This window comes from Mediterraneibacter glycyrrhizinilyticus (assembly GCF_015560805.1).
GTDB classification, from domain to species: domain Bacteria; phylum Bacillota; class Clostridia; order Lachnospirales; family Lachnospiraceae; genus Schaedlerella; species Schaedlerella glycyrrhizinilytica_A.
Window position 1 is genome coordinate 64,986 of sequence record NZ_JADMSO010000009.1, and the last position, 57,671, is coordinate 122,656.

The window sequence follows — 57,671 nt, forward strand, 5'->3', positions numbered from 1 at the left end:
CTTATCTGCTGCCAAATCCCGATCAACAGATGGAGATCACCTGATAATCTTTCTCTTCCACTGTTTTTTTCAGCACTTCATCTTCCACTTCTTTTGCCAGTGTCACAACTGCGGTTCCTTTCTCATGGCTGACTTCCGCCGCTTCTACGCCGTCCAGAGCTTCCAACGCTTTCTTCACTGCCGCCTCACAGTGCCCGCACATCATACCCTCGATCTTCATTGTCTTTGTCATGGTTGTTTCCTCCTCTTTTTCTTTTACATTTTCTTTTACTTTTTCTTCCACTTTTTGTTTTGCTTTCTGATACTTTCTTTTCTTATCCTTTACGGTATCATACATGCGAAACCAATTCAGCCGCAACGCGTTTGTCACAACACAAAAACTGGACAGGCTCATCGCTGCTGCGCCGAACATCGGATTTAATTTCCACCCCAGAAGCGGATACCAAACTCCGGCTGCAAGTGGGATCCCGATCAGATTGTAGAAAAATGCCCAGAACAGATTTTCATGAATGTTCCGAAGCGTCGCCCGGCTTAGCCGGATCACCGCAGGCACATCGCTCAGCCGGCTCTTCATCAATACGACATCAGCCGCATCGATCGCAATATCGGTTCCGGCTCCGATCGCAATTCCCATGTCTGCGCTTGTCAATGCCGGCGCATCGTTGATCCCGTCTCCGACCATCGCGACTTTTCCTTTTTGTTTCAAATTCTCCACAACTTTTTGCTTTCCGTCCGGAAGCACTCCGGCGATCACGTCGTCCACTCCCGCCTGTGCACCGATCGCATTCGCAGTACGTTCGTTGTCGCCCGTCAGCATCACAACACGGATGCCCATATTCTGCAGTTCCCGGATCGCCCGGGGACTGTCTTCTTTGATCACATCGGCTACCGCAATGATCCCGAGCAATGCCTGCTCCCCTCCGGAAGCCTGCAGACTGAAAAACAGCGGTGTTTTGCCATCTGACGCCAGACGTTCCGCCTGCCGTTTCCTTTCCTCTGAGACCTCTGCTTCCTGACGGATAAACGCCAGGTTTCCGCCCCGAAGTTTCTTTCCGTCAACAACCGCCGTAAGCCCGTTTCCCGGAACTGCCTGAAAACTTTCCGCTTCTCTGCCCGGCAAATGTCTTTCCTCCGCCTCCCGGATCACCGCCGCAGCCAGCGGATGTTCACTCTTCCGTTCCAGCGCATAAGCATAAGACAACAACATTTCTTCTGTAGTGCCCTCGACCGGAAGCAGATCCGTTACTTTCGGTTCTCCGCTCGTGATCGTTCCTGTTTTATCCAGCGCTACAATCTCTACTTTTCCGGTTTCTTCCAATGATACCGCTGTTTTAAACATAATCCCGTTCTTGGCGCCCATTCCGTTTCCGACCATGATCGCAACCGGTGTTGCCAGTCCCAATGCACACGGACAACTGATCACCAGCACCGAGATTCCCCGTGCCAGTGCAAAACCGACCGACGCCCCCGCAAGCAGCCAGACTGCGATCGTCATTGCCGCGATCCCTATGACGATCGGAACAAATACTCCCGACACACGGTCCGCCACTTTCGCGATCGGCGCTTTGGTTGCCGCCGCATCACTGACCATCTGAATGATCTGGGATAAGGTCGTATCTTCCCCGACCCGCAAGGCTTCGCATTTTAAAAATCCGGATTGATTTAACGTTGCAGCCGACACATGATCCCCGGCTTCTTTGTCCACCGGGATGCTCTCTCCTGTCAGAGCCGCTTCATTGACCGCACTGCTTCCGTCCACAACGATCCCATCCACCGGAATATTTTCACCGGGACGCACGACAAACAGATCTCCCTTTTTTACCTGCTCGATCGACACTTCCTGTTCTTCTCCGTTTTTTAAGATCACAGCCTTTTTCGGCGCCAGTCTCATCAGACTTTTCAATGCGTCCGTCGTCTTTCCTTTGGATCTTGCCTCCAGCATCTTTCCGACTGTGATAAGCGTCAGGATCATCGCCGCAGACTCAAAATAAAACTCATGCATAAAAGCCATGACTCCATCCATATCCATCCGCATCTGTGCATCTGTCATCGCAAACAGTGCATAGACGCTGTATCCGAACGATGCTCCTGCTCCCAGCGCGACAAGTGTATCCATATTCGGCGCCCGATGCCACAAACTCTGGAAACCGCTGATAAAGAATTTCTGATTGATGATCATCACGCCCCCGGTGAGCAGAAGCTGGATCATCCCCATCGCCACATGGTTTTCTTTCAAAACTTCCGGCACCGGCCACCCCCACATCATATTTCCCATAGAAAGATACATAAGCGGAACCAAAAAGCATACGGATGCGATCAATCTCCTCTTCAAAACCGGAGTTTCCCGGTCTTTCAACATCTCTTCTCCTGCCATACTCCCGCTTTTTCCGCCTTGATTTTCCCCTGATGCAGTTTCTCTTACCTCCGCACCATATCCCGCCTGCTCCACTGCGGCGATGATATCTGCGTCCTTAACATCTCCCTCCACTCCCATGGAATTTGTCAAAAGGCTTACCGAGCAGGACTCCACACCTGCCACATGGGAGACTGCCTTTTCCACCCGGGCGCTGCATGCCGCGCAGCTCATCCCGGTCACTGTATATTGTTTCATTCGCTCCCTCCTTTTTCCTGTATGACCCACGATCTGAACATTTAGCGCATTAATTTCTGCAATGTCACCACAAGTTCATCGATCGTCTCATCTTTTCCCTGCCGGATGTCTTCTGCCACACAAGTGCGGATATGTTCTGCCAGCAATTCTTTGTTGAAGCTGTTCAATGCCGCGTTCACCGCGGAAACCTGGATCAAAATATCCGTACAATACGCGTCCTGTTCCAGCATTCTCTTGATCCCGCGCACCTGCCCTTCGATCCGGTTCAGGCGGTTGATCAATTTTTTTGCCTCTCCCTTGGAGCGTTCTTTTTTCTTATGAGAACATCCGCACTTTTTATTCTGCACCTGTTCTTCTAAATCTATTTCTTCATTTCCCATAAAATTTCACCTCGTTTCCACGGATATTATATACCCTTATAGGGTATATTTCAAGTCAAAAAAAGATCATCCCGAAAAATGTTTTTTCTCCCCACTTTCGGAATGACCTTTTCTTTTATAATTCTACTTCGCTCAAATACGGATTTGTCACCTCATAGAACTTCTCTGCCTCCACTGCCTCTGCGATTGCAGGGTCGATCGGCATTTTTCCGAGCACCGGAACGCCAAGTTCCTCTGCGATCTCTTCAATGTGGCTTTCCCCGAACACTTTCAGTTCTTTTCCGCAGTCCGGACATTTCACATAGCTGTAATTCTCCACAATACCCAGTACCGGAATGTTCATCTGTTTCGCCATGTTATATGCTTTCTTTACGATCATCTGCACAAGATCCTGCGGTGATGTGACGATCACAACGCCGTCTACCGGCAGCGACTGGAATACGGTAAGCGGAACGTCTCCGGTTCCCGGCGGCATATCCACAAACAGATAGTCCAGATCATCCCAGATCACATCTGTCCAGAACTGTTTGACAACTCCCGCAATGATCGGTCCACGCCAGATCACCGGTGCATCTTCATCTTCCAATAAAAGATTGACCGACATGATCCTTGTATCATCCTTTGCGATACATGGGAAAATTCCCTGCTCACTTCCGGTTGCCATCTCATGGATCCCGTACATTTTCGGAATGGACGGTCCGGTAATATCCGCGTCCAGAATGCCGACATTATATCCTTTTTCTTTCATCATGCGAGCCAGAGATGCCGTTACAAGTGATTTTCCGACGCCCCCTTTTCCACTGATGATCCCGATGACTCTCTTTACACTGGAATATGGGTTTGCCGGTTCCCGCATATCCGTCTTCTGACTTTCACAATTTCCGGCATGTGCGCATCCCGCACATGATTCTGCGGAACATCCTTCTTCTGTGCAGTTTTCATTCTTATACTCTTCTGCCATTTTTATTACCTGCCTTTATCTTCTATATTTCTTTCCTGTCATACTGTCCTGTCTCAGATCCGCGGCAGCATAACGGGTTGTTACCTTTTATTCTTTTATTCTTCTTTTCCTGTTACGGCACGAATCACAAACAGCGTACCGACCATCAACAGAATCCCCACCGGGAGACAGATCACTGCGGTCATCGTACTGCTTACAAAGTTCTGCACGATTCCGGCGATGACATAAGTGATCCCTGACACAACTGCCGCGGTAACCGCATAAGGAAGCTGTGTCGTCACATGGTTGACATGATTGCACTGTGCTCCTGCCGAAGCCATGATCGTCGTATCGGAGATCGGCGAACAATGATCCCCACATACTGCTCCTGCCATACATGCAGAGATCGAAATGATCATCATCGTCTCATTGTTGCCTGCAAATACATTTACCACGATCGGTATGAGAATGCCGAACGTTCCCCATGACGTTCCCGTCGCAAATGCAAGGAAACAGGCTACAAGGAAGATCAGCGCAGGAATCAGGCTGAGCATTCCTCCGGTTGCATGACCGACCAGCGCCGCCACATATTCTTTCGCGCCGAGACTGTCCGTCATCGTTTTCAGCGTCCATGCAAATGTCAGGATCAAAATTGCCGGAACCATCGCCTTAAATCCCTCCGGCACGCAGGACATCGATTCGGAAAATTTCAATACTTTCCGGACTGCATAGAAAATGATCGTGATCACAAATGCGAAGAAACTTCCAAGCATCAGTCCGACCGATGCATCACTTCCCGAAAACGCCTCCACAAATCCGACTCCATCAAAAAAGCCGCCGCTGTAAATCATACCGATCACACAGCAGATGATCAGCGCGATCACCGGGAACAACAGATCGATCACACTTCCTTTTGTCTCGTCGATCTCATCCTCCGCATCGGCATACGGACGATCCGGCGTCGTATAAAGATCACCGTGAATCGCATTCATCTCATGCTGGCGCATAGAACCATAATCCATCTTCATCAATACGATCGCCACCATCATCACGATCGTGAGCAGCGCATAATAGTTAAATGGGATCGCGCGGATAAAAATAGAAAATCCGTCTTCTCCCTCTACAAACCCGGTTACTGCTGCCGCCCAGGATGAGATCGGCGCGATAATGCAGACCGGAGCGGCCGTGGCGTCGATCAGATATGCCAGTTTTGCGCGGGATACATTATGCTTATCCGTTACCGGACGCATCACGCTTCCAACCGTCAGACAATTGAAATAGTCGTCGATGAAAATCAACACGCCCAAAAGGATCGTGGCGAGCTGTGCTCCGACACGGCTCTTGATATGGGTGCTGGCCCAACGCCCGAACGCCGCGGATCCCCCTGCTTTATTCATCATACAGACCATGATCCCGAGCACTACAAGGAACACAAGGATTCCCATGTTATAGCTGTCCGTCAGCGAACCGACGATTCCATCCTGAAATACATGAAGGATCGTTCCCTCAAACTGAAAACCGGAATAAAAGACGCCGCCGATCAAAATCCCGATAAACAAAGAACTGTACACTTCTTTCGTGATCAATGCCAATACGATCGCAACGACCGGCGGTACAAGTGACCAGACCGTCGCATACAGATCCGGCACATATTCTGTATTTTCGCCTGCCGCAAAGACTGTCATTCCGCTTAAGAACAACATTCCGAGCAGCAAAAGAACCCTCCATACTGTTTTTTTCTTTCCTCTCATCATACCTCTTTCCTTTCTCCTTTCACTTTTTTCGTATCGTTCTTTCCGACACTTTTCTTTTTTAGCAATAAGCAACAGGCGTATTGCTCTGTCTTCACTGCTGCTGTGAAATCCCAAGAAAAATGCCATGGACGACACGCATTCGGATGCGCCCATGACATACCGCTTTTGGTATGATGCTGGTATCCTGATAGCGCTCCACTTCTGTGACAGTCTGCCGCATCTTCTGCGAACAGCCCAGAAACCGTCTCTCCGGAAAAGTCCGATCTCTTCGGCAGCCTCCCCTTTCCCGCACAGTTCATTCCGGTTTCAATCCTGCGCGCTACTGATGAAGTCCGCTCCTCTATCCATTCTTTTATGATTCATACAATAAGGTTGTATCATTTTTCCCCCGCTTTGTCAATGAATGCGGAATTTTTTGTCACATCCTCTGTCCCGCCGCATCCCTTGTCACATCTTTCAGCCATTTATACCCTCTGTAACGGTACAAGGTGATCGGTATCTTGATGATCTCATCGCTCATCAGGATCATATACACGACCGGAACACTCCAATGGAAGACAAACGCCGCAAGGAATCCAAACAGGATCGAGCATCCCCACATTGTACTCATATCCAGGATCAGTCCGAACCTGGTATCTCCCCCTGAACGGAATACGCCGACAACCAGCGTTGTGTTCACAGCCTGTCCGATCACAAAATAGGACATGACAAAGAACATAAACTGCAAATATTCTTTTGCCGTCGGCGTCAGCGCCATCAGTGAGATGACTGCCGGCGAGATCGTCAGGATCACCACGCCGCCCGCAATGCCAAGAAGCAGGCTCAGTACAAGGAACTTATGGGCGTATGCCTTGGCATGTTCCATCTTTTTCTCGCCGATCGTCTTTCCGAGATAGATCGCAGCCGCACTGGATACGCCGAACGTCACGACCGTCGCCAGCTGCCTTGCTACCTGCGCCACCGAATTGGCAGCCACTGCCGAACTTCCCATATGCCCGAGGATCGCCGTATTGGCTGCCGTTCCCATTCCCCAGAGCACTTCGTTTAATACAACCGGGAACGCATACTTCAGGAAATCCATCGTCAGCACTTTTTCTGTCTTTCTAAAATAACGGAACCGGAATTTGATCTCTTTATTCCAAAAATGAGAATAAAGACATACGAGCAGCATTTCCAGCAGACGAGAAACCAATGTTCCGATCGCAGCGCCGCGCACGCCAAGCGCAGGCATCCCGAACAATCCGAAGATCAGCACTGCATTGATCATAATATTGCATAAGAGTGAACAAAGATAAACTACCGTTGCAACGACCACGCGCTCCACACTTCGCATGATATACAGATATGTCTGCGTGATCCCCATGAACACATAGGAAAAACTTACGATCCGAAGATAGCTGATCCCCTCCCGGATCACATCGGCATCCCCGGTAAAAATCTTCATCAGCTGCCCCGGAATCAGCTGAGCCGCAAGGAAGAACAACAATCCCACAGCGACCGCCGCACGCATACCGAGACCAAGTACCTTTTCAATCGTATCAATATCTTTTTTCCCCCAATACTGCGCAGTCAGCACCGTCGCGCCGGACGTCAGTCCGAATAAAAACAGGGTCATGATATATTGGATCTGCCCGGCCAGCGACGCGCCGGAGAGCGCGGTCTCCCCCACGCGTCCCAGCATCACAACGTCCGCTGCCGTCACGCCCACATTGATCAGATTCTGCAGCGCCATCGGGATCACCAGCGCGATCACGCTGAGATAAAACTGTTTCCAGTCAATTCCAAGATGCGCGTATTTTTTACTTTTAAACATACTCTCTCACTGCCTCCATCTTCTTTTGTATCTCTTAAACAATCCGGCTGGCTGCTCAGATTTATTTGTTCACGCAAAACATCGGTGTATACCGGAAATATGATTTTCCCGGCACACACCGACTTTTCTTTTTCACAACTGTGTTTTATTTTACCTGTTTCAGGGAAAAATTGCAAGCATCTTTATCAGCAAATACACGCTTAATTGCGGATTTCCTTTTCAATCCCCTCGTATACCCGCGCACGATCCGGGTGCTCTCCCGACCATCCAGACTGCGGCATCGTGCGAAGCCGGTACATATCCTCTTTGGAGATTTCAAAAGAGAATAAATCCTGATTTTCTTTCATCCGTTCCGCCGTAGAAGATTTCGGCAGAGGGATCACGCCGTTCTGAACCGCAAATCGCAGACATAATTTGGCAGGGGACACCTGATATTTCTCGGTCAATTCAAGGAACAACGGATCTCCAAACATCCTGCCTCTTCCGATCGGGCTCCATGCCTGTACGAGAATATCATGCTCTTTGCAATACTGCACTGCTGCTTCCTGCGCATATCCGGGATGATATTCCAATTGATCCACCATCGGTGCGATCTCACAATGCTCCAGAAGATTCTCAATATGGTGCGGCAGGAAATTACTCAGTCCGATCGAGCGTACTTTTCCCGCTTTATAAAACTCTTCCAATGCTTTCCATGTATCGACATCCAGTTGTTTCCACTCTGCATAATCCGGCGTTGGAAGCGGCCAATGGATCAGATATTGATCCAGATAATCTGTTCCGAGATTGTCAAGCGTCCTTGCAAACGCTTCCTTTGTTTCCTCATATCCCATCTCTGTTTTCCACACCTTGGAAGTAATGAAAAACTCGGATCTTGGAATCCCACTCTCCCGGATCGCCTCACCTAAATATTTCTCCGTTCCATAAAAAGACGCTGTGTCAAAATACCGATATCCTGCTTCGATCGCCAGACGGATCACCTTAGTGCTCTCATCCGCCGCAGCTTTGTATGTGCCGAATGCAACACATGGAATCTGAACTCCGTTATTTAATGTGTAACAATCATGGATGCTCTTCATATGCAGCCGTCCTTTCCATTTCACATTTTATTCTATTCTTCAAACGCTTCTTTCATCTTATCCATGAAGCCTTTTTTCTTCCCTTTGCCTTTTCCGTCTTCCGATGTCTCCTGATTCAGCGTATTGCCTGCCAGAAGATCGAACTTACGAAGCGCCTCTTTTGCTTCTGCGCTTAACTTTTCCGGTGTCTGGATCACAAGCGTCACATAATGATCTCCCCGCACCTGCGCATTTCGCAGAGACGGAACACCCTTTCCTTTCAGACGTACTTTCGTGTCGGTCTTTGTTCCCGGTTTTACAGTGTAGATCACATCGCCGTCTACGGTCGGAACTCTTACATCACCGCCAAGCGCAGCCTGTGCAAACGAAATCGGTACGGTAGAGAAAATATGCATATCCTGACGCTGGAAGATCGGATGTCTTGATACATTGACTTCCACAAGAAGATCTCCGCGCGGTCCGCCGTTTGCTCCCGGTTCTCCCTTTTCCCGGATCCGTACACTCTGTCCATTATCAATTCCTGCAGGAATGGATACCTGAATCTTCTTTCTGCTGGATGTAAATCCGGTTCCTGAGCAAGATGTACATTTTTCTTTGATCACCTTTCCGGAACCGCCGCAGTTCGGACAGGTCTGTACGTTCTGAACGGTTCCGAAGAATGACTGGGATGTATAAACAACCTGACCTTTTCCGCCGCATTTCGGGCAAGTCTCCGGAGATGTTCCCGGTTTTGCACCGGTTCCGTTACATGTAGAACATGGATCTTTCAGCACAAGATCCAGTTCCTTTTCACATCCAAACACTGCCTCCTCGAATGTAATGCGGATACTCTTGCGGATATTGCTTCCTTTCATCGGTCCGTTATTGGCACGACCGCCTCTTCTTCCTCCGCCGCCGAATAAATCGCCGAAAATGTCTCCGAAAATATCACTGAAATCCGCGCCATTGAAATCGAAACCGCCAAAACCTCCTGCTCCGCCGGCGCCTCCCTCAAATGCCGCATGTCCAAACTGATCGTACTGACGCCGCTTATCAGGGTCACTTAAGACTGCATACGCTTCGGATGCTTCCTTAAATTTTTTCTCTGCATCTGCATCCCCCGGGTTCATATCCGGATGATACTTTTTCGCAAGGGCTCGATATGCCTTTTTTATTGCCGCATCATCGGCATCCCTGCCCACGCCAAGCACCTCGTAATAATCTCTTTTTGACTCTGCCATAATCTTCTACCTTTCATCTGTCTCGTTTTTACAACCAAAGAAATTCTACGGAGCCGGATCACTCCGGCACCGTAGAACTTAAAAAGCTTAGACTTCTTTATAATCGCCGTCTACTACATCATCGCCCTGGAATCCTTCCGGTGCCGGACCTGCCTCCGGTGTCGGTCCTGCCTGCGGACCTGCACCTGCCTGTGCTCCAGCCTGCTCATACATCTTAGTAAATAATTTCTGAGCGCTTTCCATCAGTTTCTCTTTTGCTGCCTTGATCTCAGCAACCTGAGCTTCCGTTGTCTCTTCCGGTGCGGATTTTGCGAGAACGTCTTTCAGTGCCTGACAGTCAGCTTCCACTGCTGATTTATCCGCTGCATCCAGTTTGTCGCCAACCTCTTTGATCGCTTTCTCTGTCTGGAATACCATCGCATCTGCTTCATTTCTTGTATCGATCGCTTCTTTACGTTTCTTATCCTGCGCTTCAAATTCAGCAGCCTCTTTTACTGCCTTGTCAATATCTGCATCGGACATGTTAGATCCTGCTGTGATCGTAATATGCTGCTCTTTTCCTGTTCCCAGATCTTTCGCGGATACATTTACGATACCGTTGGCATCGATATCAAATGTAACTTCGATCTGCGGGATTCCACGCGGAGCCGGCGGGATTCCGTCCAGTCTGAACTGTCCGAGAGATTTGTTATCTCTTGCAAACTGTCTCTCACCCTGTACAACATTGATGTCTACTGCAGTCTGATTGTCTGCTGCCGTTGAGAAAATCTGGCTCTTCTTTGTCGGGATCGTTGTATTTCTCTCGATCAGTCTTGTGGCAACACCGCCCATTGTCTCGATCGACAGTGACAGCGGAGTTACATCCAGAAGAAGAATGTCGCCTGCGCCTGCATCCCCGGCAAGTTTACCTCCCTGTACGGAAGCGCCGAGTGCCACACATTCATCCGGGTTCAGAGATTTGCTCGGTTCTTTACCTGTCAGTCTTTTTACTTCTTCCTGTACAGCCGGGATACGTGTAGATCCGCCTACAAGCAATACCTGACCCAGTTCGGAAGCACTGATTCCTGCGTCAGACAGTGCGCGTCTTACCGGCTCTGCTGTCTTCTCTACAAGATCATGTGTCAGTTCATCAAATTTTGCTCTTGTCAGATTCATATCAAAATGCTTCGGTCCCTCTGCTGTCGCTGTGATGAACGGAAGATTGATGTTTGTTGTCGTTGCGGAAGAAAGCTCTTTCTTTGCTTTCTCAGCAGCTTCTTTCAGTCTCTGAAGTGCCATCTTATCAGTAGAAAGATCTACGCCCTCTTTTGCCTTGAAATCTGCCAGCATATAATCTGTAATCTTCTGGTCGAAATCATCTCCACCAAGTCTGTTGTTTCCTGCTGTCGACAATACTTCGATGACGCCGTCGCCGATCTCGATGATCGATACATCAAATGTACCGCCTCCAAGGTCATATACCATGATCTTCTGTTCTTTTTCATTATCCAGTCCATAAGCAAGCGCTGCTGCCGTAGGCTCGTTGATGATACGTTTTACATCCAGACCTGCGATCTTACCTGCATCTTTTGTTGCCTGACGCTGTGCGTCATTGAAATATGCCGGAACAGTGATCACTGCCTCTGTTACTTTCTCTCCAAGGTATCCCTCTGCGTCTGCTTTTAGTTTCTGAAGAATCATTGCAGAAATCTCCTGCGGAGAATATTTCTTATCGTCAATGCTTACTTTGTAGTCAGATCCCATCTCTCTTTTGATGGAAGAAATCGTCTTGTCTGCGTTTGTCACTGCCTGACGTTTTGCCGGTTCTCCGACAAGACGCTCACCTGTCTTCGTAAATGCAACAACAGACGGTGTTGTTCTTGCCCCTTCTGTATTCGCGATAACGGTTGGCTGTCCACCTTCCATTACGGCTACACAACTGTTCGTTGTACCCAAATCAATACCAATGATTTTTCCCATGATTTTCTCCTCCTAAATTGATTTATTCTGCGCTTTCCCGGTTCTTCCGGACTGTTTTCCAATCCGTTCTCCGGTCAATTGCTGTTAATTTGCTACTTTTACTATACTGTGTCTCACAACACTGTCGCGGTACATATATCCTTTCTGGAATTCTTCCACAATGATATTCTCTCCGACTTCTTCATCTTCCACATGCATCACCGCATTATGGAAATCCGGATCAAACTCGTTGCCAACCGCCTCGATCGGTTTCACACCAATTCCCTCCAGTGTCGTCATCAGCTGTTTGTAAATCTGCTCCATTCCTTTTACGAACGGATCTTCTTTCTCCTCTTCGGTCACAGCCCCGAGCCCACGCTCAAAGTTGTCTACAACCGGAAGGATCTTATCTATGACATCTTTCGCTCCAACCTCGTACATCTGGGACTTCTCGCGATCAGTACGTTTGCGGAAGTTATCAAACTCTGCCATCTGTCTTGTCAGACGATCTGTCAGTTCTTCGATTTTCTCATCCTTTTTGTCTTTTTTCTTTTTCTTGCCGAAAAAAGACTTACCGGATTCTTTCTCATCTCCCTCGTCATCTTTCTCTGCCTCTTCGGAAGCTTCCGCTTCTTCGGTGCATGTTTCAGACTGATCCATGTCTTTGGCCGTCTCCTCCGCTTCTTCCTGCGGATGCTCGGCAGCGTCTTTCGCCGCTTTCGCTTTTGCTTCTTCCACTGCTTCTTTTATCATATCTTCTTTACTCATATTCTCCGCCACCAGCTATTCAACCTCCTATTCTTTTGAATCTTTATAATAGATCGCGTCCAACTCATTCTGCAAAGTCTTCAGCGTTCTCATCACATGTTCATAATCCATCCGCTTCGGTCCGATAATACCGATGGTTCCTTTCATGCCCTCACCGAGTTCATACGTTGCTGTCACAACACTGCAGTCTTTCATCGTCTTCACCGGTGTCTCGTCACCGATGTAAACTTGGATTCCATGACTGTCTTCGCTGGAAAGGGTCTCGCTGACCAATTCTGCAAGCTGCTGTTTTTCCTCAAAAGCACTGATGATCTCCTGTGCGCTCTGCTTGTCGCTCAATTCCGGATATTTGAAAATATTCGTCGCGCCGCTTGTATAAATCTCCATATCTTCATCCACATGGATCGTCTCTGCAACTGCATCCAGTACATTGCTGATCACCTGACTGTGGATCCCTGCCTGCTCTTTTAATCTTGCGATCAGACCGAGATTGATCTCCTCGATCGACATACCGTTCAATGTCGTATTCAGCAGCATATTCAACTTCAAAAGTGTCTCACTGCCGAGTTCTTCATTCACATCGATGATCTTGTTTTTGATCACATTACCGCCCATCACGATAACTGCTATGATCTGCTCTTCATTTACCTGAGACAGCTGGATAAACTTCAATGTATTCTTCCGGTTGATTGGAGCAGAAACCATCGTCGCATAATTCGTATTGGCTGCCAGTACTTTTGCCGCCTGCTTCAGGACTTTGTCTACTTTGTCCGTCTTCTCCAGCATCGTACTTTTCAGTTCTTCCAGTTCCTGTTCTTTCTCTTCCATCAGCATATCCACATAGAGACGATAGCCTTTGTCTGAAGGAATCCGTCCTGCCGAAGTATGAGGCTGGAAAATATACCCCAGATCTTCCAGATCCGCCATCTCATTACGGATCGTGGCAGAACTCAAATTCAAATCCGTTGATTTTGAAAGAGTTCTGGAACCAACCGGTTCGCCCGTCTCCAGATAATTCTGGATGATCGCTTTCAATATAGTATGTTTTCTTTCACTCAATTCCATACCGGCTGTCATTGGTTCCTCCTTTCTTTCCATATACTGTTGAAATCAGCATCACTTGAATTTTTCTTTATTAGCACTCCTTTGTTTTGAGTGCTAACACCTTACATGTATTAAGATAGCACCTCACTTTCTATTTGTCAACACCGTTTCTTTTATTTTATCAGCTTTTTTATATATGTTGAATTTTTTTCTAAAACAGCGTAACATAGAGTCCGTGAATGAGACAAAATAACAGGAGGCTTTTTTCATGAAAAAATTATTGGAATTATACTGCACATTTTTTCGCATCGGCGGTCTGACCTTTGGCGGCGGCATGGCAATGCTCCCGATGCTGAAACGTGAAATTGTTGAAAAATACGGCTGGGCGACCGAAGAAGAACTTTTAGATATTTATGCCATCGGTCAGTGTACCCCAGGTGTGATCGCAGTCAACACATCCACCTACATCGGCTATCAGCAAGGAAAACTCGTCGGCAGTATCTTCGCCACACTCGGAATGATCTCTCCGTCACTGATCATCATTACCCTGATCGCATCTATATTAAAGGAATTTATGGCTCTTCCGATCGTTCTCCATGCGCTTGCCGGTATCCGTATCACAGTTTGCGCCCTGATGCTCAATACCGTGTTTTCTCTGATGAAAAGCGGGATCAAAGACAAACTCGGCGTTTTACTGTTTTTGTTCGGATTTTTACTCGCCACGTTCACTCCGATCCCGACGATCCTGCTCGTTGTGTGCGCCGCTGTCATCGGAATTTTTGTCAAACTTAGAAAGGAGCGCGTATAAAGATGATATTTTTACAGCTTTTCTATGAATTTTTTAAGATCGGTCTCTTTGCGGTCGGAGGCGGGATGGCAACGATCCCTTTTTTAATGGATCTGACCAGCCGATACTCGTGGTTTACGATGGCAGATCTTACGAATATGATCGCCGTCAGCGAAAGCACTCCCGGACCGATCGGCATCAATATGGCAACTTACGCCGGATTTAATGCCGCCGGAATCCCCGGCGCTCTCTGCGCGACGCTCAGCCTTGTTTTACCGGCATGGATCATCATTATCCTGATCGCGAAATTTATGTCCAGTTTCAGTGAAAATAAATATGTAAAAGGCGCCTTTTACGGGATCCGCCCGATGATCGCCGCATTGATCGGCTATGCAGTCTGGCAGATCGCAGTCATCACATTTGCGGATACAAGCGGTCCCACTATTCTTTTTCATTATGACGCCATCGTGATCTGCACATTGCTGCTTCTTCTTTTTCAGTGGAAGCCGTGCAAAAAGATCCATCCGATTTTCTGGATCGCCTGCGGTGCAGTTCTCGGAATCATTCTGAAATTATAGCGTCGGTGTACAAGGGGGAAAACGGTCGATGAAGAGCAAATCTAAACCTCTTTGTTGTTACTTTCACTCCGCGTACGTCTCTGTACGCGTCGTTCAAGTGCCTAAAAGAGGCTTAGATTTGTCTCTTCTCGACTCACCGACCTCAACCGCCGATAATTCGGTGATTTTCAAGGCAGACGATTGAAGCGTACTGGACGTACGCTGATTGAGGATAACGCTAAAAATCACCGAAATTACGCGGTTTGAGGCGTGTTTCCCCTTGTACATCGACGCTAAAATATTCTTATAAAAGAAACTGTTCAAACACATAATTGCTGATGTCCACTCCGCGGGCTGTGAGGAAGATCCGGTCTTCCTCACATTTCAGCAGTTCTTGCTTTTCCAACGTCTGAATGACATCACCGTAAACCATTTCCACTGTTTTTCCAAATGTATTCCGAAAATCACTTCGACAAATCCCTGCCGCCATCCGAAGTCCCAGAAACATAAATTCCTCCATCTCGTCTTCCTGCGTCAGCCGCTCTTCTTCCCTAACAATATGGCTGCCGTTCTGTACAGCGTTTTGATACGCTGCATAGTCGGAAAGATTCTGAAATCGTCGGTTTTCAATCAACGAAGATGCTCCCAGTCCAAGACCGAGATATTCCGTCCGGCGCCAATATCCGATATTATGACGGCATTCATATCTCTCTTTTGCATAATTGGAAATCTCATAACGCGAATATCCATATTCTTTTAAGATCTCTTCCGTCTCCTCATAAATCCTGCGCTCACTTTCTTCATCCGGAAGAGGGAGTCGTTTCCATCCATCGATTCCGTCCGGATCTGCTTCCGCTCCTTGTGATCTCTTCCCTTTACTTTCTTCTCCATACCACGCATAAAACGGGGTTCCCTCTTCCACGATCAGGCTGTATGCCGAAATATGCTCCGGAGAAAGGTCTGCCACCTTACGAAGCGTCCGCTCCCAGCTCTTTACACTCTGCCCTGGGATCGCCGAGATCAGATCCACATTCAGATTGAAAAACCCTTTCTCCCGCAAAAGCCGGTACGTATCCAGAAATTCTTCATATGTGTGGATCCGTCCAAGCATTTTCAACTCCCTGTTTTCCGCTGACTGCAGACCGATACTCACCCGGTTGATCCCCACACGCTTCCATGCCTCCGCCTTTTCTGCCGTCACAGTGCCCGGATTTGCCTCGATCGTGATCTCCGCATCTTCTTCGATCCGAAAGTTCTCCCGCAACGCACAGAAGATCAGTTCGATCTGCTCCGCCGATAAAATAGACGGAGTTCCTCCTCCTAAAAAAATCGTTGTCACACGGTACTCTTTATATGATTCTTTTGCCTGTTGGATCTCACAAACCAACGTTTCCACATATTCCTGCCGCCAAGCTGCGTCTGCATTCCAGGAGAGGAAATCACAATAAGCGCATTTTCTCACACAAAACGGAATGTGGACATATAATTCCAATACCTTTTTCTCCATCCTCGTTCTCCTTTTGAAAAAGACTGCGGCAATCTTTGTCCCGCAGTCTTTTTCTTTTGATCGCCGGCAAGAGCAATATCCTGCCGCTCTCATTTCTGATCTCTCTAATTGTCATCCAGTTTCAATACACTCATAAATGCTTTCTGCGGAATTTCCACATTTCCGACCTGACGCATCCGCTTTTTTCCCTCTTTCTGCTTCTCTAATAATTTCTTCTTACGGGAAATATCGCCGCCGTAACATTTAGCAAGGACGTCCTTGCGCATTGCTTTCACTGTCTCGCGTGCAATGATCTTGCTTCCGATCGCCGCCTGGATCGGAATCTCGAACAACTGCCTCGGAATTTCCTGTTTCAGCTTTTCACACATCTTTCTTCCGCGCTCATACGCCGTCGCACTGTGTACGATAAAGGACAGCGCGTCCACTTCCTCCCGATTGATCAGGATATCCAGCTTCACGAGATCCGACTGCTCATAACCCAGCAGTTCATAATCAAATGACGCATAGCCTCTGGAACGGGATTTCAACGCGTCAAAGAAATCATAAATGATCTCGTTGAGCGGAAGATGATAATGAAGCACGGCTCTCGTCTCCTCAATATATTCCATTCCCTGATAGACGCCCCGGCGCTCCTGACACAGATCCATGATCGCTCCGATAAACTCCGATGTCACCATGATCTCCGCTTTCACGACCGGTTCTTCCATATATTCGATCTCGGACGGATCCGGAAGATTCGTCGGGTTCGTCAGTTCAATGATCTCCCCGTCTGTCTTATGCACTTTGTATATAACGCTCGGCGCAGTCGTCACGAGATCCAGATTGTATTCCCGCTCCAACCGTTCCTGAATGATCTCCAGATGCAAAAGTCCCAGAAATCCACAACGGAAGCCGAATCCGAGCGCGATGGACGTCTCTGCTTCAAACTGCAGCGCCGCATCATTTAACTGCAGCTTTTCCAGCGCATCCCGCAGATCCGGATACTTTGCACCGTCCGCCGGATACATTCCGCAATATACCATCGGATTGACTTTTTTATATCCCGGAAGCGGAGCCTCACACGGACGCTGCGCATCTGTCACCGTATCTCCTACCCGGGTATCTTTTACATTCTTCAGACTGGCCGTAAAATATCCAACCATTCCCGCGCTTAATTCGTCACAGGGAATAAACTGTCCCGCACCGAAATATCCGACCTCGACCACGTCTGCTTTCGCACCTGTCGCCATCATCAGGATCTGCGATCCTTTGCGGATCGTCCCCTCCATCAGACGGCAGAATACGATCACTCCTTTGTACGGATCATACACCGAATCGAAGATCAACGCCTGAAGCGGCGCTTTTTCATCCCCCGTCGGAGCCGGGATCTGATGTACGATCGCCTCCAATACGTCCTCAACGTTCAGTCCGGTTTTCGCAGAGATCAGCGGCGCTTCCTCTGCGTCCAGCCCGATCACATCTTCGATCTCTTCTTTGACACGTTCCGGATCGGCGCTCGGAAGATCCACTTTGTTGATCACCGGCATCACGTCCAGATCATGATCCAGCGCCAGATAGACATTCGCCAGCGTCTGCGCTTCCACCCCCTGCGCGGCGTCAACCACAAGGATCGCTCCGTCGCATGCCGCAAGGCTTCGGGACACCTCATAGTTAAAATCCACATGCCCCGGTGTATCGATCAAATTGAAAATGTATTCTTCTCCGTCTTTTGCTTTGTAAACGGTACGGACAGCCTGGGATTTGATCGTGATCCCGCGTTCTCTCTCCAGATCCATATTATCGAGCACCTGCGACTGCATCTCACGGCTTGTCAACAGTCCCGTCTTCTCAATGATCCGGTCTGCCAACGTCGATTTTCCGTGATCGATATGTGCAATGATACAAAAATTTCTGATTTTACTCTGATCTATTCCTGACACTTCTCTTCCTCCAACTAACCATTTGAATATTTTACGATAAACAGCTCCACTGCCAGATGATCGGTCAAAAGACCTGTTTTCACCCTCTGCTCGATCTCCGCGCCATCTTCCAGGATCTCCCGCAGTTCGCTTGTCTTAAAGACTTTTGCCTGATCCATATATTTCCCGGCTGCAAACGGGTGAAGTCCTGCTTTTGATGCGATCTCTTTCCGGTTATACCCTTTTTTCATCAGACCTTTTACCTGAAACAGATTCCGGTACTGCCGCATCATCAAAAATAAGATCCGCATCGGCGGTTCTTTCAATGCAAGCAGTTCATAATACAGATCCAGCGCTTTCTTCTGCTTCTTCTCCGCCACAGCATTGACCATCTCAAAAATATGATTGGAGATCTGTGTGACACAGACTGCGTCAATATCTTCTCTCGCGATCACGTCACGTCCCAATGTGTAGCAAAAGATCTTTTCCAGTTCTTTCGTGATATTCTCCATATCCGTTCCGACTTTTTCCAGAAAATAGATCACATCACGCTCCGTGATCTTCTTTCCCTCCCGCTGGATACAGCCGGCAGTCCAACGCTTCAAAGTCGCCTCATCCTGAAAGTTCATCTCCACAACGCTGCCCTTTGCTTTCACGGCTTTGAACAGTTTGCTTCGCTTGTCCACCTCTGTTTCGATAAAGAGAAAACACGTTGTCTCCGGAAGATCTTTGATATAATCTGCCAGATCTGCCCCGGCACTTTTAAAAAGTCCGGTATTCTCAAATACGATCAATCTGCGTTCCGCGAAGAACGGAAGTGTCTCCGCAAGGTCGATCACCTCTTTTAAGTTGATCCCTTTTCCCTCGTAATACGCATAATTCATCGTATCGTCTTCTCCGAGGAGCGCTTTTGTGATCCGCTCCTTATACTGCCGTTTCAGATAATTCTCTTCCCCATAGAGAAGATATGCCTGTTTTAATTTTCCTGTTTTTAAGTCTTCATTCAAATTTTTCATAGCGTTACTATTATATCGGAAAATCTTTGATTTTGCAAAACATTTCCATCCGCATCTGTTTTCCGTCCGTATACACGGTCACCGCCCCGAAATCCTGCGTCTTCATTGTAATGCTCCCCGCATTTTCAAGCCGTTCGACCGTCTCCTTATGAGGGTGTCCGTAACGATTGTTTATTCCTGCCGAAATCCAGGTAATCTCCGGTCGCGTCTGTTCCAAAAATGCTCTTGTCGTCGAGTTTTTCGATCCGTGATGCGCCGCTTTTAAAATATCATAGTCCCGCAGACATTTTGCCTGAACCAATGCGTCCTCTCCCTCCCCCTCCACATCTCCGGTAAAGAGCATTTCAAAATTTCCGTAATCCAGTTCCAATACCATAGACGCCGCGTTTCCACTCTCTCCATCATACTCCCGGGAGGGTGCCAGACATTTCAGATACATTTCGCCATCAGACCACTGTTCCCCGGCATGGATGACTCCCACTTCCGTTCCTGTCTGCTCTGCCGTATTTGCCAGTTCCAAAAGCGCTCCGTCCAGTACCTGTTCATCCGGCAGGATCAATTTCCCGATCCGGATGCCAAATTTCTGGGAAAGCAGCAGTTCCCGGATCCCGCTCAAATGATCTTCATCCCCATGAGAGACAAACACATAATCCAACATCCCGACGCCCTGCGACTTCAAAAACGGTTCGATCCGGTAAGCGCCCACGGATGACACGTCGGTACTTCCCCCGTCGATCATACAGTGGCTTCCGGACGGACTTTTCAGATAAAATCCATCTCCCTGCCCCACGTCGATCATCGTCACCCGCACTTCTCCCTCTACCCGATGCGTCAGAAGCGTAGCCGCACAGAACAGCGGAATCCCTGCGCAGATACACGCGCGGATCAGTCTTGATCCCAACCATACCTCCGCCATTTTTTCCTTTGCTTTTTTTGTTCCGGCGGTTTGTTTTTTCACCGCCATTTTCCCCGACGCATACATTGCCGCCGCACATCCGCCAAACAAAAGAAGATAATACAGAACGATCATCCACTTCTCCGGCTGTCCGGTTACGATCCACCCGTATGGCAGAGAAAGACTTCCGAAAGCCCCGGTCTCATACCCTCTCAGGATCCATTTACATATAGAAAGAACTGCTTTTCCGATCTGCATATCGAAAAGCGCCGCAAGGCTTCCGAAGATCCCGGCTCCCAACACGAAAGACATCAGCGGGATCACCGCCAGATTTAAAAGGATCGAATAAGTCGGTATTTCGTAATAATAGTATAAAAGGATCGGAAGCAGAACGAGATGGATCGCAGCTCCGCCTCGAAGAAATCCCGGGACAACCGAATAAATCTTCAATACCGGTTCCACCACTGCGATGCCGAGAAGCGCACCGAACGATAATAGAAATCCGGCGTCGAATAAATAAAGAGGCTGGCAAAATACGATCACCGACGCAGCAAGTGCAAGACTGGTGGGCAGATCATAATCCCGCCCGCTCATATCCGCCCCTACCCGGACGGCAAACATCACAAGCGCCCGCTGACTGGACACGCCGCTTCCGATCATACATGTATACAATAAAAGAAATGTAATCCCAATGAGTCCTGCCGGCAAAAAAGGGATTCCGAACTTTCTCAAAATCTGATACAATCCAATCCCGATAAATGACATATGCAATCCGGAAATGGCCAAAATATGTCCGATCCCGCTTTTCTGATACAGGTCTTTGATCTCTTCATCCAGTTCGGATTTATCTCCGATAAGGATCGCGCTCATACAATTCCCGTACGTTTCCCCGAGACATTCGATCAGCAGTTCTTTCCACTTTATCCGGAATCTGGTCAGATATTCGCGGATGTCCCCGGTCTTTTTTTCAATGATCTGACAGGAATCTGCCCAGACAGACGCATGGATCCCTTGTTTTCGGTAATAAAATTTCCGATCAAAATTCCCGGGATTTCTGGCTTCTTCAAAAAACTGCACTTCTCCGCTCACCCGGATCTGACTCCCCACCGATACACGGTCTGATGCTGTTTCTTTTTCTGTTGTTTGATTGCTTATTTGTTCGACATAAACAAGAAGTTTTGATTCTTCTATGAATTGTTCTTTGTGACGGATCTGAACATCCGTCAGACTCAATATTTGATACTCCGGTCTTTCTTCCCTTTTGGATACCGTTCCCTGTAAGATAAGCTCGTCCCCATCCTGCGTATACTGTTCCAGCGGCGAGGGCTTCTGATCTTCCGAAAGCTGAAGCCCTCCTGCCAGAAACAGCCAGATCCCGAGAAATATAACCGAAACCAGACACAACGGTCTTTTCATTTCTATCTCCTATTTCTTTTCCTCCACCAGATCCATATTTCGTTGAAGCGGCTGGAACAGATCGATCATCTCCATATATTTTGCATTCTTTTCCCCATTGATCGTAATCTGGACTTTGCTTGCCGGAGTCCCCTCGATCAGTGAGTTGACCAGCGAGTACACCGCCACTTCCGGCTTCACATCATAAGCGCTGTCCAAAAATTCACTGTCAAAATTCACATAGCAGATCCCGTTTTTGATCGTCGCCCCCAAAAGCGTCGCGTCCGGATTCAGCGTCGGATACGCTCCGCTTTTTTTCGGTCCCTGCATCACTTTCTCCACGATCAGTTTCTCAATGGAAAGGTTACTGTTATATTTTGCTTCCACAGTCTGTTCTACCAGTTTGCTGCCGGATTCATTGGCAAAGTACAGTTTCAATGTAGTCGTCTGATAAGAGTTCAGGGAAGATCCTGTATTTTCCACAAAATCGTCCTCATTCAGAATGCCGACCACCTTTCCGTCCGTCTCTTTCAGCGCATTTTCCTCCACGCTGATCCATACGCCCGCCACCTGATCCGCCTGCAAAAGTGACTGGACCAATGCCGACCGGACCAGTTTTTCATGGACGGTTTCCATCTCCAGATAAGCGGCGTTAAAATCCACATACACGATTGAATCCTGCACATTCCATTCCCTGATTTTTACATTATCCGGAAAGACGTCCGTATATTCAATTTCATCGGACGGAGTTTCCAAACCTTTCAGAATGGATTCCACCTGACTTTTCGTATCCTCTCCGCCGATCGGATACGGACGCTTTACAATTCCCGTCTGGTCTTCATTCAGGCTGTAAATATAAGGATCGCCGTCTTCCGGTTCTTTTTGTTTTCCGCATGCCAGCAATCCCGGTATCAGAAGCATTATAAAAAGAAAAGAAAGCCATCTTCCTTTTTTCTTCCTCATCCCAATCCTCCTTTACGACGTAACATAGATGAGCGGAACCCGCACGGTAAACGTGGTTCCCTCCCCATGGGTACTGTAAACCTTGATCGATCCCCGATGCATGATCACCGCGTTTCTCGCGATCGCAAGTCCCAGACCGGTTCCGCCGATCTCCCGGGAATGTGATTTGTCTACCCGGTAAAAACGCTCAAAAATATGCGCCTGATCTTCTTCCGGAATTCCGATTCCCGAATCCGAAACTTTAATATAGAAGAATTTATGATCCGCATTCAATGATACATGGACCCATCCGTCCGCGTGGTTATATTTGATCGCATTTTCCACCAGATTGGAAATCGCAAGCGTCATCTTCACCTCGTCGATCTCTGCCGTGACCGGACGGAAACTTTCCAGTACGACTTCTACATTTTTCTTTTCCGCGATCGGTTTTAAGCGCTTTAAGATCAGTTCCAGCATCTCATTGACCTGCACCTGCCGGACATTGATGTCCTGCGACCGCTTGTCCATCTTCACCAACGTCAGAAGATCCATGATGATGTCATTTTCCCGGTCGATCTCTTTCGCAATATCCTCCATAAATTCCTGATACAATTCGACCGGAACATTTTCCTGTGTCACAAGCGAATCCGCGAGCACTTTCATCGATGCAAGCGGCGTTTTTAATTCATGCGACACGTTGGAGACGAACTCCTCTCTGGAATCGTCAATCCGCTTCAGCCGCGCCAACGTCTTATTAAATGCATCGGAAATCTGCCTTGTCTCCGTAAAACGATCGACTCTCGCGACCTCATCCGCATACCCTTCCGTCACTCCCTCGATCTCCGATGCGATCTTATGAAGCGGACGCACAAGCAGATCCGCGACAAGAAAAGCAAGTGCAAGCACAAGCATCAGCATCGTTCCGAGAATGACCTTTCCCCTGGACGATAAAATTTCCAGACTGTCCTCGATCGTATCGGTCGAAACACTGGCAAGCATGATCCCGGCAATCTTATCGCTGCCGGATTCCGTGATCGGAGACGTCACTTCTATATAATGGTTCTCTTTGTCATAATAGTTGGTGCTTGTTCCCTGCATGCAGCGCACAACATTCTCCGATACGATCGTCTTCCCCTCATCCAGGGCATACGTATCTTTGATCACCTCAAGATCACTGTTGATGATCATCACTCTGCCATTGTAAATATTGGTCATCTGCGTCAGACCTGCATTGATAACTTCGGACGAACGTTCCTCCAGATAGTGATAGCTTGCCAGCTGATCACATAGAATTGTACATTGATTCTGTATCTCCGCAGTCTGCAGCGATACCGCCCGTGCTTCATAAGCCTTGATCACCCCGAAATAGGCGACCGCCCCCGGCAGTATCGCCGCACACATGATCATCACGATCACATAAAACCGCAGACTCTTGATCTTATCTTTGATTTTAGAATGTAATTTACCCCTGGAAATAATAACCAACTCCCCACTTCGTGTGCACATACCGAGGTTCGCTCGGATTCGTCTCGATCTTCTCCCGCAGTCTTCTGATATGTACATCGACAGTTCTTGCATCTCCCGGATAATCCGTTCCCCAGATCAGATTCAACAGGTTCTCCCTGCTGTATACTTTATTGGGATTCATTGCCAGAAGTTCCAATACATCAAATTCTTTTGCGGTCAGATTGACTTCCCGGTTCTCGATAAATACCCGGCGGCTCTCACAGTCGATCTTCATCGCCCCTTTTACCAGAACAGTGCTCGGCTGCGCTTCCTCCCGCTTTGCCGTCCTGCGCATGATCGCCTTGATCCTCGCCTTTACCTCCAGAATGTTAAACGGCTTGGTAATATAATCATCCGCACCGTATTCCAGACCCAGGATCTTATCCATATCCTCACTTTTTGCCGTCAGCATGACGATCGGCATATCGGAAAATTCCCGGATATGCTGACAGACTTCAAACCCGTCCATCTTCGGCAGCATGACATCCAAAAGCACCAGATCATATTCGCACTGCTTCGCATACGCAAGCGCTTCTTCTCCGTCATACGCACAGTCTACTTCCATGTCATCCTGCTCCAGACTGAAACGGATCCCTTTTACGATTAATTTTTCATCGTCCACTACTAAGATTTTTTTCTTACCCATTCTAACTTCCCTAACTTCCTGTATTGACTGTAATTCTGTCTTTTATTTTCTCAAATACCCCTTCTTTGATGCCTTCGACATTCATCAGATCTTCAACACTCTGAAATCCGCCCTGTTCTTCCCGATACCGGATAATACTCTCTGCCCGTGTATCACCGATCCCGCTTAACGTCTTCAGTTCTTCCGCCGAAGCGGTATTGATATTCACTTTTTCGTCCGTACTGCCTGTCTGCGCACCGCCGCTTTCCTCCGTACTTCCGACCGCCGTTTCCGTATCTTCTTCCGCTTCTGGGATCAGACCGTTCACGACTTCCTCCCGAGTCGGAATATAGATCCGCTCCCCGTCCGTCACTTTCTGTGCCTGATTCACAGCTTCTCCGGCCGCATCTTCCCGCAGTCCTCCCGCATAGGATACTGCCTCATATACACGGGCGTCCGCATCCATTCCGTAAACGCCGGGGGAAACGACCGCACCGCACACATGGACAAATACCAATTCCGGTTCTTTGTCCCCGGAAAGATCTCCAGAAGTTTCGGACTCCGGCATACTCTGCTTTTCTGTCCCAGGATCCTTCGTACCGGACGTCCTTTCTTCGGACTTCCCGATCTCTTCCGCTTCTTTCTTCTCCGTACTTCCGGACGATCCATCCTCCAGCCGCAGTTCGGCAAATGTATCCTGCTCTTTCTTTTTACAGCCCGTACAACATAACAATACAAGAGCCGGCAGCATGAACCACACCGCAGCTCTTTTCCAATTTCTGACGCTCATTTCTTTTCCTCACAGTGCAGCACACCGCAAGCCCCTTTATGCCAGATGACAATATTGTATCGAATCGCCGTCTAAATTACAATAGATATTTCAAAAAAACATCACCGCTCCCATTGAAAGATCGCAATTCCGATCAGTGCAAGGGCAAGCCCGCCCACTTTTCTCCATTCAAACATTGCTTTTTCTACGCCGAACAGACCGAACAGTTCGATCAGATACGCGACGATCAACTGCGCGATCACGATCAGAAGCGCTGCTTTCGCCGGTCCGAGCGCCGCCATACTTTTAATTACAGTCCAGGTGATCCCGGCGCCGATCACACCGCCAAGCAGCATATATTTCGGCTCCACTTTTCCTATCGCCGCGATACTGTCTCTTCCGGTAAACAGCCACAGAACAGCGCAGACCGTAAAAGCGCTCAACTGCACCCATCCGTTCGACACCCACATTCCGGCCGTTTTCGTCACCTGTGTATTAAAAACCCCCTGCACACTCATCAACGCACCGGAAAGAAGTGCAATCAAAAAACCAATCATTGTTTACATACCTCCACTATTTTTTCTTCTCTTTCGGATAGTATATGTCAATGACTGGTTTTTTCATACATCTTAAAGATCGTCCTTAAGCGGTAGCTCCACGACTTTCTTTAAAGTAACGCATGTTTTAATTTTTCGATCATTTCATCGATGTGTTCTTTTTCAATGATAAGCGGCGGAACAAAGCGAAGCACATTTCCTTTCGCGGAAATAATGAGCAAGCCCTCCTCGATCGCACGGTTGATCACCTCTCCTGCCGGTTTTGTGACCACGATCCCCTGGATCAGCCCTTTTCCTCTGCGCTCAGTGACGCAGTCCGTTTCCTCCACGAGTTCATCCAGACGTTTTGTCAGATATGGCGCGATTTCCCGGACATGCTCCACGATCTTGTCTTTTTCAAATATCTCGACAACTTTTTTCACCGCCATGCATGCCAGCGGATTTCCTCCGTAAGTCGTTCCGTGATCTCCCGGCTTCATGGAATGTGCCGCCACCTGTTCGGTCACTGCAAATGCGCCTACCGGGATCCCGTTTCCGATCGCCTTTGCCATCGTCAGGATATCCGGTCTCACACCATATTCCTGCCATGCAAACATGTTCCCTGTCCGCCCCATTCCGCACTGGATCTCATCGCAGATCATCAAAATATCCTGTTCGTCACAAAGCGCACGGATTCCCTCCATAAATCCCTGCGTCGCCGGGTGGATGCCACCCTCTCCCTGAAGCGGCTCCAAAAGGATCGCGCAAGTCTTGTCCGTGATATTTGCTTTCACACTGTCCAGATCATTAAATCTTGCGAACCGCACCCCCGGGATCAGCGGTTCAAACGGTTCCCTGTAAGCAGCCGTTCCGGTCACTGAAAGAGCGCCCATAGAACGTCCGTGGAACGAATCTTCCATGGCAATGATCTCGAAACGCCCGTTCCCTTTTAATGCCGCATATTTCCTGGCAGTCTTCAGCGCCCCCTCGATCGCTTCCGTTCCGCTGTTCGTAAAAAATACATGATCCATACCGGAAACCCGGTTCAGTGCTTCCGCTGCCGCTCCGCCGTTTTCATGATAAAACAGATTGGATGTATGGCACAGTTTTTTGATCTGCTCTGTGAGACTTTCCTCTAATTCCTTATTCTGATACCCCAGACTCATTACAGCGATCCCCGCCGCGAAATCCAGATATTTTTTCCCGTCCGTATCGTAGAGATACACGCCCTCTCCATGATCCAGCACAAGCGGAAAACGGTTGTAAAGCTGAAATAACTGTTGTTCTTCTTCCTGTATTTTTTTATTCACCATGATAATACCTGCTTTCTTCCCCGTTCAGGATCGCGGTTCCGATCCCTCTGTTTGTAAAGATCTCAAGCAGCAGACAATGCGGGATCCGACCATCCAGAATATGTACCCGCGACACACCGTTTTCGATCGCATCGATACAGTTCTGCAGTTTCGGGAGCATTCCTCCTCCGATATATCCCTCTGCCATCAATTTCTCTGCTTCTTCCACCCAGAGTTCCGAAATCAGCGAGGACGGATCTTCCGGATCTTTATACACACCCTCGATATCTGTCAGGAATGCCAGTTTTTCTGCTTTCATCGCACGCGCGATCGCACAGGCGGCATCATCCGCATTGATATTATATGTCTGAAATTCATCGTCCAGACCAATCGGGCAGACGATCGGAAGAAAATCTTTTTCCAGCAGATCATAAAGGATCTGCGCATTGACTTCCTTTACTTCTCCGACAAATCCGATGTCTTTTCCGTCCGAATATTTTTTCTCTACTTTCAAAAGCCCGCCGTCTTTTCCGCTGATTCCGATCGCGCGGACACCCAGTTCCTCCACATGCTGCACGAGACTTTTGTTGACCTTGCCAAGCACCATCTCTGCCACTTCCATCGTCTCCGCGTCGGTCACACGCAGTCCGTTGATGAACTTCGGTTCCATTCCGACTTTGCCGACCCATTTGCTGATCTCTTTTCCGCCGCCGTGCACAATGATCGGTTTAAACCCAACCAATTTCAAAAGAGTGACGTCTTCGATCACCCGTTTTTTCAATTCCTCGTCCACCATCGCGCTGCCGCCGTATTTTACGACGATGATCTTCCTGTTAAATCTCTGGATGTACGGAAGCGCCTCGATCAATACTTCCGCCTTATCCAGATACTGCTGCATATTTTTATTCATAGTATTCCCTTTCTTTCCCGTTTCTGATGCTGTCTTCTTCTGTCCGATACGCCGAATGATCAGCTTCTGTAATCTGCATTAATGTCAATATAGCCATGCGTCAGATCGCATCCCCAAGCCGTCGCGTTTTCTGTTCCCTCCTTGATATCCGCCGTCGCGGTCACTTCCGGTTCGGAAAGAATCTTAGTCGCTTCGTCCTCACTGTAATCGAGAGCCACACCGTCCTCGATCAACTGGATTTTTCCTGCGGCACTTTCAATATACAGATCTACTTTTTCCGGATCAAATTGGGCTCCGGAATATCCCATCGCACAGAGGATCCGTCCCCAGTTCGCATCATGTCCTGCGATCGCTGCTTTTGTCAGATTGGAGCAGACAATGGATTTTGCAAGCACTTTCGCCTGTTCTTTTGTCGCTGCTCCTGTCACCTTTGCTTCAAAAAGCGCCGTGGCGCCCTCGCCGTCCCCCGCCATCTTCTTTGCAAGCGTCTCGTTCACCACATGCAGCGCCGCTGCGAACTGTTCATATTCCGGTGTTCCGCAATGGATTTTCGGATTCTTTGCTTTGCCGTTTGCGAGAAGCAGTACCGTATCGTTTGTCGAAGTATCTCCATCCACGGAGATCATATTATATGTATCTTTGACGTCTTCACTCAACGCCCTCTGCAGCGCTTTTTTTGTGATCGCCGCATCCGTCGTGATAAACGCCAGCATCGTGCACATATTCGGATGGATCATCCCGGATCCTTTCGCCATTCCTCCGATCGTCACGGTCTCTCCCCCGATTTCCAATGTAACCGCAATTTCTTTTTCCTTTGTGTCCGTCGTCATGATCGCCTTTGCCGCTTCATGTCCTGCCGCAAGATCTCCGCTTTTATTCTTTTCCAGCATCCCGATCCCCGCTTTGATACGTTCCATCGGGATCTGCATTCCGATCACACCGGTGGATCCGACCATTACGCCGTTTGGATCCACCCCCAACGTCTGCGCCGCCTGCTCGGCTGTTTCCTTGCAGATCTGCATTCCGTTCTCTCCGGTACATGCATTTGCGATCCCGGAATTCACAATGACTGCCTGGCATTTCACGCCGGAATCTACGACCTGACGATCCCATTTCACCGGAGCCGCTTTCACCACATTCGTTGTAAATGTTCCGGCTGCTTTACATGGCTTTTTGCTGTATATCAGCGCCATATCGGTCCGTCCCTGATATTTGATCCCTGCCTGGGCTGCCGCCGCCTCGAATCCTTTCGCCGCGGTCACTCCGCCTTTGATTATTTCCATGATCCATCCCTCTTTCCTACTGTTCGTTAAATGCTGTGATATTTTTTTCATTCAATGTAAATTCATAATAATTCAGATCCAGCCGTTCTGTCCATCCAATCGTATTCCAAAAGGCATTCCCGATATCATTTTCCGTGAATGCGATCAAGGAAACTTTACTGATCTGCTCTTCTTTCAATTTTTCCATTGCCCGTACAACCATCGCTTTTCCGATGCCGTGTCTTCTGTATCCCTCGTGCACACAGACATGATAGAGACACCCTCTTCTTCCGTCATGACCGCACAAAATACTTCCCACGATCTTCCCGTCCATCTCCGCCACTACACTGGTTGTCGGATTCCGTTTCAAAAAACGCTCGACGCCCTCTTTCGAATCGTCGATACTTCGGATCCCGAATCCTTTGATCGTCATCCAGAGTTCGTGAACGCCCTCGTAATCTTCTATCTGCATTGTTCTGACTGTCATATTCGGTCACCTCATTTTTCTTACGGGAACATCGGCACCAGTTCAAGCCCTTCTCTCTCCGGAAGTCCGAACATCAGGTTCATATTCTGCACTGCCTGACCTGCTGCCCCTTTGACCAGATTATCGATCGCCCCCATCATAATGATCCGCTTCGTCCGCGGATCGATCTGGAATCCGATATCCACATAGTTGCTTCCCTCGACCCATTTTGTTTCGGGGCAGATTCCTTTGTCCAATACCCGGATAAATTTCTCATCCTCGTAATATTTGTCATAAATCGCTTTTACCTCTTCCCAGCTCACATCTTTTTTCAGTTTTGCATACTCCGTCGCGAGGATTCCGCGATTCATCGGAACAAGATGAGGTGTAAAGTTCAACACGACTTCTTCTCCGGATGCATATCCGAGCTGTTCTTCAATTTCCGGCGTGTGACGATGCGTCGCCACACCGTATGCTTTCATATTTTCATTGACCTCGCAGAACAGATTTGCCGTCTTAGCCCCCCGTCCTGCTCCGGACGTTCCTGATTTTGCATCGATGATCAGCGTGCTCATATCGATCAGCCCCTCTTTTGCCAGCGGATAAGCTGTCAGGATCGAACAGGTCGTATAGCATCCCGGATTCGCAACAAGTCTTGCTTTTTTCACCTCTTCCCGGTTCACTTCACACAATCCATATACCGCCTCTTCAATAAACTGCGGGCTCTTATGTTCGATCCCATACCATTTTTCGTAGACCGATACATCTTTGATCCGAAAGTCCGCGCTTAGATCCACGATCTTTACTTTGGAAAGAATCTGCTCATTTACAAGCGATGCACACAGTCCCTGCGGAGTTGCCGTGAAGATCACATCCACCTGCTCTGCCAGTTCTTCCATATTATCATCCATACAAACTGCATCAACGATCTGAAATAAATTCTGATATACCGATGCATATTTCTGATCTATATAACTTCTGGAGCCGTACCATTTGATTTCCACATCTTTATGTGCCGTAAGGATCCGGACTAATTCTCCTCCCGCATATCCGGTTGCTCCGATAATTCCTGCTTTGATCATAGTATTACCATCCTTCCCTCCTGAAAATCATATACTTCCCTGTATAGGACGCCAAGACAAAAAATACCTGACATCCTGTATATTAGAAAAGCACTTGCATAATTATACATCTAAGATGAATAATATGCAAGTGCCAGTTTCAAAAAATTTTAACAAATCAAGGACGTACCTGTCCGTTTCCGAAAATAATATATTTTGTCGTCGTCAGCGCCGTCAGTCCCATCGGTCCTCTCGCATGCAGTTTCTGCGTGCTGATCCCGATCTCTGCGCCAAATCCAAATTCAAATCCGTCGGTAAACCGCGTCGATGCGTTTACATATACCGCAGCGGCGTCGATCTCATCCTGGAATTTCAGTGCATTTGCATAGTCTTTTGTGATGATCGATTCCGAATGTCCCGTATTGTAACGATTGATATGGTCGATCGCCTCCTCCAGCGAATCGACGATCTTCATTGAGATCACTGCATCCAGATATTCGGTTCCCCAGTCTTCTTCCGAAGCCTCGGCGATCTCTGTTGTGATCCGGCATGCACGTTCATCCCCGCGGATCTCCACCTGATGCTGCTTTAAACACTGCACGATCATCGGTACTACTTCCGACGCAACACGCTGATGGATCACAAGCGATTCACAGGCGTTGCAGACACCCATACGCTGTGTCTTCGCATTTTCAATGATCTCCACCGCCATATTCAGATCCGCACTTTCATCCACATAAATATGACAGTTTCCGGTACCGGTCTCGATCACCGGAACCGTGCTGTTTTCCACAACCGATGCGATCAGTCCGGCGCCGCCTCTCGGAATCAGGACGTCAATATATCCATGCAGCTTCATCATCTGCTGTACCGTCTCCCGGCTCGTATTCTCCACCAAAAGGATCAGATCCTGTGAAAGCCGTTCTTTGCGAAGTCCCTCTTTAATCACATGGACGATCGCCAGATTGGAATGGATCGCGTCGCTTCCGCCGCGCAGGATCACTGCATTTCCGGTCTTAAAGCAAAGTCCGAACGCATCTGCCGTCACATTCGGGCGGGATTCATAAATAATGCCGACTACACCGAGCGGAACCCGTTTCTGTCCGATCCGAAGTCCGTTCGGACGGTTCCACATCCGCAGTACCTCTCCGACCGGATCTTCCAGCGCCGCGATCTGACGCAGTCCTTCCGCCATTCCCTCGATCCGCTCTTTTGTCAGACAAAGCCGATCGATCAATGATTTTTTCATTCCCCGGGCTTCAGCTTCTTTTAAGTCTTTCGCATTTTCACTCAGGAGCCACTCCGTCTGAGCGACCAGCTCTTCCGCGACTGTGACAAGTCCCCGGTTCTTTTCTTCCGTGCCAAGCCTTGCCGCCTCTCTGGCTGCCTCTTTTGCCCGTTTACCAAGTATTTCCATATAATTTTCCATCGACGTTTTCCTCCATCTTCTTCTGGCGCTTTACCTGCCTGCGGAACTGCGCCCGTTCCGGCGCCAGTTCGTTTTCCAGTTCCTTTCCATGCTCTCTCGACAAAAATAACGTTCCGACTTTTTTCCCCGACATGATATCATTGATCGCATAGATATTGTCACCGTTGGCGATCACCATATCTGCCCCTGCTCTCGTCGCCACTTTTGCCGCATTGACTTTTGTCGCCATTCCTCCCGTGCCGAAGTCACTGGAAGAACCGCCCGCCATCTGTTCCAGTTTCTCGTCGATCTCCACGACGGTATGGATAAAACGGGCGTTTGGATTGCTCTTCGGATCTGCGGTATACATTCCCTCAATATCGGAAAGCAGGATCAAAAGATCCGCCTCGACCAGTTCTGCCACATTGGCTGCCAGCGTATCATTGTCCCCAAAGTTCCCATATGCAAGCTCATCGACGGAAATCGCATCGTTCTCATTGACGATTGGGACAACATGCATATTCAGCAGTGCGTCAAATGTCTGACGCGCGTTCTTTCTGCACTCTTCGTTCGTGACCGACTCCTTTGTCAGAAGAACCTGCGCGGTGAGCTGGCTGTATTCGTTAAATAATTTTTCATAGATCATCATCAGCCTGCCCTGTCCGACCGCAGCACATGCCTGCTTCTCAGCTTCCGTATCCGGCCGGTGATCCAATCCCAGCGCATTTCTCCCAACGCCCACAGCGCCGGAAGATACGACGATCACTTCTTTTCCCTGATTCCGAAGATTGATCAGGATCCGCACAAACTTCTCCAGTTTATCCAGATTAATATTCCCGGTTTCTTCATAAGTAATCGTAGTCGTTCCTACTTTTATCACAATTCGTTTCTTTTTGCTTAAAATCTCTTTTCTGTCCATCTCTCTATGAAACCGCCCTCTGTTCTTTTTCCATTCCTCATATTAGAAAGCTGTAAGACCGCTTTCCATTGGTAGCGTCAGTGTACAAGTGGAAATACGCCTTGTACACTAACGCTATCTTCACTCAAAATTTTTCATTTGTCAAGAGCAACGATTTCCGTCCGGTATATTTTCATCGCTTCCAACACTTGCATTTTCTTTCCCTAGCCGTACTTCTTCCATTTCTTTCGCCGTCTCTTCATCCAAATAATGAAACAGATAATTTTTCGTACTTTCCGCTTTTTCCATATGATTTTCACGCAGCTCTTTCTGCGCCAGTACGATCTCGGTATGCAGTTCCTTTGCCGACAGCAAATGACATCCCTGTCCGCGGATGATCACCTGTTCCGTGCCGTCCGAAGTTGCGACGGTGACTTCATATTTCCGCCCGATCTCATGTGCAACTTTTTCGATATACTGATCTGCGGTTTCCGCTTCCTTTGTATAAACGACATGGATATTATGATATTGCTGTATCTCGCCCGGAAATCCCTCTACCTTATATGCATCAAATACAAGGATCAAGGTACACTTCCGGATTCCCTGATAATTGCTCAAAATGTCCATCAGCCGCCCGCGCGCACCGTCAATGTTGATCTTGGCCAACTCGCGGAGTTCTTCCCATGCAAAGATAATATTATAACCGTCCACCAGCAAATATTCCTTTCGGCGCTCCCGTTTTCTGCTCTTATATTCTCCGGTACTGTTTGAACCAGTATCCAGTTCTGTCTTTCGATAAGAATATTTTTTTCTCGCCTGCTCCCGTTTCCGTCGGGAGGCTTCCGCCATCTTTTCCAGTTCCCGTTCCTCTTCCGGTGACAGACTGCTTACATATCTGGCTCTCTGCACCGCCGCGCTGACCGCCTGTTCGTCAAACGGATCCTGCTCCGGCTCTTCCTCTTTTGGTTTGAAGACCGACTCCAGATGCATATAATCCTCCACCTGATCCCACGGCACTACAAATCCCGCCCCATGGGCACAAAATACCGAACCGGTCGGATTCTCCAGATCCCGCTCCGAATCATAGCCGATCGCTGTGAGCACTTCCTCGGCATTGCTGCATGGCTTGTACCCACTCAGACTGCAGGAAAGCCGTCCCCGCCCCTTAGTATAGGAAATCACTTTCCTCTGATAATCCTGCATCAGAGCAACCGGCGCTTCCCCGCTGAGCACTGCCATCTCGCCGATCTGCTCCGGCGATCCGAATGTTCCGTTCATCCGCTGAAGATCCGAGAGCGCACGTCCGACCATCTCCGACGGAACTTCCAGTCTGTATTCATAATATGGCTCCAACAGTACGCTTTCTGCCTTTTTCAATCCCTGCCGCACAGCCCGGTAAGTTGCCTGCCGGAAATCACCGCCCTCCGTGTGCTTTTGGTGTGCCCGACCGGAAACAAGTGTGATCTGCATATCCGTGACCGGCGATCCGCTCAACACCCCCAAATGTTCTTTTTCTTCCAAATGTGTCAGGATCAGACGCTGCCAGTTTTTATCCAGCACATCTTCACTGCAATTGGACAGAAAATGCATTCCGCTTCCGGGTTCTCCCGGCTCCAACAGCAGATGGACTTCCGCGTAATGCCGGAGCGGTTCAAAATGTCCGACTCCCTCCACGGTATTTCGGATCGTTTCTTTATATACAATATTTCCGGCTCCGAACTCCACACGCACACCAAACCGTTCCGCGATCATACTTTTCAGGATCTCTGTCTGGACTTCTCCCATCAACTGCGCGTGGATCTCTCCCAGGCGTTCATTCCATACAATATGGAGCAGCGGTTCTTCCTCTTCCAGTTGCTTCAGATTCTGCAGCATTTTATGCACATCACAATCCTGCGGAATCCGGATCTGATAAGTCAGTACCGGTTCCAGCACCGGAAGAAACGATTCTGACTCGCATCCGATTCCCTCGCCCGGATAGGTTTTGGAAAGTCCGGTCACAGCACAGACTTCCCCGGCTTTCACCTGCCCTGCCGTCTCATATTTTGCTCCGGAATAAATACGGATCTGATTCACTTTCTCTTCCAAAAGTTCTTCTTTTACATTCAGGCAGCCGCCGGTCACTTTTAAAAATGTCAGACGGTTCCCCTGCTCGTCCCTTGCGATTTTGTATACTTTTGCACCAAATGCTTCCGGATAAGACGGCTCTCTCGTCAATACCGAGACCGCATGCATCATTTCTTCCACGCCGTTTAACTTCAGTGCAGATCCGAAAAAGCACGGAAAAATTTTCCTTTTCGAAATCATTGAGACCAGATCTTCTTTTTCCATCTCTCCTGTTTCCAGATAGCGCTCCAGAACAGCCTCGTCACAGACCGCTGCATTTTCGGCAAATATTTCGTCTGATAAAAGTCCGTCAATCCCCTGTTCTGATGTAAAATCAAGACAATTCCCGCTCAGATACTTCTGCAGATTCTGCATCAACTTTTTCCGGTCTGTTCCCTCCTGATCCATTTTATTGACAAAAAGAAACGTTGGGATCTCATATCTCGTCAACAATTTCCAAAGTGTCTCCGTATGCCCTTGCACGCCGTCCGCTCCGCTTACGACCAATATCGCATAATCCAGGATCTGGAGCGTCCGCTCCATCTCCGCCGAAAAGTCCACATGCCCCGGCGTATCCAGAAGAAATACTTCTGTATTTTCATCCAACACAAGCCTTGCCTGTTTGGAAAAAATCGTGATCCCTCTGGCACGCTCCAACGCAAACGTATCCAGAAATGCATCTTTATTATCTACCCGCCCCATCTTGCGAATACTGCCGGCTGTGTAAAGCATCGCTTCCGACAGGGTTGTCTTTCCTGCATCCACATGGGCCAATAGCCCGATACATAAATGTCTTTTTGGTCTATTTTCTGATGGATTGTTCATCGAAAATACCCCTTTCTGTTCTATATTTCATGGTCCTAGCGTCGGTGTACAAAGAGAAACCCGCCTCAAGCCGCATAATTTCAATGGTTTTCATCGTTTTTTCCTTTGTGCATTGACGCTATTCACCCTTTTTAGTTTTCATTATACCGTTTCTCGTGTATAATGAAAACAGCTAATTTTCGCATTACCAAAAAGCAAGGAGGTTTTTTCAATGGAACGATATGCAATCGCATTAAAGATCAATGATGGGAAAATGAACGACTATCGCCGCACACTCGGCAGACTCTGGCCGGAGATCACAGCATTTCTCGACCGAAACGAGATCCGCAATTTCAGCATCTGGAATGCCGAAGATCTTATTTTTATATACGGCGAACATGACACTGCATTTATGCTTTCTCCGGAAGAAGAAGCTGTGATCGAAAATCTGACATCACAAATGAGCGATCTGTTCACCTGGGTCTCCACCCCGGAGCAGAACATGCGCCTGATGTACCACAATTTCGGAATCGTCCGCTCCGATAAGGAACTGATCCGTCATCGAATGTTCATGACAAAATTAAAGCCCGGATGTGAGGAAGAATACAAAGCAAGACATGACGCTCTGATCGAACAGCGCGGCGATTCTGTGGATCCCGGACCGGACAGCAATTTCAGTATCTGGAGCGCCGGCGGTTATATTTTCGGATACAATGAGATCGATACGACCATGGAGACGGAAGAAACACCGGAAGAACACGAAAATACAATTGCATGGGAGACACGTCAATTGGAAATTATGGACTGGATCACCAATGATGTGGACTGGATGACAAAAGAACACCACGTCAGCAGTATCCGTCTGGCATGGCATCCTTAAAACCGGCACGAATCAACTTCTTTTCTTAATCTGAAACATATTTAACGAAAAAACAGGAGGGATCCACTATGGCATTTGGAATGAAAGATGTTTTAAACAGCGCTAAAACAATGGCAGGTGCAGGAGGAAGCAGTCTTCTACAAGGCGGGCTCAACAATTATAGTGAAGTATCTGCCGAACAGTTAATGCAAGAATATGGTATGTATCTAATGGACGGTGAAAATATTGTTTCCGGCTTTAAACTCATTCGTGATGCGCTTATTTTTACAGACAAAAGAATTATATTCTCAGATAAGCAAGGCGCTACGGGCAGTAAAGTTCGAATTGAATCTATCAATCTATTTTCTATTGTAGATGTAACTATGGAAACCGCCGGTTTTGGTTTTGACGACAGTGAACTTACATTCACTTATATTAAGACAGCCAATTTATTTGCTCATGACGTACAATATGTTTCTCACAAATTGGAATTTCCGAAAAAATTTAACGTACAGCCCCTGTACAAAATGCTTCAGGAACTGTCTTATGAGAATTGCCTGAGAATCAACGGTTTAAAATAATATAGTAATAAAAAAAAGAAAGGCATCACAAAATCATCTGCCCCGACGATCATTGCGTGATGCTTTTCTTCTATCTCCACTTTCTCAGGAAACGATCCACTGTCCCGCAAACACCGCTGCCACTCCAAGCGCAACGCTTAAAACCAGATACAAGAACGCGATCCACACATTTCCTTTTCCAAGCAAATCACAAGATTCCAGCGCAAAGGATGAAAATGTTGTAAATCCGCCACAAATCCCGACTTTTAAAAACAAGATCCATCTTGGATCCAACGCACTATTTTTCAGCGCAAGCGCCGCAATGATCCCGATCAAAAAACATCCTATGATATTAATCCCAAATGTTTTGATCGGAAATACAAACGATTCTTTCACCGGGAGCAGTCCGACCAAATAGCGGCAGACTGCTCCGATAAATCCTCCCATACCGACAATAATACACTCTGTCATATCCCTCTCCTCCTCATTCATGCTCAAATACTCATATCTGCATGACCTGCAACATATCCACCGCTGTCCATGCATTTCTTATGATCATAGCACAATTTCCCGATTCTGAAAATATGCTTCGTGTTCTCTCTTTTCTCTTCGACTGTTTTTGCATACTCATGTATATTCTCCCTATTTTTATTCATCTTGCCGCTTATTTTATACATTTTTTCAAATATTTTACATTTTCACTTGCATATTTATAAAAACAGGTGTATAGTAATAACAGTTTCCCAAGGAACATGGGATTCCAATGAGAAAACATGATAAAAAATAAAAATATACATATTTTAGGAGGCAAAAACAATGAGTAAAGAAAAAGTAGTATTGGCATATTCAGGTGGTCTTGACACAACAGCGATCATTCCGTGGCTGAAAGAGAATTTCGATTATGAAGTAATCTGCTGCTGCATCGACTGTGGACAGGGCGAGGAATTAGACGGATTGGAAGAACGTGCAAAACTTTCCGGTGCTTCCAAACTGTACATCGAAAATATCATCGATGAATTCTGTGACGATTACATTGTTCCGTGCGTAAAAGCCGGAGCTGTTTATGAGAACAAATATCTTCTCGGAACATCCATGGCACGTCCGGTCATTGCAAAACGTCTCGTAGAGATTGCCCGGAAAGAGGGCGCAAGCGCGATCTGCCACGGTGCAACAGGAAAAGGAAATGACCAGATCCGTTTTGAACTCGGAATCAAAGCATTGGCGCCGGATCTTAAGATCATTGCTCCATGGCGTATGACAGACGTATGGACGATGCAGTCCCGTGAAGAAGAAATCGAATACTGCAAACAGCACGGAATCGATCTTCCGTTTGATGCAAAACACAGTTACAGCCGCGACCGCAACCTGTGGCATATCAGTCATGAGGGTCTGGAACTGGAAGATCCTGCCTGCGAGCCGAACTATGACGATCTGCTCGTTCTCGGGGTTTCTCCTGAAAAAGCTCCGGATGAAGCAGAATATGTGACAATGACATTTGAAGCAGGCGTTCCGAAAACATTGAACGGAAAAGAAATGAAAGTTTCCGAGATCATCACCGAACTCAATGCGCTCGGCGGAAAACATGGTATCGGTATTGTTGATATCGTGGAAAACCGTGTTGTCGGCATGAAATCCCGTGGTGTTTATGAGACACCGGGCGGAACGATCCTGATGGCCGCACATGAACAGTTGGAAGAACTTGTACTTGACCGTGCAACTTATGAAGTAAAAAAAGACCTCGGCAACAAATTTGCCCAGATCGTATACGAGGGCAAGTGGTTTACACCGCTTCGTGAGGCGATTCAGGCATTCGTCGACGTTACCCAGCAGTATGTAACAGGTGAAGTCAAATTCAAACTGTACAAAGGCAATATCATCAAAGCCGGCGAGACTTCTCCATATTCACTTTACAGTGAGTCACTGGCAAGTTTCACAACCGGGGAACTGTACGACCACCACGATGCAGAGGGATTCATCAATCTGTTTGGTCTTCCGCTGAAAGTTCGTGCCATGAAAATGCAGGAATTAGAAAAATAAGATCTCCATTCTCAAAATTACCATACAAGAAACGTCTGTCAGGGAAATTCCCCGGCAGACGTTTTCTCAAGTTCTCATGTAATTCCTGTCTTATATGCATCCTCCCCATATTATAAAGAAAGAATCTCATCCACCAGATCTGACTGGATCTCACTTTTAATATAGCTTTGCATAAATGTCTTCATACTGTTTTTACTGTAACGATTGCCATGAATGATCTGTCCCAAACGACGGACTGTCTTTTCCACACTGTCATTGATCAAAATGTAATCATACTGTTCTGCACAGAGGATCTCCTCCTGTGCGATGGAAAGAAGCTCTTCGATCTTTTCATCATTTCCCGCATGACGTTCGCGGATCCTCGTTTCCAATGCTTCCCACGTCGGAGAGAGAATAAAGATCAGTGTCGCCTCCGGACATCTCGCACGAATCCGCATCGCCCCGGTCACATCTGCAATCACGATCACATTCTTCCCCTGCTTTCTCTGCTCTTCCACTGCTTTTCTCGGAGTTCCGTAACCATTCCGATTATAATACTCGTACTCCAGAAGCTGCTGGGAACGGACCATTCGTTCAAATTCAAACTGGGATACAAAATAATGTTCTCTTCCGTCTACCTCTTCCGGCTTCTGCGCCCGGGTTGTCACGGAAACACACTTCACCGCACTCTCATGTTGCTTCATGTACTCTTTAATGATCGTCCTTTTCCCCACTCCGCTCGGTCCGGAAATCACGATCAGCTGTCCGTATTCGGCAATCTTCTCAAAATATTCCTTATCTTTTCCCATGTCACAAGTCTCCCTTCTCGTATTTTGAATATTCTGTAAATAATTAATTTTATTATACAAAGAAAGAAAACAAAAGGCAATATAAGTTATTTTATTAACACTGATTCTTCTGCCGAACTTTTCTTCCGATTCTCTTATAGTTTCACGGCGATCTTTATGGCGCCATCTTCTTTATTCTCAAATATTTCATATCCTTTCAATATATCCGCAAATGGAATCCGATGTGTGATCAGACACGTTGTATCTATTTTTCCGTCCGCGATCAGTTCCATAATCCGTTCACAGTCACTGCCATCCACTCCGCCGGTTTTTAACGTCAGATTCTTCCCATACATCTGTGGAAGCGGAATGACCTGATCTTCCTCATACATCGCGATCACCGCTACGATACCGTTCGGTCTTGCAAGTTTCCATGCCAGTTGGAATGTCTCTCTGCCTCCCGCCACTTCAAATACTGTATCCGCTCCTCTTCCATGACTTTCTTCTTTGATCCGCATTTCCAGTTCTTTTTCCGTCATCTGCTGCGGATTCCATATAATATCCGCAAGTCCTGCATTTTTCGCAAGCTGCAGTCGGCTCTCATCTGTATCCAGAGCAATAATTTTCGATGGACTGTACAATCCGGCGCACATCATCGTACAAAGACCGGTCGGTCCTGCCCCGATAACCAAAACGGTATCCGCAGGTCTGATTTCCCCGATCTTTGCTCCCCAATATCCGGTTGACAATATATCCCCTGTAAACAGTGCCTGTTCATCTGTCACATGATCCGGGATCTTAGTCAGTCCGTTGTCTGCATATGGGATCCTTGCATATTCCGCCTGCCCGCCGTCTATTCTGCATCCCAGCGCCCAGCCGCCGTTTGGATCCGTACAGTTATTGACAAACCCCTGTCTGCAATAAAAGCATTCTCCGCAAAAAGTTTCTACATTTACAGCCACACGGTCTCCGGGTTTCACTTTGCATACCGCGCTTCCGACTTCCTCCACGATCCCGACAAATTCATGTCCCAGTATCGTTCCCGGCACAGCCCTCGGAACCGCCCCATGTTTGATATGAAGATCGCTGGAGCAGATCGTCGTCAATGTCACTTTTATGACCGCGTCCGTTTCCTCCCGGATCTTCGGGCGCGGACGCTCTTCCATTTCAATTTTCCCATTTTCCTTATAAACAACTGCTTTCATTGATCTCTCCTCCTGTCTCGCTTAACACACGCATCGCATTTCCGTGCCATATCTTATCCAACTGCCGCTCTGTGATCCCGCATTGCTTCATACACTCCCATAAGAGTTCCATTTCCCCCACATGAGAAATATATGCCTCGTTCTTTGGCTCTTCGATCTCATACCCGTCAAAATCCGATCCGATCGCGGGAAGATCCTCGCCGCCTTTCCGGATCATATGCAGTGTATGCTCACATAAAGTTCTTCTCGTCACCCGTTTCCCATTCTCTCTCACAAAATGCGGATAAAAATTCAATCCGGCAACACCGCCTGTTTCTCCAAGCGCACGCAGCATCTCATCAGACAGATTTCGGGGATGTCCGCAAAGCGCCCGGCAATTTGAATGAGAAGCGATCACCGGCTTTTCGCTTAAACGGATGCAGTCCCAAAATCCGCCGTCCGACAAATGGGAAACATCGATAAGGATTCCCTGTCGGTTCATCTCTTTTACAATCATCTTCCCAAACGGTTTCAATCCCATTTCCATCGCTGTCCGCTCCCGGCTGTTTGGATAACCGATGCAGTTCTCATAGTTCCATGTCAATGTGATCAGTCGGATCCCTCTTTGCTTTAATACTTTCAGACGTTCCGGCTTCCCGTCCAAAACACCGCCCTCTTCCAAGGATGCCATCGCTGATATCTTTCCGCATTTTCTGTTCTTTTCAATTTCACTTCCATTGTGCACGATCCGGATCTCGTCTTTATTTTCCTCAACTTCCTGCTCCATCCGGTCAAGAAGACGGAAAACTTCCGCATACCCGTCTTCCCATGTTTTCCATTCTTTCCGGTAAATAAAACAGGCAAATATCTGCAGGATCGTCCCCGCCCTGCGCATGCCGTCCAGATCAATAGAAAGCGAATTTTTCGCAAGACTGCTCCCATCGTCCCGTCGTTTCAACTCATATATCGTATCACAATGCAGATCGATCAATTGCATAGTTTTCTCCTCCGTTTTTATTCTTTTTCTATTATAGTATACTTTTCCAATATTTGACATACCCTAAAGAAGTACATTCAAATCTTAAATATCACGTCGGTGTATAATGATCCAAACGCTCCCTTTGTACACTGACGCAAAGGAGTGCTTATGAACAAAACGCCATCATCCGGACGCCGGATTTCACACAAACCCAAAATCGGAATCGTTGTCTGTGGTTTTATCGACAACCGCCAGTTCGTCACCAATGCCTATATCCAATCCGTCCGTTATTCCGGCGGGATCCCACTGATCCTGCCACTGATCCGTTCAGACCGGATCCTCGAAGAATATCTGGAATTATGCGACGGATTTCTTTTCTGCGGAGGCAACGATATTACACCTCTTCTTTTCGGACAAGAACCCAAAAATGGAAATGGGAAAACCAACATCACTCTGGATCTTTTTCAGATCCGCCTTATGAAACAGCTCCTCCGGACAGAAAAACCGTTTCTCTCCATCTGCCGGGGCATGCAGGTATTCAATGTCGCCTGCGGCGGAAGCATTTATCAGGATCTTTCCCTCCGTCCGGGAGAACATCTGGATCATATGCAGCAATCCTTTTCCCGGGACGAGATCAGTCATAAGATCACGGTCCGCCCGGACACACGGCTAAAACAATATATCGGAAGCACTTTGTATGTCAACAGCTACCATCATCAGGCTCTGGATCAGATCGGGGATGGGCTGATCGTCAGTGCAACCGCATCCGACGGCACAGTGGAAGCCATCGAAATGCCGTCCCACCCGTTTGCCATCGGCGTACAGTGGCATCCGGAAAGTATGTACCGCACCTCCCCGGAAATGCGGGAACTGTTCGGCAGTTTTATCCTGCGAGCCGCCGCATAAAACGCTGCATAAATCGACCGTATTTTCCTTGTACACGGACGCCGGCTTCGCTATGTATAAAAAAAACTTCCCCGGAAATACTAAACGCTGTAACAACATTATTATTTCCAAAGGAGGTCACTACTATGTCCGAAATTTCTGTATTGGATCTGCAGAACCTGCGCCACCTGATCGGCGGTTATGACACAACACATTGCAAGATGACAGACTATGCCTCTCAGGCAGAAGATCCGGAAGTCAAAAAATTATTTCAGGATGCAGCTGATTCTGCTATGAAAAACAAGCAGGATCTTATGAAATTTTTATCTTAAACGAGGTGATACACATGAATGAGAAAACAATGGTTTCCGACGCCCTTGTCGGAGTTAACGGTGAACTGAAAATGTTCGGAGATATGATTCCGCAGACTGAAAACCAGGAATTAAAGCAGTGTCTGAAACAAATCCGAAATCAATGTGAGATGTCTCAGGAAAAACTGTACCAGATTGCACGGGAAAAAAGCTACTACGTTCCCGCTGCCAAAGCGACGAAAGAAGAAGTCGATCACGTCAGATCCATTCTGACACAGCCGAAAACTTTTTAAAACCGCTTGACAGATGATGCTGCATATTGACTGAAACTTGAAACCGGAGCGACCGACTTATTGTCACTATGCACCCGTTAGAATGCACCCATGGCGCATACGAAAAACAGACCGGATGGACGCGGATCTTCTTTTTGAAAATCCCTCTCATCCGGTCTGTTTTGCTGTTTTTCCTTATTTATTTCTTTCGTCGCTCTCTGATCGCCAGAGTTGTCCCGACCAGAAGCAGACAACAGATCCAGACACTTTTTGCTTCCCAGATCTTGGCTGCTGCCGCGCCCAAGACCGCTCCGCCGATGAACATCCCGATAATCCCGAAATAATGCGCCGCACTTTCCAAAGCTTTCCGCTCCCGCTCTGCAAAATATACATACAATTTTTCTGTACCTGAGCGCAGATTTCCCGTGCACATTGTCGATGCGTACGGTACGTTTCTCACTTTTCGGAATGTATTGACCTGAATCGAGCAAATAAAGGAGATCGTCACATTGACGAACGCGTCGGGAACCGACAATGGCAGCAATCCGATCCCGAGAAGAAGCGCCGCCTCGATCAGAAGCACAACCTGTTCAAAACGGATCCCTCCGGTTCCCGAAAAACAGCGTTTCAATAAATTTGTCACAAAAACTCCGGCGGAAAATGCAAGAATCGGGATCAGATAATACCCCGCCCGGCTCCAATTCGTTTCCGCAAGATTTGCCGCAAGCAGAACTATATTTCCCGTCTGTGCATTGGCAAAAACTCCGCCGCGGAGCAAGTATGTATAGATATCCAAAAAACCTCCTACCAAAGCAAGAACTGCCGCCACCCGAAATGTCTCATGGGCAGGAAGCTTTGCTCCCTGCCCATCTTGATTAACGGTCTGCATTTTCAAGCAGCTTTTCGATACTTACAAGCTTCACACTCAATACGAAAATTTCCGCTGCTGTTTTCAATTCTTCCGGTGTCGGATAAGACGGTGCGATCCGGATATTGCTGTCTTTCGGATCCTTTCCATATGGGAATGTCGCACCGGCCCCTGTCATAACGAGCCCGGCTTCTTTCGCTTTTGCAACGATCGCCTTTGCACATCCCTCCATCGCATCAAAAGAGATGAAATATCCTCCGCGCGGTGCGATCCAGGAGCCGATCTCTAATCCGCCGAGTTCCCGATCCAATGTCTCCAGAACAGCGTCAAATTTCGGTCTCATAATATCGGCATGTTTCTTCATATGCTCTACCATTCCGTGAATATCTTTAAAATATCTCACATGACGGAGCTGGTTCAGTTTATCATGTCCGATCGTCTGTACTTTCATCATCTCGCGGATTTCTTTCAGGTTCGCATCGGAAGCGGCGATCGCTGCGATTCCGGAACCCGGAAAACTGATCTTTGAGGTAGATGAAAATTTATAAACCATATCCGGATTGCCGGCTTTTTTACATTCCATCAAAATCTCTGTCAGATAATCCTGTTTATCTTCATAAAGATGGTGGATTCCGTATGCATTGTCCCAGAAAATACGGAAATCTTTTGCCGCCGGCTTCAGTGTCGCGAAACGGTGTACTGTTTCATCAGAATAGGTAATTCCCTGAGGATTGGAATATTTCGGAACACACCAGATTCCTTTGATCGCCTCATCTTCTGCGACCAGCTTTTCTACCATATCCATATCCGGTCCGGTCGCCGTCATCGGCACATTGATCATTTCAATTCCGAAATGTTCTGTGATCGCAAAATGTCTGTCATATCCCGGAACCGGACAGAGGAACTTTACTTTATCCAGTTTCGCCCATGGCGTGCTTCCGAGAACTCCATGCGTCATCGCACGTGCAATCGTATCGTACATAATATTCAAGCTGGAATTACCGAAAATCACAATGTTGTCTTTCGGAACTTCCATCATGTCAGCAAGAAGCTGCTTCGCCTCTGTGATTCCGTCCAAAACACCATAATTTCTGCAGTCCACTCCATCTTCACCGATCAGATCCGATGAACTGTTCAGAACATCCATCATTTCCATGGACAGATTCAGCTGTGCCGCAGACGGTTTTCCGCGGGACATATCTAATTTCAGGTTCTTTGCTTTCACTTCGTCAAACTCTTTTTCCAGTTGTGATTTTAATACTTTTAACTCTTCTCCACTCAAATCTTTGTACGCCGTCATACCTATTCCTCCGTTTTTTTACTCACTGCTTGATATTCTATCTGATTTTTGACATTTCGTCAATCATTTCTTGCAAAAAAATGTAATTCTTTTTTGTTTTTTCATTCCCATCTCAAGCCTTTTGAAATATTCTTTTTATCTCCATTCATTTATCACAAACTTCTTGTCAGTTCTGTCTCATATATGATATGATATTTTCGTGTGTCAACTTTTTAACAAATAGAATCTATATATTAGGAATTTTATTTGTTTTTGATGCAGAAACTAAGAAAAAAGGAAAAGGAGAAAAAGGCATGCAAAGAAGAGGAACACAAGCTTTTCCCGGCGGCGTGCATCCAACAGACGGTTCCGATAAAGCTCTGTCTATGGATCAGGCTGTGAAGCCCTACCGCCCTGACATTGTCACCATTTTGTCGGAACAGACTTTCGGCGGGACTTGTCAGTTTACCGTAACCCCCGGGGAATCCGTCATTGAAGGCCAGTTGATCGGGAAACCGGAAGCATTTCTGGCTGCTCCCCTCCATGCAAGTATCAGTGGAACCGTTCTGGATGTAAAAGAAGTGGAACAACTGGGACGTAAGATCACCGCATGTATCATACAACGTGAAAGTGATCACTGTCAGGTTTCACACACAGACACCTCTATTCCGCACGATACTGCTGCCGAATGCGCTGAAAGAAAAGGCGTTGATTATCAAACCGAGATTTCCGATATCCGATCCATTTCCCGGGAAGAGATTCTTTCGGGGATTCGCGACGGCGGACTGACCGGTATGGGAGGCGCAGGCTTTCCCACTCACAAAAAATATGAAACTGACAAACCGATCGATGCTCTGCTGATCAATGGTGCGGAATGCGAACCATTCCTGACCTGCGATTACCGCCTGATGCTGGAAGAAGCTTATGCGCTGATCAACGGCGTCCGTCTGCTCTTAAAAGGTTCCGGAGCAAAGAAAGCGTATATCTGTCTTGAGGACAATAAACCGAAAGCAGCAGAACATTTAACCCATATATTGGATGAGGCAAAAGCGAAAGGTTTGATCGCGACCGATGAAACGATCGAGCTCACTGTCCTCCCTGCAAAATACCCTCAGGGTGGAGAACGTCAGCTGATACAGGCGGTTCTAAAAAGAGAAGTCCCGATGGGACAGCTTCCCGCAGATGCCGGCGTGATCGTATCCAATGTCGGAACTGCCAAAGCCGCTGCAGATCAGATTCTCGGAAATCTCCCGCTTACGAAACGGATCGTTACCGTGACCGGACTGGTCGCGCATCCGGGCAACTATCTCGTTCCCATTGGCACTTCCGCAAAAGAACTGCTTCAATTTTGCGGCGGTGTAACCGCAAAAGAAAACCGGATCATTGCGGGAGGACCTATGACCGGTCCATGCGCTACATCGAACTGGAACGGTGAAGACGAGTTATTTCATATTACAAAAAGTACATCCGGGATCCTTGTACTTCCCGATGCTGCTTATGAAGAGTCCCCATGCATCCGCTGTCTCGGATGTGCGGATGTATGCCCTGCCGGGCTGACTCCATATCAGATTGAAATCGCATTTTTAAATGAAGATCATGAACTCTGCGAAGAACTTTATGCAAGTGAATGTATTGCCTGCGGCTGCTGTTCTTATATCTGCCCTGCAAAGCGTCAGCTTGCGGTACGCACCCGCATGGCAAGAGATCTCGTCAAACAACGTATGCGTGAAAGGGCGGTGAAATCATCATGAAACAGGTAATCTTACCAGGCGGTCCTCATCTTCGCACCGCGCAGACAACCCGGAACATGATGTTCCACGTTGCACTTTCCCTTGTGCCGGCTCTTTTGGGCGCAATTTACTTTTTCGGGATCCGTGCACTTTATCTGACAGCTCTTTCCGTTGCCGTGTGTGTGATCACAGAATATCTCTGGCAAAAACTGACCGGAAAACAGATCACTGCCGGCGATTTCAGCGCAGTCGTTACCGGAATGCTCCTTGCATTCAATATGCCGATCGAAACGCCCGTCTGGGTGATCGTTGCCACTGCGGTATTCAGCATCCTATTCGTCAAACAAATGTTTGGCGGTATCGGCAACAACTTTGCCAACCCTGCATTGATGGGGCGGCTTTTCGCCATGGTCGTATGGCCGGGCACTGTCATGCAGTACACCGTCCCCCGCACGCTTCCGGCGGACGCCGTATCTTCGGCAACTGTACTTGGAACAGTCAAGAACGGTGGGGAAGCCGGTTACAATTATCTCCAGATGTTTCTCGGTGAAATTCCGGGCGCACTGGGTGAGACAAGTAAACTTCTGCTTCTCGTTGGATTTGCCTATCTTTGTTACATGGGCATCGTCAATGCCGGCGCAGCGCTTACTTATATCGGAACAGTCCTGCTCCTGACTTTTGTATTTGGACCAACCGGACTGTTTACCGGGGACATTTTGTTAAATCTTTTCGGAGGCGGTCTGATCATCGGCGGCTGCTACATGCTGACAGACTATGTGTTTGTCTCCCGGAAAGGTCGGATACTCTATGCAGTGACAGCCGGGATCATCACCGCGGCGATCCGCATTTTCAGCCCATATCCGGAGGGCATTTGCTTCGGAATCCTGACCGCAAACTGTCTTGCCGGAGCACTGTCGCTTCTATATAAGAAACATGTATACGGAACAAAAAAAGCTTAATGGAGGAATGAGATGAAAAATAAAACTGTAAAAGGAATCATCGCTTTGGCGGTTGTGACAGCACTTTCTTTCGCTGTCATTATCGGTTCCAATCAATTATCAAAAAATATGACTGCCGGTACACAAGGTGAAACCGCCGAAATCACGGAAGAATTGGATGTCAGCGGCACCGAACAGATCGACAAAGCAGCAAAAACCGAGAGCGACTATGTCGTTACCGTCCGCGAAAAGGGATACGGCGGAGATATTGTCATGAACGTTTCATTTGACGAAACTGCCGCTTCTGTCACAAAACTGGAAATTACAGAGCAGAATGAAACGGAAGGATTGGGATCCAAGATCACAGAAGAAGCATTTTTAGAGCAGTTCAACGGGATTTCTGCTCCGGTCACGCTTCCGGGTACGGATGCAGGAAATTCTTCCGCTGAAAATAGTTCTGATAACTCTGCTATTTTGGATGCGCTTGATCAGGCAAAACTTTCTGACGGTACATTCACTGCGAAAGGAGAGCCGGATTCCAACGGATTTACAGAAGAAGTTACTTTGACCGTAAAAGACGGAAAGATCACAGAAGTTAATTGGGATGGGATCACAGAAGACGGCACAAAGAAAAGCGTGATGTCTGAAAACGGCGAATATGTTATGACCGAAGACGGACCTACCTGGAAAGAACAGGCAGAAGCACTTGCAGACGCCCTGATCGAGAATCAGTCTCTCCGTTTCCTCACAACAAATGTGGAGGGAAAAACCGATGCCGTTTCCGGCGTCAGCATCGCAGTCGGCAGTTTCATCAGCCTGACCGAAGACTGCCTTGCACAGTCGGGAAATGTCGATCTGAGTGCCTTAGCTGCCGATCAGAACGAGGATTCTGAAAACGGATCTGACACTGCTTCAGACAATGATTCTGCGATCGACGCTGTTTCCGGTGCAACGGTCTCATCAACTGCCGTTGTCAACGGAATCAATCGTGCTTACGAATTTTTGCAGACTGTAAAATAAAAACGGAGGATTTATTATGAAATTACGTTATCCGGCAGAAGCCTTTGCCCTCGGAATCATCCTGTTTTCAGCGGGAATGAAAGAAGCTTTTGCAGCCGGAATTCTGGTGATCTTGACTGCAGTCTTTGCAGAATTTTTGAAAGATCTTCTGGAAAATGCAGTACCGACATGGAGTCTCACACTCTGTGTCTTGATTGCTTCCGGTGTTTTCTGTGCCTCCGCATGTCAGATCGGTTTTGCCTATCTTGGTCTTTCACTGTCTGTCGGCACATGGCTGATGAGCTTGATCGTCGGACTTTTATGTGCCCGGCATGCACTGTCCGGCAATATAGAAAATGAATATGGCGAACTGTTTTTTGAGAGCGCCGTCGCTTGGGGATTCTGGATCCTCCTCGCGATCATACGGGAATTCATGGGAAGCGGAACGATCTTTGGCAATCCGGTATTCCAAAATCCGATCCAGTCCAAAATCTTTCTGGAAAGTACTTTTGCATTTTTGACCGCCGGACTTGTGCTGGCATTTACGAACGGTTTTTTGAAGAAAAATTGCCGTGGTTTCAATAGCCTATTGGTTGTCATACCGACCGCTGTTTTCATTCGCCCGTTCACGATCTCAAGCTTTACCGGTTTCGCAGAATATCTGGGAATTGCCTGGACGATCATTGTACCGATCCTGCTCTTTCTTTCTGTAAAACAGACGCTGAAATTTTCCCAGCCCGGCAAAGCATACAGAGGACTTCCGACTGATCTGATAGCGGCGGGATTTATTTACATGATATTGAGTATCTATTAAAAAGCAAAAAATAGGATTTCAAGCAGTGAATATGCTTGAAATCCTATTTTTTATTCATAATTCAGCGGTACTTCTTCCTCAAAATGCTCGCTGTAATGAAGTTCTCCATCTTCCGTAATAAACACTGCCTGTGTATCCGGAAGACTGTTGATCAGTTCCAGTCCTTTTTCCAGCCCAAGTGCAAAACATACTGTACTCAGCCCGTCTCCGTCCACAGACTCGTCAGATAAGATCGTCACAGCGGTAAGCCCGTTTTCATACGGATAGCCGCTCTTCGGATTCAAAATATGGTGGTATAATTTTCCGTCTTTTTCAAAATACCGCTCATAAATCCCGGAGGACACAACGGAACGGTCCCGGATTCCTGCGGTTGCCACCGTTTCATTGCGGTCCGCAAACGGTTTTTGTATGCCTACCCGGAATGCTTCTCCATCCGGTCGTGCTCCGATACATAACACATTACCGCCCAGATCGATCACTGCGCTTTCAACCCCCTCGCTTATAAGGAATTCCTTGATCTTATCCGCAATATATCCTTTTGCAATGGCGCCCAGCTCCAGCCCCATTCCGTCTTCCTGAAACCGGATTTTATTCCCTTTTAACTCTACTTTTTCGTAGCCTACATGCTTCTGTGCTTCGACAAGCGTCTGCGAATCCGGAATCTGTTTTTCTCCCGATGTAAAGTCCCACAGCGAAGACAGCGGCTCGATCGTAATATCGAAAGCACCTCCGGATAATTCACTGTAATACAAACCTTTTCCGATCAGTTCCGCACATTCCTCCGATAAAATATAATACCCGTCTTCCTGCGGAAGCTTTCCCTCATTCAGCAGATAAATCTCACTGTCCGTGCGCGTCCGGCTGAAAATCTTCTCATACTTATCACAGAGCGCAAGCGCATCCTGTAAAATCTTTTCATCCTGTGAATCGTAGATCGTCACTTTCACAACCGTATTCAGCTTAAACGCTGTTGCTGTGATCGGTTCTTCCGGCTTCTGCATTTTCCCGTAGCATACGATAAATACGCTCAGTACAACTACAAACAGGATTCCTATCCATAAGTTTCGTTTTTTCTCCGTATCTAACACCTTTTTTGCAAATCACCTTCTACTTTCCCATCACGTCCTGATATGATGCATGTTTCTCTAACGCTTCCGTCAAACGCACCATCTGCGAAAGGTCGCCGATCAAAATTACACCGCACAGCCGGTTATTCAGGAAATAATATTTGTAATACTGCCCTTTTCCCATATCTTGGAATTCTACCGTCTTGTAGAGCAGATTCGGATTCTTTCCGTTATCTCCCGCTGCAAACACAGCCGTATTCATTCCATGGAATGTCAACGCTGCCGATACCGGCTGATACTCTTTTTCTTCTCCTGCCGCATTGGCTCCGGCAATCTTTCCCTCTTCCATCGCTTCCGGCCAGATTGCATAGTTTATCCCTTGATACTGCGCACAGTCACCGCATGCATAAATTCCCGGAATATTTGTTTCCATCCGTTCATTGACTACAACAGCCCGCTCGATTTCCAGTCCGATCTCTTGCGCAAGTCCGGTATTAGCTCTCACACCTGCCGATACAATAACCAACTCTGCCGGATACAGCGTTCCGTCTGCAAGTCTTACACCGCTGACGCATCCGTCTCCCTCGATCGCATCGATTGAAACACCTGTGTGGATCTTCACACCGTTTTTCTCTGCAATGGTCTGCAAAAGCTGTGCGGATCCGGCATCCAGCTGCCGTCCCATCAGAACCGGAGCCGCTTCCAGAACTTCTACATGAAGCCCCGCTTTTTTCAGCTCCCAGGCAGCCTCCAACCCCAGAACGCCTCCGCCGATCACAACAGCATGTTTCACGCGTTCTTCTTTAAAAATCCGCTCTGCTCTCTCTACATCATCCAAACGTCGGATCGCAACAACTTCCGGCTGATCACTTCCCTTGATCGGAGGAATAAAGCATTCACTTCCAAGCGCATAGATCAATTTTGTAAAGTGAATCCGGCTCGCATCGTCCAAAAGAACTTCTTTCGCTTCTACATCAATCTTCTGTACCTGCCTGCCAAGCATCCGATAAATCTGATGTTCCTCATACCATTCACTTTGCTCGATCGCTATCTGCTTCGCACTTAATCCGGCAACCATCGATTTCGTCAGCATCGGACGATTATAAGATTCATACGGCTCATTGGAGATCATAATGACCGTGCCGGTCTTATCCCGTTCCCTGATCGCTTTCGCAGCCTGAAATCCGGCAACGCCATTTCCAAGGATCACATAAAATTCTTCCGTATTATTCTGATAACCGCTTTCTTCCTCTTCTACCGGAATAAAATTCTCTTTTCCTACACCACAGACCGGACATATTTCCATCGAGTCATCAAAAATTTCTCCGCAGACAAGGCATTTCACCAATGTTCTCGCCCCTTTTTTCTTTGGACGGACCGGTTCTTTGTCCTGTATCAGACATCCGAACTGATACCCGTACTCATAAGCGCTGACCAAATCCGCTTCCGACGGTTTAAACCGGACACGGAATCCATCTGACACTTTCATGCGAAGCTGCTTTAAACGCTCCGTAATGTGCAAAACGCCCTCTCCGCTCCATCCATAACTGCCAAATGCCGCCGCATATTTTCCACCATGAGTTGCCGGAAACATTCCGAGTGTCAGATCCCAGATCGGTTTCAACGCTTCCCCGACGATCGTCGGTGTTCCGAGCAAAATTCCGTCTGCAAATAAAAGTTCCTCATTTACTTTTTCCGGCTCTGCCTTCACCATATCATACAGCCGCATATCCACGTCACCGCTGTCTTTCACACCCTCTGCAATCTTCTCCGCCAGCATTTTTGTGTAGCCATAAGCGCTCACATACGGCATCACTACGGTTTTCTTTGGATTCGGATTCACTAATGTAGACCATTCTCTGTATTGTCTCATTACTTCTTTGATCCGCTCGCCGACAAGCACCGGCCCATGTCCGGTACAGATCATACTGATATCCATCTTCTCCACGCGATCCAGCGCTTTTAACATAAATGGCTTAAATGGTCCTATGATACAGTCATAGTAATATTTTAATGCCGTCTGATAATCCTGTTCTGCGGTGATCTCGGTTGATACGATCTCCGGAAGACAATAATGCGCTCCGAAGGAATCACAGGTCACCAGTATCTGCTCTTCCTCTATAAACGTATACATCGTATCCGGCCAATGAAGATTCGGCACAAACATAAATTTCAACGTCTTATCCCCGATCTTCATTACCTGATTATCTTTCACCGCAATACTGACAAAATCCCGGTTTACGATTTCTTTCAGAAATCCAATCGCACATCCGGTTGCCAGAACTTTCATCTGCGGGCTGTAATCCAACAGACGTTCCACACTTCCCGCATGATCCGGCTCCGTATGACTGACTACCAGATAATCTATTTTCGTCACGTCAATGACTTCCTTTAATTTCTCGATATATTCTTCAAAAAATTTTGCTTTTGCCGTTTCAAACAGAACAATCTGATCCCCTGCTTTCATAACGTAAGAATTATAGGTCGTACCAAATTCTGTGTACATAATGATGTCGAACACTCGAAGTTCTTCATCCTGAATCCCTGTCCAATAGAACCCGTCCCGTAGCTTCACTGATTTCATAATAGACCTCCTTCTTTTATCCTGTGTCCATTCTATCAAATCTTCGCCTGATCCGCCAGTACAGATTTGGTATTTTTGCCTTCACTTTTTGGCTTACTCTAAAATCTGCTTTACTTTCTCCTCGGGGATTCCACAAACCTCGGCGATCTCCTTTGACGTCTTTCCCATCAAAGATAATTTAAAGATACGTTTGGTGTTCTCTTCACCCTCCCGTCGCCCCTCTTCCCAGGCTTCCTCACGTTCCATACGCAAATGCTTCTCCTGATCATATTCAAAGATACTCATCGCTTTTGCCTCCGCTCTGTGTTTTTTCAGAAACTCCTCTAAGATCCCCTCTTCTATACACTCGCAAATCGCCCGTTCCACTGCATCTTCCAGACTCATTTTCTCGGCATATTTACGGATCTTATCCGTATAAAGCGCATATTCTTTCAACGTCCGGCATGCTTCCTTTAATTTCCGATTGTGCGCTCCGTTGATATTCAGTATCCTTGTCCTCTCCTTTCAACACATCAGAAATCCATTCGATAATACCGTTCAAACGATTCCGCTTTATTTCCAACATCATTTTCTGTGTTTCAAGAATCTTACGATTGTCACTTTCGGAATCTTTCATAATTACTTTTATTTCCGACAATGGAACCTCCATTTCCCGAAAAAACATAATCTGACGCAAGATTTTTAATGAACTTTCATCATACAAGCGGTATCCTGCTTCTGTTACTTTCGCAGGTTTTAACAAATCAATTTCATCATAGTATCGTAATGTTCTTATACTGATTCCTGTCAGTTCGGATACTTCTTTCACTGTTTTCATACGTTCTCCTTTCTCTTTCATCGTAAACCGTTACGTTACTGGAGAGTCAAGATATTTTTCTATTTTATCACATTTTTATTACATCTTCGAAATATTTACTCCATTTTCTCTCAATTATTTCAATATTGGAATATAAATGAAACGGTAGCGGAAATTGCAGCAAAACATAATCAACTCAATGGAACTCTCACTACTGTCAATTATGATTAAAAGGAAAAACAGACAGTCCTGTCAAAAAACTGTCTGCTACAAACTTGGAGTTGTCACTCTGGCAATTCCATTTCATTATTCATTTTTACAAATCCATATTTTTCATATAACGACCGCCCCATATCTGTCGCTTCTAATGATATAGCGGAGATGCCTTTACTCTTACTATCTTTAATCAACATATCTAATGTTCTATAAGCAATTCCTTTTCTTCTGTACTTTGGATTAGTGTACATATTCATTATGTACGCCTTTTTTCCGCTCGGATTATGATAGGTCGGCATCACTTGAAAAAAACTAACACCACCAGTTCCAATACAACAATTCCCATTAGCAAGCCATGAAGAATTGTCCCCCAAACTGATTTCCATGTTGTATAACTTATGACCATAGTTTAAGCACTACCGAGTGTAATACCTGATTTAACAGTTTTTTGTACTATTGCTATTTTATTTTTTCTTTTTCGGTTTTGGCGTTGGTAGTTCATCATACATTACATAAAACAAACCTTTCAAAAATTCCTTATTATCAACTTCATCTACCAACAACATCTCTTTTGCTCCCTCATAGGGTAATTCATATGAAGCTGTTGGCATATAACTAATTGCTGATTTTACTGGCTTAACAAGTAATCTATCATCATAGATACCGCCTACAATCTTGCCACGATAATAAATAATAAATTCTCCCATCATAGCTCGATAAGTAATTTCTTCTAACTCAGATATCTGACCTAAAATAAATTCTAAGTATTCCCTGCTTGATGCCATATTTTCACCTCAACTTCCGATTTTTCTGTTTTCTTTCCAACCTCATCTCCTTGCCCTACGGACAAGAAGCCTCCCTCGCTTTGCTCGGTCAACTTCTAATTCATAATATCATACTTTATAATTATTTACACCTTTACAAGCACAAAAAATAACGCAGATAATATCTCTACTATCTGCGTCATTCCTCTAATGTCTTCTTGAAATATTCACTCCATTTTCTTTCAATCTTTACTCCAAATTTACTCCGTTTTAAAAATCTGTTATGATATTTTGTGGTATTCTGCGATACCTTTTCTTTGAAGAAAAATGTCTGTAAGCCTTGATTTTAAGCGAACTTTTCAATATTTTCAAGCACTTTCTTATGGAACATTAACAGTTCCGTAAGCATATATTCTGTTGTGAGATTTTCTCTCAAATTACTTCATTACGATATTTATGATCTTCTTCGGTACATAAATCTCTTTTACGATCGTACCGGTCAGTTTATCCGCAACTGCCGCTTTTCCCGCTGCGATCGCATCTTCTTTTGAAATATCAGCCGCAATGCTGATGACTGCTTTTGTCTTTCCATTAATCTGCACCGGAACCTCAATCTCATCATCTTTCATTGCACTTTCATCATATGTCGGCCATCCCGCTTTAAAGACTGTCTCACTGTGTCCGAGCTGTTCCCACATTTCTTCCGCAAAATGTGGCGCAAACGGGGATAACAGTACAGCGATCGTTTCCAATGTTTCTTTATCGATTCCGCCTGTTTTCTTTGCCAGATCGATAAACTTGTTATTATACTCCATAAATCCGGAGATTACCGTATTGAGGCTAAATGCCTCTAATCTTGTAGTAATATCATATACCAGTTTATGGCGCAGTTTGATCATCTCTTTTGTCGGCTGTACGTCTGCTTCCTTACTGTCCATCAAAAGATTCCAGAGACGTTTCAGGAAACGGTTTACTCCGTCAATTCCTCTGTCATCCCACTCTGCATCCAACTCCGGCGGTCCTACAAACAGCTCATACATTCTCAGAGAATCACATCCGTAATCATTGACAAGCGCATCCGGTGAAACAACATTTCCTTTAGACTTACTCATCTTGATTCCGTTCTTTCCTGTGATCATTCCCTGATTGAACAACTTATGGAACGGCTCGTCAAAATCGACAACTCCGATATCATGCAGGAATTTTGTGTAGAACCGGGAATACAGCAGATGCAGTACCGCATGTTCCACTCCGCCGATATACATATCTACCGGCAGCATCTCGTCTGCTTTTTCTCTTGACACCAGTTCTTTGTCATTATGGCTGTCCACATAGCGCAGGAAATACCATGAAGATCCTGCCCACTGCGGCATTGTATTTGTCTCGCGTTTTGCAGGTTTTCCGCAGACCGGACAAGTACAGTTCACCCATTCCTCGATTCCGGCAAGCGGAGATTCTCCGGTTCCGGTCGGTTCATAAGACTCTACATCCGGCAGAGTAAGCGGAAGCTCTTCTTCCGGCACAGGTACATTTCCACACTCCGGACAATGAATGATCGGGATCGGCTCACCCCAA

General features: G+C 47.1%; 51 protein-coding genes, 1 pseudogene and 1 riboswitch (1 of these 53 only partly in view). Of the genes and pseudogenes, 12 read left to right on the plus strand and 40 right to left on the minus strand.

The genetic code is table 11. From position 1 onward, the window contains the following. Nucleotides 1-22: 22 nt before the first annotated feature. The 10 genes from I2H87_RS10100 to hrcA form a co-directional block, all read right to left on the minus strand. Entirely contained in the window at nt 23-2,611 is a 2,589-nt protein-coding gene (locus I2H87_RS10100) for a heavy metal translocating P-type ATPase (protein WP_195609866.1), read from the minus strand. A gap of 41 nt (nt 2,612-2,652) precedes the next feature. Further along, nucleotides 2,653-2,991 carry a metal-sensing transcriptional repressor gene (locus I2H87_RS10105; protein ID WP_117550353.1) on the minus strand — a complete coding sequence of 113 codons (339 nt, stop codon included), beginning with the start codon at nt 2,989-2,991 and terminating at the stop codon, nt 2,653-2,655. A 115-nt stretch (nt 2,992-3,106) separates the two neighbouring features. Continuing rightward, on the minus strand, nt 3,107-3,952 hold the full coding sequence (locus I2H87_RS10110) for an Mrp/NBP35 family ATP-binding protein (RefSeq protein WP_009266468.1): 846 nt from the start codon (nt 3,950-3,952) through the stop codon (nt 3,107-3,109). 95 nt (nt 3,953-4,047) lie between these two features. Then, entirely contained in the window at nt 4,048-5,682 is a 1,635-nt protein-coding gene (locus tag I2H87_RS10115; protein ID WP_370570954.1) for a Na+/H+ antiporter NhaC family protein, read from the minus strand. A gap of 183 nt (nt 5,683-5,865) precedes the next feature. Next, a riboswitch (Lysine riboswitch) is annotated at nt 5,866-6,036 on the minus strand. A 67-nt stretch (nt 6,037-6,103) separates the two neighbouring features. Beyond that, a complete protein-coding gene (locus I2H87_RS10120; protein WP_009266472.1) occupies nt 6,104-7,498 on the minus strand; it encodes an MATE family efflux transporter in 1,395 nt (464 codons plus the stop codon). Between the two features lie 200 nt (nt 7,499-7,698). Further along, nucleotides 7,699-8,577, minus strand: coding sequence for an aldo/keto reductase (locus I2H87_RS10125; protein WP_009266473.1), 879 nt, complete (start codon nt 8,575-8,577; stop codon nt 7,699-7,701). 32 nt (nt 8,578-8,609) lie between these two features. Continuing rightward, the gene (gene dnaJ / locus I2H87_RS10130) at nt 8,610-9,797 is read right to left on the minus strand and encodes a molecular chaperone DnaJ (RefSeq protein WP_009266474.1); all 1,188 of its coding nucleotides are present in this window, start codon (nt 9,795-9,797) and stop codon (nt 8,610-8,612) included. An 87-nt stretch (nt 9,798-9,884) separates the two neighbouring features. Beyond that, on the minus strand, nt 9,885-11,756 hold the full coding sequence (gene dnaK, locus I2H87_RS10135; protein WP_009266475.1) for a molecular chaperone DnaK: 1,872 nt from the start codon (nt 11,754-11,756) through the stop codon (nt 9,885-9,887). 84 nt (nt 11,757-11,840) lie between these two features. Beyond that, nucleotides 11,841-12,503 carry a nucleotide exchange factor GrpE gene (grpE, locus tag I2H87_RS10140; RefSeq protein ID WP_195609892.1) on the minus strand — a complete coding sequence of 221 codons (663 nt, stop codon included), beginning with the start codon at nt 12,501-12,503 and terminating at the stop codon, nt 11,841-11,843. A gap of 27 nt (nt 12,504-12,530) precedes the next feature. After that, a complete protein-coding gene (hrcA, locus tag I2H87_RS10145; protein WP_009266478.1) occupies nt 12,531-13,580 on the minus strand; it encodes a heat-inducible transcriptional repressor HrcA in 1,050 nt (349 codons plus the stop codon). Between the two features lie 235 nt (nt 13,581-13,815). Between hrcA and I2H87_RS10150 the strand changes: the two genes are divergently transcribed. Both I2H87_RS10150 and I2H87_RS10155 read left to right on the plus strand, forming a co-directional pair. Beyond that, nucleotides 13,816-14,355 (plus strand): chromate transporter, encoded by a 540-nt coding sequence (locus tag I2H87_RS10150; RefSeq protein ID WP_195609868.1) that lies wholly within the window; start codon nt 13,816-13,818, stop codon nt 14,353-14,355. 2 nt (nt 14,356-14,357) lie between these two features. After that, nucleotides 14,358-14,912, plus strand: a complete 555-nt coding sequence (locus tag I2H87_RS10155) for a chromate transporter (RefSeq protein WP_009266480.1) — start codon at nt 14,358-14,360, stop codon at nt 14,910-14,912. A gap of 283 nt (nt 14,913-15,195) precedes the next feature. Here the strand turns inward: I2H87_RS10155 and hemW are convergent, their stop codons facing one another. The 17 genes from hemW to I2H87_RS10240 all read right to left on the minus strand — a co-directional run bounded on the left by hemW (nt 15,196) and on the right by I2H87_RS10240 (nt 36,208). Next, the gene (gene hemW, locus I2H87_RS10160; protein ID WP_195609870.1) at nt 15,196-16,398 is read right to left on the minus strand and encodes a radical SAM family heme chaperone HemW; all 1,203 of its coding nucleotides are present in this window, start codon (nt 16,396-16,398) and stop codon (nt 15,196-15,198) included. 104 nt (nt 16,399-16,502) lie between these two features. Then, nucleotides 16,503-18,317: a translation elongation factor 4 gene (gene lepA, locus I2H87_RS10165; protein WP_022151236.1), complete on the minus strand. Its 1,815-nt coding sequence runs from the start codon at nt 18,315-18,317 to the stop codon at nt 16,503-16,505. 14 nt (nt 18,318-18,331) lie between these two features. Next, on the minus strand, nt 18,332-19,312 hold the full coding sequence (gene holA / locus I2H87_RS10170; protein ID WP_022151237.1) for a DNA polymerase III subunit delta: 981 nt from the start codon (nt 19,310-19,312) through the stop codon (nt 18,332-18,334). 10 nt (nt 19,313-19,322) lie between these two features. Next, nucleotides 19,323-21,623, minus strand: a complete 2,301-nt coding sequence (locus I2H87_RS10175; protein WP_117550357.1) for a DNA internalization-related competence protein ComEC/Rec2 — start codon at nt 21,621-21,623, stop codon at nt 19,323-19,325. Nucleotides 21,624-21,632: 9 nt separating this feature from the next. Then, complete coding sequence (locus I2H87_RS10180; protein ID WP_117550359.1) at nt 21,633-22,565, minus strand: GerMN domain-containing protein; 933 nt, start codon at nt 22,563-22,565, stop codon at nt 21,633-21,635. 12 nt (nt 22,566-22,577) lie between these two features. Beyond that, on the minus strand, nt 22,578-24,050 hold the full coding sequence (locus I2H87_RS10185) for a sensor histidine kinase (protein ID WP_165853382.1): 1,473 nt from the start codon (nt 24,048-24,050) through the stop codon (nt 22,578-22,580). Further along, entirely contained in the window at nt 24,007-24,696 is a 690-nt protein-coding gene (locus I2H87_RS10190) for a response regulator transcription factor (protein ID WP_009266558.1), read from the minus strand. Before I2H87_RS10190 ends, I2H87_RS10185 begins: the two co-directional genes overlap by 44 nt. 10 nt (nt 24,697-24,706) lie before the next feature. Continuing rightward, nucleotides 24,707-25,465 (minus strand): helix-hairpin-helix domain-containing protein, encoded by a 759-nt coding sequence (locus I2H87_RS10195; protein WP_243273914.1) that lies wholly within the window; start codon nt 25,463-25,465, stop codon nt 24,707-24,709. 101 nt (nt 25,466-25,566) lie between these two features. Next, nucleotides 25,567-26,001 carry a DMT family transporter gene (locus I2H87_RS10200; RefSeq protein WP_009266560.1) on the minus strand — a complete coding sequence of 145 codons (435 nt, stop codon included), beginning with the start codon at nt 25,999-26,001 and terminating at the stop codon, nt 25,567-25,569. 110 nt (nt 26,002-26,111) lie between these two features. Then, nucleotides 26,112-27,293 carry an aspartate aminotransferase family protein gene (locus I2H87_RS10205; protein WP_009266561.1) on the minus strand — a complete coding sequence of 394 codons (1,182 nt, stop codon included), beginning with the start codon at nt 27,291-27,293 and terminating at the stop codon, nt 26,112-26,114. Beyond that, the gene (argB, locus tag I2H87_RS10210; protein WP_009266562.1) at nt 27,283-28,182 is read right to left on the minus strand and encodes an acetylglutamate kinase; all 900 of its coding nucleotides are present in this window, start codon (nt 28,180-28,182) and stop codon (nt 27,283-27,285) included. The genes I2H87_RS10205 and argB overlap by 11 nt, the downstream gene beginning before the upstream one ends. A 59-nt stretch (nt 28,183-28,241) precedes the next feature. Next, entirely contained in the window at nt 28,242-29,465 is a 1,224-nt protein-coding gene (gene argJ, locus I2H87_RS10215; RefSeq protein WP_009266563.1) for a bifunctional glutamate N-acetyltransferase/amino-acid acetyltransferase ArgJ, read from the minus strand. 16 nt (nt 29,466-29,481) lie between these two features. Then, on the minus strand, nt 29,482-29,931 hold the full coding sequence (locus I2H87_RS10220) for a GNAT family N-acetyltransferase (RefSeq protein ID WP_009266564.1): 450 nt from the start codon (nt 29,929-29,931) through the stop codon (nt 29,482-29,484). Between the two features lie 20 nt (nt 29,932-29,951). Beyond that, complete coding sequence (gene argC, locus I2H87_RS10225; RefSeq protein WP_009266565.1) at nt 29,952-30,992, minus strand: N-acetyl-gamma-glutamyl-phosphate reductase; 1,041 nt, start codon at nt 30,990-30,992, stop codon at nt 29,952-29,954. Between the two features lie 157 nt (nt 30,993-31,149). Next, nucleotides 31,150-32,400 carry a glutamate-5-semialdehyde dehydrogenase gene (locus tag I2H87_RS10230; protein WP_009266566.1) on the minus strand — a complete coding sequence of 417 codons (1,251 nt, stop codon included), beginning with the start codon at nt 32,398-32,400 and terminating at the stop codon, nt 31,150-31,152. Further along, on the minus strand, nt 32,372-33,298 hold the full coding sequence (gene proB / locus I2H87_RS10235) for a glutamate 5-kinase (RefSeq protein ID WP_009266567.1): 927 nt from the start codon (nt 33,296-33,298) through the stop codon (nt 32,372-32,374). Before proB ends, I2H87_RS10230 begins: the two co-directional genes overlap by 29 nt. 141 nt (nt 33,299-33,439) lie before the next feature. Further along, nucleotides 33,440-36,208, minus strand: coding sequence for a translation factor GTPase family protein (locus I2H87_RS10240; protein WP_195609872.1), 2,769 nt, complete (start codon nt 36,206-36,208; stop codon nt 33,440-33,442). A gap of 211 nt (nt 36,209-36,419) precedes the next feature. Between I2H87_RS10240 and I2H87_RS10245 the strand changes: the two genes are divergently transcribed. Beyond that, nucleotides 36,420-37,067, plus strand: a complete 648-nt coding sequence (locus I2H87_RS10245; RefSeq protein ID WP_009266569.1) for an L-rhamnose mutarotase — start codon at nt 36,420-36,422, stop codon at nt 37,065-37,067. A gap of 68 nt (nt 37,068-37,135) precedes the next feature. Then, nucleotides 37,136-37,627 (plus strand): PH domain-containing protein, encoded by a 492-nt coding sequence (locus tag I2H87_RS10250; RefSeq protein WP_009266570.1) that lies wholly within the window; start codon nt 37,136-37,138, stop codon nt 37,625-37,627. 84 nt (nt 37,628-37,711) lie between these two features. Here the strand turns inward: I2H87_RS10250 and crcB are convergent, their stop codons facing one another. Then, nucleotides 37,712-38,077, minus strand: coding sequence for a fluoride efflux transporter CrcB (gene crcB, locus I2H87_RS10255; protein WP_009266571.1), 366 nt, complete (start codon nt 38,075-38,077; stop codon nt 37,712-37,714). Between the two features lie 345 nt (nt 38,078-38,422). Between crcB and I2H87_RS10260 the strand changes: the two genes are divergently transcribed. Beyond that, entirely contained in the window at nt 38,423-39,643 is a 1,221-nt protein-coding gene (locus tag I2H87_RS10260; protein WP_009266573.1) for an argininosuccinate synthase, read from the plus strand. 110 nt (nt 39,644-39,753) lie between these two features. Here I2H87_RS10260 and gmk read toward each other — a convergent pair whose 3' ends face one another. The 3 genes from gmk to I2H87_RS10275 all read right to left on the minus strand — a co-directional run bounded on the left by gmk (nt 39,754) and on the right by I2H87_RS10275 (nt 42,591). After that, nucleotides 39,754-40,431, minus strand: coding sequence for a guanylate kinase (gene gmk, locus I2H87_RS10265; RefSeq protein WP_009266574.1), 678 nt, complete (start codon nt 40,429-40,431; stop codon nt 39,754-39,756). 134 nt (nt 40,432-40,565) lie between these two features. Next, nucleotides 40,566-41,615: an alcohol dehydrogenase gene (locus I2H87_RS10270; protein ID WP_009266575.1), complete on the minus strand. Its 1,050-nt coding sequence runs from the start codon at nt 41,613-41,615 to the stop codon at nt 40,566-40,568. Beyond that, entirely contained in the window at nt 41,596-42,591 is a 996-nt protein-coding gene (locus tag I2H87_RS10275; protein ID WP_009266576.1) for a dipeptidase, read from the minus strand. Before I2H87_RS10275 ends, I2H87_RS10270 begins: the two co-directional genes overlap by 20 nt. A 150-nt stretch (nt 42,592-42,741) precedes the next feature. On the opposite strand from I2H87_RS10275, the gene I2H87_RS10280 reads away from it, so the two are divergent. The 3 genes from I2H87_RS10280 to I2H87_RS10290 all read left to right on the plus strand — a co-directional run bounded on the left by I2H87_RS10280 (nt 42,742) and on the right by I2H87_RS10290 (nt 44,062). Then, nucleotides 42,742-43,479, plus strand: a complete 738-nt coding sequence (locus tag I2H87_RS10280; protein ID WP_009266577.1) for a gamma-glutamyl-gamma-aminobutyrate hydrolase family protein — start codon at nt 42,742-42,744, stop codon at nt 43,477-43,479. A gap of 125 nt (nt 43,480-43,604) precedes the next feature. Further along, the gene (locus I2H87_RS10285; RefSeq protein ID WP_009266578.1) at nt 43,605-43,790 is read left to right on the plus strand and encodes a hypothetical protein; all 186 of its coding nucleotides are present in this window, start codon (nt 43,605-43,607) and stop codon (nt 43,788-43,790) included. 14 nt (nt 43,791-43,804) lie between these two features. Further along, the gene (locus I2H87_RS10290) at nt 43,805-44,062 is read left to right on the plus strand and encodes a spore coat protein (RefSeq protein WP_009266579.1); all 258 of its coding nucleotides are present in this window, start codon (nt 43,805-43,807) and stop codon (nt 44,060-44,062) included. Between the two features lie 178 nt (nt 44,063-44,240). Here the strand turns inward: I2H87_RS10290 and I2H87_RS10295 are convergent, their stop codons facing one another. Beyond that, the gene (locus tag I2H87_RS10295) at nt 44,241-44,930 is read right to left on the minus strand and encodes a YoaK family protein (RefSeq protein ID WP_009266580.1); all 690 of its coding nucleotides are present in this window, start codon (nt 44,928-44,930) and stop codon (nt 44,241-44,243) included. After that, nucleotides 44,917-46,209, minus strand: coding sequence for a PLP-dependent aminotransferase family protein (locus tag I2H87_RS10300; RefSeq protein ID WP_009266581.1), 1,293 nt, complete (start codon nt 46,207-46,209; stop codon nt 44,917-44,919). The genes I2H87_RS10295 and I2H87_RS10300 overlap by 14 nt, the downstream gene beginning before the upstream one ends. Before the next feature lie 293 nt (nt 46,210-46,502). On the opposite strand from I2H87_RS10300, the gene rsxC reads away from it, so the two are divergent. From rsxC to I2H87_RS10320, 4 genes are read left to right on the plus strand one after another with little or no spacing between them, the layout of a single operon-like run. Continuing rightward, nucleotides 46,503-47,939 (plus strand): electron transport complex subunit RsxC, encoded by a 1,437-nt coding sequence (rsxC, locus tag I2H87_RS10305; RefSeq protein WP_117550364.1) that lies wholly within the window; start codon nt 46,503-46,505, stop codon nt 47,937-47,939. Continuing rightward, complete coding sequence (locus I2H87_RS10310; protein ID WP_195609874.1) at nt 47,936-48,877, plus strand: RnfABCDGE type electron transport complex subunit D; 942 nt, start codon at nt 47,936-47,938, stop codon at nt 48,875-48,877. The genes rsxC and I2H87_RS10310 overlap by 4 nt, the downstream gene beginning before the upstream one ends. 12 nt (nt 48,878-48,889) lie before the next feature. Next, nucleotides 48,890-49,876: an FMN-binding protein gene (locus I2H87_RS10315; protein ID WP_009266584.1), complete on the plus strand. Its 987-nt coding sequence runs from the start codon at nt 48,890-48,892 to the stop codon at nt 49,874-49,876. 16 nt (nt 49,877-49,892) lie between these two features. Beyond that, nucleotides 49,893-50,669 (plus strand): hypothetical protein, encoded by a 777-nt coding sequence (locus I2H87_RS10320; RefSeq protein WP_009266585.1) that lies wholly within the window; start codon nt 49,893-49,895, stop codon nt 50,667-50,669. Between the two features lie 50 nt (nt 50,670-50,719). Here I2H87_RS10320 and I2H87_RS10325 read toward each other — a convergent pair whose 3' ends face one another. From I2H87_RS10325 to leuS, 7 genes and pseudogenes are all read right to left on the minus strand, one after another. Beyond that, complete coding sequence (locus I2H87_RS10325) at nt 50,720-51,757, minus strand: FAD:protein FMN transferase (RefSeq protein ID WP_009266586.1); 1,038 nt, start codon at nt 51,755-51,757, stop codon at nt 50,720-50,722. 19 nt (nt 51,758-51,776) lie between these two features. Then, a complete protein-coding gene (locus I2H87_RS10330) occupies nt 51,777-54,320 on the minus strand; it encodes an FAD-dependent oxidoreductase (RefSeq protein ID WP_195609875.1) in 2,544 nt (847 codons plus the stop codon). Between the two features lie 93 nt (nt 54,321-54,413). Continuing rightward, nucleotides 54,414-54,755, minus strand: a complete 342-nt coding sequence (locus I2H87_RS10335) for a hypothetical protein (RefSeq protein ID WP_009266588.1) — start codon at nt 54,753-54,755, stop codon at nt 54,414-54,416. Further along, complete coding sequence (locus I2H87_RS10340; protein ID WP_009266589.1) at nt 54,727-55,137, minus strand: MerR family transcriptional regulator; 411 nt, start codon at nt 55,135-55,137, stop codon at nt 54,727-54,729. Before I2H87_RS10340 ends, I2H87_RS10335 begins: the two co-directional genes overlap by 29 nt. A gap of 263 nt (nt 55,138-55,400) precedes the next feature. Further along, a pseudogene (locus I2H87_RS10345) lies at nt 55,401-55,670 on the minus strand (GNAT family N-acetyltransferase); the annotation flags it as partial. 126 nt (nt 55,671-55,796) lie between these two features. After that, nucleotides 55,797-56,117, minus strand: coding sequence for a TfoX/Sxy family protein (locus I2H87_RS10350; RefSeq protein WP_009266591.1), 321 nt, complete (start codon nt 56,115-56,117; stop codon nt 55,797-55,799). Nucleotides 56,118-56,533: 416 nt separating this feature from the next. Further along, nucleotides 56,534-57,671: the 3' portion of a leucine--tRNA ligase gene (leuS, locus tag I2H87_RS10355; protein ID WP_207746079.1), read on the minus strand. Its footprint extends 1,295 nt past the window's final position; only the last 1,138 of its 2,433 coding nucleotides appear in the window; its start codon lies off the right edge, out of view — the gene reads right to left on this strand; it ends in the stop codon at nt 56,534-56,536.

What these genes read in the sequence shown, in the direction of transcription:
- I2H87_RS10115 (WP_370570954.1), bottom strand. Translation starts at nt 5,682, where the DNA reads ATGAGAGGAAAGAAAAAAACAGTATGGAGGGTTCTTTTGCTGCTCGGA.
- dnaJ (WP_009266474.1), bottom strand. Translation starts at nt 9,797, where the DNA reads ATGGCAGAGTCAAAAAGAGATTATTACGAGGTGCTTGGCGTGGGCAGG.
- I2H87_RS10180 (WP_117550359.1), bottom strand. Translation starts at nt 22,565, where the DNA reads ATGAGGAAGAAAAAAGGAAGATGGCTTTCTTTTCTTTTTATAATGCTT.
- I2H87_RS10195 (WP_243273914.1), bottom strand. Translation starts at nt 25,465, where the DNA reads ATGAGCGTCAGAAATTGGAAAAGAGCTGCGGTGTGGTTCATGCTGCCG.
- I2H87_RS10120 (WP_009266472.1), bottom strand. Translation starts at nt 7,498, where the DNA reads ATGTTTAAAAGTAAAAAATACGCGCATCTTGGAATTGACTGGAAACAG.
- gmk (WP_009266574.1), bottom strand. Translation starts at nt 40,431, where the DNA reads ATGGGAAAAGATAAGGAATATTTTGAGAAGATTGCCGAATACGGACAG.
- I2H87_RS10320 (WP_009266585.1), top strand. Translation starts at nt 49,893, where the DNA reads ATGAAATTACGTTATCCGGCAGAAGCCTTTGCCCTCGGAATCATCCTG.
- I2H87_RS10310 (WP_195609874.1), top strand. Translation starts at nt 47,936, where the DNA reads ATGAAACAGGTAATCTTACCAGGCGGTCCTCATCTTCGCACCGCGCAG.
- I2H87_RS10230 (WP_009266566.1), bottom strand. Translation starts at nt 32,400, where the DNA reads ATGGAAAATTATATGGAAATACTTGGTAAACGGGCAAAAGAGGCAGCC.
- hemW (WP_195609870.1), bottom strand. Translation starts at nt 16,398, where the DNA reads ATGGAGAAAAAGGTATTGGAATTATATGTCCACATTCCGTTTTGTGTG.
- I2H87_RS10190 (WP_009266558.1), bottom strand. Translation starts at nt 24,696, where the DNA reads ATGGGTAAGAAAAAAATCTTAGTAGTGGACGATGAAAAATTAATCGTA.
- I2H87_RS10200 (WP_009266560.1), bottom strand. Translation starts at nt 26,001, where the DNA reads ATGATTGGTTTTTTGATTGCACTTCTTTCCGGTGCGTTGATGAGTGTG.
- holA (WP_022151237.1), bottom strand. Translation starts at nt 19,312, where the DNA reads ATGAAAAATTTGAATGAAGACTTAAAAACAGGAAAATTAAAACAGGCA.
- I2H87_RS10175 (WP_117550357.1), bottom strand. Translation starts at nt 21,623, where the DNA reads ATGAAAAGACCGTTGTGTCTGGTTTCGGTTATATTTCTCGGGATCTGG.
- I2H87_RS10315 (WP_009266584.1), top strand. Translation starts at nt 48,890, where the DNA reads ATGAAAAATAAAACTGTAAAAGGAATCATCGCTTTGGCGGTTGTGACA.
- I2H87_RS10205 (WP_009266561.1), bottom strand. Translation starts at nt 27,293, where the DNA reads ATGGTGAATAAAAAAATACAGGAAGAAGAACAACAGTTATTTCAGCTT.
- I2H87_RS10350 (WP_009266591.1), bottom strand. Translation starts at nt 56,117, where the DNA reads ATGGCATCAAGCAGGGAATACTTAGAATTTATTTTAGGTCAGATATCT.
- argJ (WP_009266563.1), bottom strand. Translation starts at nt 29,465, where the DNA reads ATGGAAATAATCAAAGGCGGAGTGACCGCGGCGAAAGGATTCGAGGCG.
- I2H87_RS10245 (WP_009266569.1), top strand. Translation starts at nt 36,420, where the DNA reads ATGGAACGATATGCAATCGCATTAAAGATCAATGATGGGAAAATGAAC.
- I2H87_RS10185 (WP_165853382.1), bottom strand. Translation starts at nt 24,050, where the DNA reads ATGTGCACACGAAGTGGGGAGTTGGTTATTATTTCCAGGGGTAAATTA.
- grpE (WP_195609892.1), bottom strand. Translation starts at nt 12,503, where the DNA reads ATGAGTAAAGAAGATATGATAAAAGAAGCAGTGGAAGAAGCAAAAGCG.
- I2H87_RS10155 (WP_009266480.1), top strand. Translation starts at nt 14,358, where the DNA reads ATGATATTTTTACAGCTTTTCTATGAATTTTTTAAGATCGGTCTCTTT.
- argC (WP_009266565.1), bottom strand. Translation starts at nt 30,992, where the DNA reads ATGATCAAAGCAGGAATTATCGGAGCAACCGGATATGCGGGAGGAGAA.
- I2H87_RS10250 (WP_009266570.1), top strand. Translation starts at nt 37,136, where the DNA reads ATGGCATTTGGAATGAAAGATGTTTTAAACAGCGCTAAAACAATGGCA.
- rsxC (WP_117550364.1), top strand. Translation starts at nt 46,503, where the DNA reads ATGCAAAGAAGAGGAACACAAGCTTTTCCCGGCGGCGTGCATCCAACA.
- hrcA (WP_009266478.1), bottom strand. Translation starts at nt 13,580, where the DNA reads ATGACAGCCGGTATGGAATTGAGTGAAAGAAAACATACTATATTGAAA.
- I2H87_RS10110 (WP_009266468.1), bottom strand. Translation starts at nt 3,952, where the DNA reads ATGGCAGAAGAGTATAAGAATGAAAACTGCACAGAAGAAGGATGTTCC.
- I2H87_RS10105 (WP_117550353.1), bottom strand. Translation starts at nt 2,991, where the DNA reads ATGGGAAATGAAGAAATAGATTTAGAAGAACAGGTGCAGAATAAAAAG.
- I2H87_RS10330 (WP_195609875.1), bottom strand. Translation starts at nt 54,320, where the DNA reads ATGAAATCAGTGAAGCTACGGGACGGGTTCTATTGGACAGGGATTCAG.
- I2H87_RS10295 (WP_009266580.1), bottom strand. Translation starts at nt 44,930, where the DNA reads ATGCAGACCGTTAATCAAGATGGGCAGGGAGCAAAGCTTCCTGCCCAT.
- I2H87_RS10290 (WP_009266579.1), top strand. Translation starts at nt 43,805, where the DNA reads ATGAATGAGAAAACAATGGTTTCCGACGCCCTTGTCGGAGTTAACGGT.
- argB (WP_009266562.1), bottom strand. Translation starts at nt 28,182, where the DNA reads ATGAATAAAAATATGCAGCAGTATCTGGATAAGGCGGAAGTATTGATC.
- I2H87_RS10220 (WP_009266564.1), bottom strand. Translation starts at nt 29,931, where the DNA reads ATGACAGTCAGAACAATGCAGATAGAAGATTACGAGGGCGTTCACGAA.
- crcB (WP_009266571.1), bottom strand. Translation starts at nt 38,077, where the DNA reads ATGACAGAGTGTATTATTGTCGGTATGGGAGGATTTATCGGAGCAGTC.
- dnaK (WP_009266475.1), bottom strand. Translation starts at nt 11,756, where the DNA reads ATGGGAAAAATCATTGGTATTGATTTGGGTACAACGAACAGTTGTGTA.
- I2H87_RS10275 (WP_009266576.1), bottom strand. Translation starts at nt 42,591, where the DNA reads ATGCAATTGATCGATCTGCATTGTGATACGATATATGAGTTGAAACGA.
- I2H87_RS10340 (WP_009266589.1), bottom strand. Translation starts at nt 55,137, where the DNA reads ATGAAAACAGTGAAAGAAGTATCCGAACTGACAGGAATCAGTATAAGA.
- I2H87_RS10125 (WP_009266473.1), bottom strand. Translation starts at nt 8,577, where the DNA reads ATGAAGAGCATCCATGATTGTTACACATTAAATAACGGAGTTCAGATT.
- I2H87_RS10270 (WP_009266575.1), bottom strand. Translation starts at nt 41,615, where the DNA reads ATGAAAGCAGTTGTTTATAAGGAAAATGGGAAAATTGAAATGGAAGAG.
- I2H87_RS10285 (WP_009266578.1), top strand. Translation starts at nt 43,605, where the DNA reads ATGTCCGAAATTTCTGTATTGGATCTGCAGAACCTGCGCCACCTGATC.
- I2H87_RS10260 (WP_009266573.1), top strand. Translation starts at nt 38,423, where the DNA reads ATGAGTAAAGAAAAAGTAGTATTGGCATATTCAGGTGGTCTTGACACA.
- I2H87_RS10300 (WP_009266581.1), bottom strand. Translation starts at nt 46,209, where the DNA reads ATGACGGCGTACAAAGATTTGAGTGGAGAAGAGTTAAAAGTATTAAAA.
- I2H87_RS10150 (WP_195609868.1), top strand. Translation starts at nt 13,816, where the DNA reads ATGAAAAAATTATTGGAATTATACTGCACATTTTTTCGCATCGGCGGT.
- I2H87_RS10100 (WP_195609866.1), bottom strand. Translation starts at nt 2,611, where the DNA reads ATGAAACAATATACAGTGACCGGGATGAGCTGCGCGGCATGCAGCGCC.
- proB (WP_009266567.1), bottom strand. Translation starts at nt 33,298, where the DNA reads ATGGACAGAAAAGAGATTTTAAGCAAAAAGAAACGAATTGTGATAAAA.
- I2H87_RS10280 (WP_009266577.1), top strand. Translation starts at nt 42,742, where the DNA reads ATGAACAAAACGCCATCATCCGGACGCCGGATTTCACACAAACCCAAA.
- I2H87_RS10240 (WP_195609872.1), bottom strand. Translation starts at nt 36,208, where the DNA reads ATGAACAATCCATCAGAAAATAGACCAAAAAGACATTTATGTATCGGG.